This is a genomic window from Povalibacter sp. (assembly GCF_036520495.1).
Classification (GTDB): Bacteria; Pseudomonadota; Gammaproteobacteria; order Steroidobacterales; family Steroidobacteraceae; genus Steroidobacter.
The window spans coordinates 1-57,671 of sequence record NZ_DATDJO010000036.1; the positions used below are offsets into that span (position 1 = coordinate 1).

Genomic DNA, 57,671 nt, shown 5'->3' on the forward strand with positions numbered 1-57,671 from the left:
GATCACGCTGCGGAAACAGCTGGCTGGAATCGCCGGCTACTACGGTGCCAACGCTTCAATGAGGCCGCAGCGATCACGCTGCGGAAACATTGTCACCTGAGCGACCTGGATCGCCCGCCCAATGGCTTCAATGAGGCCGCAGCGATCACGCTGCGGAAACTCCAGCCGACCATGGAAGAGCTGGAGAACGCGATCAAGCTTCAATGAGGCCGCAGCGATCACGCTGCGGAAACCCTTTCGAGCGCAGATCCTTGACTCTCTTTGACCAGGGCTTCAATGAGGCCGCAGCGATCACGCTGCGGAAACGACAAGCTGGGAGAAATCTGCGGCGAGTACCTGCGGCTTCAATGAGGCCGCAGCGATCACGCTGCGGAAACGCGCGGGTACGAGAACAACACGAACAGCACCGACGGGCTTCAATGAGGCCGCAGCGATCACGCTGCGGAAACCTCTTTGCCAAGTATGAGGCCGAGGAGCTGCCAAAGCTTCAATGAGGCCGCAGCGATCACGCTGCGGAAACGGCAAAGGCGGCGGTAAGAGCAAGGGCGGCGGAGGGCTTCAATGAGGCCGCAGCGATCACGCTGCGGAAACGGAGCACTGCGACGGCGGGACCGCGCTGCTCAAGCAGCTTCAATGAGGCCGCAGCGATCACGCTGCGGAAACGGCTGGCGCACTCGGTGCTGTCTACGCGCCCTACGCTTCAATGAGGCCGCAGCGATCACGCTGCGGAAACTACACGGGCGACCCATCGCGATACCACGCGTGCACGCTTCAATGAGGCCGCAGCGATCACGCTGCGGAAACGACAGCGGGGTCGATCGTTCGACGTAGTTCTGCGCGGTGCTTCAATGAGGCCGCAGCGATCACGCTGCGGAAACCGATGTAGGCCCACACATCGGCAACTGTCCAGAAAGGCTTCAATGAGGCCGCAGCGATCACGCTGCGGAAACTTGTCCGAGCATCTGGGCTGCGAGCTTGTACTGCGAGCTTCAATGAGGCCGCAGCGATCACGCTGCGGAAACTGTCCGCATGCAACACCGCAAATAGCCTCGCGATTCAGCGAGGTTTGCGAGCGGTACAGTCAGGACCAGGAACGATGCATAACGCGGGAACCGGAGTCCGGATTCAATCAAATGGTCCATATTTTCAAAGAGCTGGGAGTTGCGAGCGCTCCCCGGGATTTCCAGCATCACTGCAGCGCTCGCGTGGCGCGGCAAATCAAACGATGACGGGTTCGCGAACGACGGGCTCGAAATCCTTGCCCAAGCTTACCACTCTCGGGACTACGCGATCCGCGGGGCCAACATCGACGAACAGGATATGGTCTTCGTCGTGATGGATCATGCCATCGAGCAGCGCGACCAGTTCTGCATGTCGTTGTCGGCTCAACCGACATTGAAAGACCGACAGCTGCAGCCATTCACCATAGCCATTCATTACGTTGAATACGCGGCGCCAGCGCTTCTGATTGCCGATGTCGTAGGTAACGACATAGAGGTGTTCTTCTTTCATGGTCAGCGGGTCGTGAAGTTCGGATATTCCGGAATCTCGCCGAGCAGATGCCTGCTGAGCAATCGAGCCTGCAACTCCAGTAGCCGTCGGTAGCTCAGCTTGTAGCCGAAGAGCGGATGCGTCACCTCCTGACCCATGCGACGCTCGAACGTGCCGATGAATCGCTTGCGACCGTCATCCGTCAGCGCGACGCTGCCAGCCACGCTGATGAAATCCGACGGTCGCACCTCGCCATTGTTGATCGCCTGGATGACGCTTGAATCTGCGATCAGTGGGCGGAATGGTTCCATCATGTCCAGCGACAAGGCAGGCCGACCATAGCGCGGCTGGTGATAGAAACCGCGATATGGATCGAACCCTACCGCCGTCAGCGCGACGGTCCATGAGCGCACGAGCAGCGAGTAAGCGTAGGACAGCAAGGCATTCACGGGATCGGTAGGTGGTCGACGGTTGCGTTTCTCGAAATCGAAGCGCAGGGAATCATCGTCACCCCGGCTGATCATCTGCGAGAAGTTTCCGAAGTATCGAGCCGCGGCCTGCCCTTCCGTGCCAAGCAACTCGCCGAGATTCTGCGCGCGCAGAACACCGCGTTGATCCTGCTGAAATCCGTCGATGATCTGTTCCGGAATGACCCCGTTCTTCCAGTTTCTCCGCAGCAGTGTTTTCTGGTTCTGGATCTTCGCCGCGACGACGCCTTTGGCGAGACGCAGACACGCTTGTGCGTCGAAGCTCGCGCGATACTGTGCTGTGCGGATCTCGACGTTCTTGTGGCCGGTACCGATCGTGTGGCCCATGAACCAGCCGCCGAAGGAATGCCAGGAGATCGGTATTTCCCGACTCATCAGCTCCTGCAGTGTCGGCGTCGTTACATACACCTGGCCGAGAATGGCGAGCTGCGATACATCGACGAGGCGCACTGTCTGCACCGGCTTGTCTTCGATGGAGATTTCGAGTGTTTCGCCCTTCTTGGCCACCTTGGCACCGCGCGCCTGCACATACAACGGCAACGCCTCGTCACGACTGGCTGCCAACGGACGCGGCGATACGTCCTGTCGATGCAGCGAGTTCACTTCGTCGGGCAAGCAGATGCCTACGAGCGAACAACGCGGACACTTGGGACTGTCTTCGAGCGGCCGTGGAATCTGCCCGCCCGCGGCAACGAGCCGCAATCCGTCAATCGCATTGTGCGTCAGCGCACGCAGCTCCTCATCGAATGGCACACGCACCCGCTCACGGCTTTCCGCGAAATACAGCACGCCCTCCTCGCAGACATAGCCGTGCTCTTCGAGGATCAATCCCTGCACGCACAACTGCACGCGCTCCGGATCGTAGGCGCCGCGAGGTACGTGCGGACGCTTGCCGCGTTTGTAATCGACTGGCGTGACGCGATTGCCTTCGGCTTCGATCAGATCCATTTTCGCGATCAGGCCGAGTCGGTTCGATGAGAGCGTGATCGAGCGCGCGTGAAACCGTTCGTCGCTCTCTTCCGTCGCGGCAGGCAGATCGCCGCCCGGCTTGTCGACGCGGCGATGAACGTAGCGTCCTTCGACCGTATCGGAAGACTCGGCCCATTCGCCCTGCACCCATTCCAGATAGGCGAGCCGCGGGCAGTACTGGTACTCGTTGACCATTCGCGCCGGCAGCAACGGCTGATCGCCGCTGAGCTCCGGGAACGGGAGCGGCAGTTCCTGCTGCGGAGGGGCATCTTCCGCCATCGCACGAATCCTGTGTTTCCGTGGCTGGGGTCAGGATCGCGCCGGGTAGTCTCAGGATCTGAGACTCATGGCGGAATTCCGCGGCCGGGAACGGCAGCAGGAGCGAGAATCTGGGAAGCAGTTCACGTCGGCCGATGGGACGACTGCCGAATTGCGCGAGAAGCTGGTCGAAATCGAAGACAGCGCACGGGCTGGAAGCATCCGCCCCGAAGACGAGTCAGTCTCGCCGCATCAAAGCGGAAACAGATCGCTCACACGCACTGTGATGCCCTGGAACTCGATGATCTGATGCCCGGCATATTGGGTACATGTCAGGTATCGGTCCGCTACCAACTCCCGGCACACGTGGATCGCTCGCTTCTCGATATCCACAACCCAGGTCTCGCGGACTCCCGCACGTGCATAGAGCGGAACCTTCGCTTCCAGATCGAAGCGCAACGTCGAATCCGCCACCTCGACCACCAGCAGAGCATCCGCAGGACGCGGGTGTGCACGAAAGTACTTATCGTCGCGGTTCTTCAGCACCGAGATATCCGGCTGTGGAACAGTCAGGTCATCGAGGACGAGTGGATTCTGCATCGACACGATGCAGTCCAGCAGTGACCTGCTGAGCAAGGTCGAAAGTGCATTGACCACTGCCGCATGCGCACTTCCGATGGGCGCCATTTCGACGATCTCTCCATCCATGAGCTCCAGTCGCGCGCCCGGTGCAAACACGCCCGCCTCCCCCATCCGGACGTACTCGTCAGACGAGATCGCATGCCGCTGCGGGTATTCCTTGGTTGCGCTCATGAATCGATGGTACTACCGCATTGGCCGGCATGACCACTGCGGGAACGTATGCACATTACGGCGGATGCGGTATTGCGGTCGTTTTCAGAGAAATGGAGCGGGCAGCGCGTCACCACTTGCTGCCTGCTCTACGCTGCCGAATTGCGTGAGAACGTCGAGCGCTCGATAGGATTTCGTCGTCGGAAACGTCAGGCGGCTGAATGCCGCCGTCGTTCGCTACGGAAAGCAGAGCCTCCTGACTTACGTCACAACAACATCTTTCCTGAATCGACGAATACGCCTCGCTCAGGCCACACGGGGCATAAGGCTTCGACGACAGCCATCAGCTCGTCGAGTGTTCGAAAGGGATCGTCGTCCGGGGCGACAGGCGGCTGTATGCCACCGTCGTTGGCGAACGGTTGATCAATCGAGTTGGGCAAGGATTTCATCGAGCAGGGACTCCCTGTTAAAGAGCTGGAGGTACTGACGGACCTCCGCGAGATCGAGCGTGTTGCGATTCACACGCAGAAGTGCACGGATGTCCTCGAGATCCTGCGTCCGGCGTGAGTCGTTGACCAGCCCCTGCAGCTTGAAGCCGATCAACCCTTCCGCACTGATCACGCGCAGGGATCCCAGTGACGTCGTCAGTTCCCTCGCATTCTTCAGCAACCGCAATGCGATCGGCCGACTGGCATACAGAAAATCCAGCCGTTCCCTGTGGCGTGCATAGTTGCCGGCACTGGAATCGCGATGCAAGCACCGGTAACCCAGTTGCACCAGCTGCGTATCAATCTCATCCGCCCTCTCGAGCGGCACCAGCAGATCCACCCCCTGCGTGGCACGGACCACATTGTGAGAAGCCATGGCGAAGCCGCCGATCAATGCGCACGGCACACCGGCTCTGCTCAACATTGCGGTGATTTCTGCAATCTGCCTACCGAGACCGGATACTGCTGCCATTTCGCTTACATGAGTGAGCGATGATTCGGGTCGGAGCTGAAGATCACGACGCCGATGCGCGCTCTCGATGGCGACGTTCAGGCGCCGATGGACGCCATCCAGTGACGCCAACGAGTTGAGCGTCCATCATGGGACATCCTCATCCCGCAACATGCGCAGGGCGCAAAACGGCGTACCCCTGACCGAACTCGAAGCGCTCGGATTCGAAAACGGCCTCGATACCCGACCGCTTCCTGCCGGAACTGATCCAGCCTCGATGCCCCACTTGAAGCAGGGTTTTCAGATCACCGAGCGCTATCGGACTCGAGAAAACAGGCCACGAGTACATCTGTGTCTTCTGTCGGCGATAGAAACCGACGGTGTGAGCACGCCCCTCCTGACAGAGACTCGGCATCAGTGGCATTGCCCATAAGGAGAGAAGTACTGCTCCCGCCACGCATGAGGGCTTCTCTGACGTTGGAGCCCGACTGCGCAGCGCGTATAGCCGTTCCGTGTTCGGATCCCATCCCAAACTGTGCGCCCGAACTTGATAGCGCCAGGGGCCGAAGATCGCTTCGCGGATGATTGCCTCGGGTGATTTCCGCGCTTGAGCGAGTATCTCTCGCAAGCCGCCTAGAAATGACTGCTGCCCAGACACCATGTAGAACGCCGAAGGCTTTATCAAACCTTTTTGAGCGTCCGTCGCGCCATCCGCGACCAGCGCACTCATCATGTCCATCCGGGCTCTGCGGCCGTCGGCGATTGCCCCTCGCAGCAAGTCCCGATAGGCAGCAGGCTGGACGCGTGCATCATCAGCCCAATCCATCGCCGAGGTGAGTTCTTCTGAGTTGATCCAGTCGACGAGCATCTCGATCAACGTGTCTTCGCCGCTGATTGAGTCAGATCCGATTCGAGCAATCCAATCATCCTGCATTTCGAAGTGGAGTCTTGCTGTCGAATCCTTGTCGCTGATTAGCCGCAACAGGCCGAAGCTCGCGAGCGCGCCCAGCGGGTGAGAGCCCAGCAGTCCATTGAGTGCGATTGAGTTCATCCCGGCCCCCTCTTCTCCAGTTCTTCGGCGGACTGAAGCCAATCCGCGAGACGCAGGATTGACTCGAGGTAAGCGAGCCCCCACGGCCCATATCGCTGGTTGAGTCGCCAGAACAATGAAGACCACCCAACCCGCAGTGATCCCAGTGCCGCCGAGCCATCGAATGAGTAGCTCTGCTCTGCAATCTGGATGTCGAATGCCGTCCCTTCGTCCTCACGATCTGGCATCAACGCACGTCCGCGCCCGTGGTGCACGCCGATAAGATACCGAACGAGTTCGTGATCCTGCGCGTTTCCCACTAGTTCCGGAAACCTGTCGATAAACGCAACGGAATAGGCTTCATGTCGCTCGGCCGATTCCTTACGGCCAAGGCGGGAACCCCGCAACCCTTTTGCCAATATGACTCCTGGTAGCGTGTCGTCATCTCCGGAACGCAACATCTGCTGAAAGCGCGGGTCAGCTTTCCCAATATCATGAAGCTGACCAGCTCGTTCGAGGTGCTCGACGTGTTGCACTTCCAACGACAGCGCCTGCGCCAGCGATCGTGCACGTTCTGCCACACCGGCGTTGTGCTCGTGAAGTGCGACAGGGACTGTTCTGCTTGATGAGATGTCCTCGTCGGATATGTCACCGATTTGAACTCGACTTTGGGTGAGAACCAACGCAAACAGCGAACCGCTGGGATCAACAATCGTGTCGACCACTGGTTTCGCTGCGATCCACTCCAGCTCTGGCGGTAACGTCGGGCCGATTGATTCGATCAGGGCTTCCAGCATCTCCCGAAGCGGAGCCTCCCGATCCTTCTCTTCCGAAAGTTGTCGCCAGATCTCACCCGCAGTTTCGGCATCAATCCCGAGTTGCTCAATCCAGTGTTGGGTGACTACAGCCAGCACGGACTTCTGCAATGCAGCTCGCGCGGATGCACTCAGATCTGAGACCGGGCGTGTATCGGCCGGCGCGAAACCGAATGCGTCGCATCCACCAAAAACGCTTGGCGCGACGATCGTGTCCCCCGGTTTGATATCCCGTGGGAACGCCCTTCCCCATCGGCCTCTGGCACGTCGCAGAACCCAGCGAGGACCCATCTCGTTCTCGTCCGAAGCAACTTCCGATGCGCCTTCGATGTCTGCGAGATCCGCTTCGTCTTTGGCGTTCTCCGACAACCACGATCGAACGCTTGCAAGTGGCAGCGACATGGATTCCAGGCTGGTCGGAGGATTCAGATTGAGCAACGCTTCAGCGACACTCAGTCGCGATTCGTCCAGGAGTGAACCCCCACTCAAAGGCAGGCCTGCACGCCAGACAACTTGCACATCCGGTGCACCAGCCCCCAGACCATGCAACAGCGCGGGGACGTCGGGACTGTACATCGGCACGGGAGATGTCTGACATAGCAGATCCATGTGCAGCGGCGTCAATGTGAGCTGTTCCCGAATGGGTGATGACAATGCGCTCAGATCTGCACGATGGGTCAGTTGCTCCATCGACTCGATGGAGAAATCCACCCGCCGCACTCCATCGCGCAAAGAAGCAACGTCCGTAAGCCATGACCACGTCTTCGAGAGTGCCGACCCATACACCGGATCATCCTCGCTCTCGCCGCCACCGACGATCACGGCCTGTGCCCTTCGGAATTTCCCGAGCCGATCGACTCGGCCGAATCGCTGTCTCAGTGCATCCAGAGCAGAGCACTCGGTCACTAGACCCTGAAAATCCAGATCCGCACCGACTTCGATAGTCTGCGTGGCGACGACAATTACGCCTCTCTTACGCCCGCCGACCCGATTGACTCCAACCCGATCGAGAAGTCGCTTGGCGACCACGTCTCGATCAAGAGGGCGGCTTCTGCCTATCATGAGTTCTATGTCGAAGGTGGTTGCAATTTTGTCGGCGGCCAGTAGGTCATACAGCGCACGCGCAATCTTCACGCGATTGACGACAACGGCAACGGCCGGCACCGGTGAATCGATAGAGAGAGAGAGTGTGAGCGTCTCGCTGAACAGCGTTTTCAGCCGATCCGAGAACTTGTTCCCTGCGTCAATCAAACGCGCGGGCTTAGAAGCCGTACGTCGTTCATTCAAGTACTGATTGGCGAGATCCTGGGCGTCCAGCTGGAATTTTCTTCCAGTGTTTCTGGCTGTTGCACTTAAAGGAACCAGGCGCAGCGGCTGTATGGACCCCAGCGGATGCTCCGCCTGCTGCTGACGGGCACGGATCGCAGCGACGGTATCCATGAACGGCTGGCTGAGATGCGCTTCATCGACCAGTAGCAACGAGTCATATCCGAGAAGGCCAGCGTGGATAGGGTACGAGTAGGGACTCATACCGAATCCACGGAACAGCAACCGAGACCCAACTTGGTCCACCGTTGAAGTAATGATCATCGGCTGCGCAGGGTTCAATGCGAATCCTCGTTCGCGAGGCATTCCGCCCCGCAGCTTTTCGCAAACCAATGGTTGTTTTCCGCCGAGCCTCATCAATGCTGTTGCGATTCGTCGAATCGCCTCTGTTCGCGGATTCTCCAGGTTGGATCGGAGCACTTCCGCGCGATCGGCCGCTGCGTCAACGATGATACGGCGATCAACGACAAAGGCGATGCGTCGAGCTGCACACCACGGCTCGCCATGAGCCGCGCACCACGCGAGGTGGAACATCGCAATATCTATGCACGCAGTCTTGCCGCTGGCGGTGGGCAGGTCGACAAGGTCCGGCCACGTATGATCAGTGACTAGCTTCTGTGCCAGACGGGCTTGCCACGGCAGGGGGGCGTAGCCATGGATGTCCGTGAAGAATTCAACGAAGTTGAGTTCGCTCATGGCTTTGACTTCCCGAGCGGCATGAACAGACCCAATCCGCAGAAGCGGCCAGCCCCGAGGATGACAGGACCTTTGATCCCGCGTTCGAAGCGGATCACCGCGTGCTGCCGGAGCCTGTTGTCGACTTGCTTCGAGCGGCCGTGAAACTCATTGGCGCGCGGCACCCCGCTTATTGCTGAGACGGCGCTTATCATCACCTCCAGGGGCTTGGGCAAGCCGATCCTTTCACATGCTGCGGCGATGATCTCTGCAGCCGTAGGTCCTTTACTCTTTGGATAGCGATCGAAGACTACAGGTGTGACTGTGGCCCATGTATCGGCGACCTGCGTGTACTTGCTGAAGTTGAGGGACTTCAATCCGTCGTTGGATTCCCAATCTACATGGGCAACAGCGATCGAACCGAGTGGCCCGAGGTGTAATTGCCATGTTTGCGTCAGAGCGGCACTCAACCGGTGCCGAATCGGCTCGTCAGCATCCGATGGCAGAACGAACGCGGCACCCTTCAGCGAACCGTCTGAGTGCCGAGAGTTCACGAATGGCAGCGGCACGATGGATAGATGAGGCTTCCTGCTCATGTTCCCCTTATCGTCATGCCCACTGAGCACTTCAGGAGATGGACCCAGTTTCGCCAGTACGGCGTTCCGCATGTGCTGCATCAGTGGCAACGTCGAATCCAGTCCAAGACGCGGCCCTCCGGCGAAGGCCACGACAATCGCGTCCCGCGAGAAGACATTCGGAGTGACGACGTCCGGTGGCTCGTATGACTGAAATCTACCGAGCGGCGGCTGAACGCTTTCGTCTTCTTCGCGAAGCGAATGTACAGAGACCAGGCGGTCGAATCGTCCAGCACCGGGGACGCGCAGCGAGAAACTTCCTTCTTCGTCCGGGCAAAGAGTCGGCAAGACTGCCTGCGCGCGCAAACACGCCCGCACAGGCGATGAACTGTGACCAAGATAGGTTATGTTCTCGACCAGCCCGCTCAAAGCATCGCGATGATCTTCGAACCCAGATGCCACCGGCCATTGAAACGTAACGACAGGGTCGTTCGGTACAACGGTGGGGAAGAACCGCTCCTGGCGATTTCGCCGATCCAACACATGTCGGAAATCGCTTCGTCCCTTCTCCGCTTTGACAGCCTCGTCGTTAACGGGAACGAAGTAGCTGGGCGACGTGCGCAATGAAGGGAGGAGATCCACCTTGATCTCTGGCGCGGGCAGACGCTCGAGCCATCTCAAGGCACGTTCAAAAGCCTCTCCTCCGTCCAACTCACCATGAGCAGCAACCAGCGCTGAGAACAGTCGTTGCGGATGTGGCGGCCACTCGGCCTGCGTCCGGTCCTCCCATTGACTGAGCGTTACGCGGCCCATGAGGAACTCCACCTCGATGGTCAGCATGACTCAGCCTCCAAGCGACTGAACTTGGCGACTTTTCTTGATCAGATCGATGAGTTTCGGCTGCGGGCTCAGAGGAACAGGCGCAGCATTCCATGGCAATCCCGCTTTTCTCGCCGCGGCGATTGCATCCTTGTAAGCAGATATCGCCGTTGTGCTGTCGATCTTGAGTGCCGATGACGAGCCATCGGCGCCTACGATTTCCAGCTCCTGCATACCATCTGCAACCAGACCACAACGTGACCGCAGCCAGTAACCGCGCTCCCGGCCTACGGTGATGGCAACGAGCGCCAAGGCGGCAAGCACAGCCCGGGCTATCTCGTCTGTCCCGGATTTTCCGTCGACCGGGAAGCGCAAACGCCGTAGCGCTGTCAACGACAGCACGGTCGTCTGCAATGCGTGATCAACGGTGACTCCGCCTTTCAATGACATCCGCTGTGACTGGATCACTCCGTCGGCATCCACTGTTTCGCGGGTTCCAGATTCGACTTTCAGCAACACATTGCCGTGATTGATCTCGGATGGACGCGTACCCTTCGCCCGCTCCTTTTTTCCACCTGAGGCCTTACCTACCACAGACCAGTCGCCCTCTTGATCAATGGCGATTTCCACATTCGAACTGATACCCAGCGGGTCTTGTCGCACGCCACCCTGGGTCGCGCCCCATTCAGCGTTGATGCCGACGATTTCACTAGTAACACTACGCGCAAACTTGTTGCCGAGCCCGCCCGCGGCTCCCGTCGAATCCCAGCAACCAAACAACAACGCTGAAGGAGAACTTGCAAAAAGGGCGGTTGCGTTCCTGATGTTGCATGCAGTGAGCTGCTTATAGAGCTCGGACTTGAAGAATGGCTTCCCGTCTTTCGAATTGCTGTCGCGAAGAATGGCGTCAAACACCCGATGCGGGGCAGCAAGCGTGCTGATCTCCCCAAGATCACTCAGATCGTCGGTGAAATTCACAACCAGATGTGGCAGCTCGATCGACCCAGCCGATACCAGTTCCGCCAGTGACTCTTCAAGCCGATTGGCTTGAGAGGCGACGGAATCGAGGAGCACGCAAGGAACGTTCTTCCCATCGATTCGCCGTTGCTCCCAGCAGTACATGCCTCCTGCGAAGGTTGGCGGGAAAATCTTGTCGCCCGAGCCGCCTTCGGGAAGAAGGCGCTGGCGCAGTCGGATTGCTGAGGAGGTTTTGACGATCTCTTGCAGGTTCATAGTTGGTGTCCGTTGTGATGAGCCACTGTTTGCTAAGAGGTCCTAAGCTCAAGGCTGATCGAGGACAGCCGCGGGGCTGCCCTCGATCAATGAGGCCGCGGCCGTGTCGCCGCGGAAATAACGCGAGGCAGATCCAAATGCCTGTCAAAAGCACACACAGTTGCGGCGTCCGGCCAGGCTGCAGCGAACGCACGCATGTACTTCAGGTTGCGCGGTGAAAAGCCGCGCTGATCGGGGAATGCCTTGGCCAAGTCATGCGAGAGCCGATCGATGGCCTTTGCGCCCCATCCCGCCTGATCGTGGTGCGCCAGGGTCGTCTTGCCGATATCGCAGTACAGCTGAACCGATATTGGTCGAGAATGCGCGCGTGCCGCGCGCACATTCCACGCTGCTGCAGCAGCCAGGACAGCGGCAATCACAGTGACAAGGATCGTGTCCATTTCCTCCCCCGCTCCCTCATTCAAAGCCAGGAACTATGGCTATTGAATCCGCTGGGAGTCTCAAATCGTGATATCGAAATCGTTCTTTTTGTTCCCGATCTCAGCGACTCTGTCGGTTGCACTGTAGACATCGCATCGGTCCGCGGTCCACTGTCGATTCTTTGAACAGTCGAATGCCGCGAGCGGGGAATCGCGGCTGCCGCGGAACGGGCGCCTATCGGTATCGCTGGAGCGTGCGATTCAGCTGGTCGAGAACCTGCTCGCGCAATGCGGGCGGCTCCATGACTTCGACTTCGGGGCCGTGGCGCAGGATATCCATCACGAGCTCGCGTGGATCACCATACGGAATGCGCAACTCGTAACTGCCGTCATCGAGATGCTGCCCCTGCTGTCGTGGATGCCACTGCTCTTCGGCCACCCAGCGGGCGCGTTCGCCGGAGAAACGCAGCACCGCAATCTTGTCCGCCTGGCCGCCGAAGATGCCGTAGGCGCTGGCGTAGTGCGTATCGAGCTGGACTGCATCCAGATCGAGTGCTCGCGCTTCGAGCACGACGCAGCGGCCAATGCGGTCGATGGAGAAACTTCGCAGCGCATCGCGGCTCTCGTCCCACGCATCCAGGTACCAGCTTTCGCGGTAGTGGGTCAGGCGTTGCGGCGAAACGGTTCGTTCGGTGCGTTCGTCCGAACCGCGCGCGTGATATTCGATCCAGAGCTTGCGTCGCTGCAGTGTGGCGGAAGCCGCGACCTGAAATGCCGCACCGACAGTACGCGTGGCAACGGCAGGGAAACGCAGGCGGTCAGCCGCCTCGCCAAGATGGAGACGGTGGTGACGCGACAGTTCCTCCAGTCGTTTCGCCAGCGGCGCGATGTGTTCTTCGAGCAGGCCGCTGCCCATGTCCTGCAGCAACCGGTTCACGACCGCCAGCGCCTGCAGTTCGATCGGCGAGAACCAGAGACCGGGGAGTTGATAGACATCGCCCGCGCTGGAAGGCGCGTAGCGATACCCGTGCATCGTGGACTCGATGGGAGCATTCAGATGCGTGCGCATGGTGGCGATGACGCGATGAAGCGTGGGCTTCGAGCACTCGAGCCGCGCCATGAGATCTTCGAGTGGAATCGCGGTGCGGCGCGCGGCGAGAATCGTGTGGAGCTGGAAGATGCGGTCGAACTTGTCCATGTCACCGCCGCCTGTTCATGGTTACGTGTCTTTAGCGAGACAGCATTTCTTGTATTTCTTGCCGCTGCCGCAGGGACAGGGATCGTTGCGTCCTACTTTAGGCGTGTCGCGCACGTAGGGCAGTTCCGGCAGCCACTCATCGTCGAATGGCGGGTCGAGAAATTCCTCGTTGGCGTCGTCGGCCCAGCGCTCCTGTCGCGTCGCGATGGCATCCGGCGAATAGAATGCCCACGGATCGGCGAAGTGCGTCCACTCGGGGTCGTCCATGCCGGTTGCATACGCTTCATCGACTTCGTCACGGCCGAAGACGAAATCGTCGTCTTCGGGGCGGCGTGCCAGCGACTCCAGCAATGACCGATAGGCCGGGCGCGGAAAATTCAGCAGAAGAATGCCGGCCTGCATCCGCATGTCCGGATCGTCGTCAGCACCCAGCGCAGCGATCGCAGCAAGCTGCGCTTCAAACTCTGCCGGACCGCCGCGGTCGCTTGCTTCGAGAAGAATCTGTGCCGCCTGGATGCGGATATAGGAGCCGCGTCGCGCGTCCTGCAGCAATGCGTCGACCGCCGGCAGGATCTGCGGCGGTTTATTGCGGAACAGCGCCGGCCAGTATCCAGCCAGCCAGTCCTGCAGATGTTCGTCATTCTGCTCATCCATGTGCCGCATCGCCTGCACGAGCAGGTCGCCTGCAGCCGCCGTGGGGATGAGGCCGAGGATCATGACGGCATGCAGGCGCATCCATAAAAAGTCATCGTCATACGGACCGTCGACCAGGATCGGACGCAGCGCTTCTATGGCCGAGGCATCGCGCGCGGCGAATTCGTCGATGACATCGCGCGGTACGCGGTCCTCGTCGATATCGAGCAGTCCGAGCAACCGCTCGATCGACATCGCTCTCAGAGCGTCGCTGCTATAGACGGGAAGTTCTGTTGCCATGGGCGATCCCCTCAACGGATCAGTTCCGGCAATTGCAGAAGCGCAGGCAGTTCGTCATGGTCTGCAAAGATGTGATCAGGGCCTGTGGCGTGCAATCGCTCGACGTTGTGAAACCGGCGATGATCGTCGGGCAGATACAGCGCAGTGCGGGTGCCTGCGGCCTTGCCGGCGAGGATGTCGACGTGCGAATCGCCAATCATCATCGCGCGCGCCGGTTCGCACTTCAGCGCGGCAAGCGCGGTGGTGACGGGCTCGGGGTGGGGCTTGTAGTTGCTGACATCGCCGCCGCAGATCACGAAGTCGAACGACTCGAGGATGCCGAGCCGCTGCAACACGCCGATCACCAGACCGCGCGGCGATGACGTGACCAGCGCCGTGTGCAGGCCGTGATCCCGGCAGTGCGCGACGACATCGCGCGCCAGCGGAAACAGCTCAGCCTGCAGGAAGGCCGCTTGCAACCCGATGTCGAGCTGCACTTCGAGTTCCGGCCCGGTAAAGCTTCCGTAGATCACCGCGACATCGGCGCAGTCGCGAAAGAAGCAGTGCCTGAGCACTTCGTCGTCGCTGGCCTCGATACCGAACGTCTGGAGCGCAATCTGGTACGCACGGACCCACAGCGGCAATGAGGGGGTCAGCGTGCCATCGAAATCGAACAGGGCGGCGTGGAATTTCATTGAGCGTGATCATACACGCCGCTGTGGTACGTCAGCGCGACCTGCCGTCGGTCAACTTCGCGGCAGAGGCGTCGGCAAGTTCTTCGGCCAGCGATTCGAGACGCGGCAGCAAGGGGCCGAGGCGCTCCTCGAGGAAGTCGCGGATCGTATCGACCGTCACCTGCGTGCTGCGTTCGATCTCCATATTGATGCGTGCGCCGGCCAGCTTGTCGCCGAAGGTCGTCATGCGCAGCGTTTCTGGAATCAGCCAGACGGTGAACGTCGAGGCGCGTTTGTCGACGCTGGCGACGGTGAGACTCGCGCCGTTCAAGGCGATGTACCCCTTGGCGAACACATAGCGGATCCAGGGTGCCGGCACGGCGAGCGTCAGGACGCGATTGTTCTCTGGCGTCTGCACCTCCGCGACGGTCACGACGCAATCGATATGGCCTGACAATGGATGACCGCCGATCTCGGCGCCGTCCCGGGCGGCGCGTTCGATGTTCACTGCCGAGCCCTCGCGCAGATCGCCGAGCGTGGTGCGCGTCAGCGTCTCCTGCATCACATCGAACGTCGCATGCGGACCGCTCGTCGACGTCACCGTGAGGCACACGCCGTCGACGGCGACGCTCGCGCCGATCTCGAGATCGGTTTCAGCGCCAGACGGCAACTCGATGTCGAACGTGACGAGACCGCTGCTGCGTTGCAGGCCGCTAATGCGGCCGAGACCTTTGACGATGCCGGTAAACATGGGACGGGAGAGGCACTGATGGGAAGGTGGCTATGGTAGCTGGTTAGGATGGACAAGGGGCTGACTGGCGACTGGCCGACGGCTGACTGGCTGACTGGCTAACTGGCCGACTGGCGAGAAATGAAAGAGTTGGGTGAATCGAACTCCGGCTCTGGCTCCGACTCTGGCCAGCAGACCAGTTGGCCAGTTAGCCGGTTAGCCTCTTAAATCTCATTCCACCCAATTCATCGACCGCGCCACCGCCTTCTGCCACGACGCATACAGCCGGCCGCGCTGATCCCGGGCCATGGCCGGTGTCCATTTGCGATCCACGCCCCAGTTCTTCCGCAGGTCGTGGGTGTCCTTCCAATAACCGGTGGCGAGTCCGGCCGCATACGCTGCGCCGAGTGCGGTGGTTTCCGTCACTTGCGGACGAACGACCGTCACATCGAGCATGTCGGCCTGGAACTGCATCAGCAGTTCGTTCACGACCATGCCGCCGTCGACGCGCAGTTCCGCTAGCCGAATACCGGAATCCTGCTCCATCGCTGCCAGCACTTCGCACGTCTGATAAGCGGTGGCCTCGAGTGCTGCGCGCGCGATGTGCGCCCTGGTTGCGTAGTGGGTCAGACCGACGATCACCCCGCGGGCGTGATCCTTCCAGTGAGGCGCATACAAACCCGAGAACGCGGGGACGACATAGACGTCGCCGTTGTCGGCCACGCTGGCCGCGAGCGATTCGATCTCGGCGCTGCTGCGAATGATGCCGAGATTGTCGCGGAGCCATTGGACCAGTGCACCGGAGATCGCGATCGAGCCTTCCAGCGCATAGCACGCCGGTGCCGCACCGAATCGATAAGCGACTGTGGTCACGAGCCCTGCTACGGAGGACACGGGCCTCTCGCCCGTATTCATCAGCAGGAAGCAGCCGGTGCCGTAGGTGTTCTTGGCCTCGCCTGGCGCAAAGCAGGTCTGCCCGACCAGCGCGGCTTGCTGGTCGCCAAGGATTCCTGCGATCGGTACACCTTTGAGCGGGCCGTGTGCGATTTCGCCGTAGATCTCGCTGGAAGAGGCGATTCGCGGCAGGACACTCGCGGGAATACGAAACGTCCGCAGCACCTCGTCATCCCATTGCAGCGACTCGATGTTCATGAGTTGCGTGCGACTGGCATTGGTCACGTCGGTGACGTGGAGCGCACCCGTGAGGTGGCGCAACAGCAGGGTGTCGATCGTGCCGAACTGCAGCTCGCCTGCTTCTGCCCTGCGTCTTGCATCAGGCACGTTGTCGAGCAACCAGCGCAGCTTGAGTCCGCTGAAATAACTGGCGAGCGGCAGTCCGGTGCGAGCGCGGAATCGATCCTTGCCACCCTGGCCAGCGAAGTAAGCGACCAGCGGATCGACGCGCGTGTCCTGCCATACGAGTGCATTGTGCAACGGCGCGCCGCTGCGACGATCCCAGATCACCGTGGTCTCGCGTTGATTGGTGATGCCGACACAGACGATGTCACGCGCGGTCAGCTTGCCTCTCACCAGCGCGGCCGCAATGACTTCGTCGGTATTGCGCAGGATCTCGGCCGGCGAATGCTCCACCCATCCTGGCTGCGGATAGATCTGCTCGTGTTCCTTCTGAGCAGTCGCCACGATGCTGCCCGCCTGATCGAACACGATGAAGCGGGTGCTGGTGGTTCCCTGGTCGATGGCGCCGATGAAGCGGGTCATGGATACGGATTAAAGGGCAAGCGCGGCTGGGACGCAAAGCCCGCCGGATAGCCAGCCATTCAGTTCTGCGCGGAATCCGCAGGTACTCGGGCTGCGTACGGCAATTTGCCAGATTGAGTGGGTCAGGGCCTATGAGCGACCAGGACATGAGTGCGAACACGGAAGACTGGCTACCTCGTCACCGGCTGACGGTCGAGGATTACTACCGCATGGGCGAAATGGGTGTGCTCGCGCCGGATGCGCGGGTGGAACTGATCAATGGAGAGATCATCGATATGGCACCGCCAGGGAGCAGACATTCGGCCATCGTTACTTATCTCACTCATGCGCTGGCCGCTGCCGTCGGCAAGGCGGCATTGGTTTCGGTGCAGTCGCCGCTGCGCCTGAGTCGTCTGAGCGAACCGCAGCCGGATCTACAACTCCTGCGCGTTCGCGGCGATTTCTATTCCGGAGCACATCCAGGCCCTGGCGATGTCCTGCTGGCGATCTAGGTCAGCGAGACTTCGCTGCGTTACGACCGCAAGATCAAGATGCCGCTGTACGCCGCCCATGGCGTCCCGGAGTTCTGGCTGATCGATCTGAATGCGAAGGAACTGACCTGCTGCCGGCGTCCACGCGACCGCATCTACGACGATGTCGCGGTCATGACGGCTGCCGATCTGACCGCACCCTTCGCGACCCAGAGCGGTATTCGCGTTGAGCTCGGCCGGTTGTTCGATCTCTAGGATTGCGGTTATTGCTGCCGGTCGACCCACCCATCCACCGACCACTTTCCCGGCCCATGGACGATCAGCATCAGCAGCATGAATCCCCACAGATAGTGCTGGCCGATGGCGGCTGCAAAACCTTCCTGGAAGAGAACGTGTGCATAGGACACGACGGCGAGAATGTTGACGGCTTGCAGTCCCAGTGCACTCAGGCGTCCGACCACTCCGAGGATGAGCACGATCGAAAAGACAATTTCTCCCGTTGTTCCAGCAACGGCGGCCAAATCGGGCGGTAACAGGGGAACCCGGTACTCCTCCCGGAATAGAAACAGCGTGCTGTCCCAGTCGGACAGTTTCAACCAGCCGGATTTGAGGAATACCCAGCCGACATACAGACGGGTCAGTAGTGCCAGCGGTGCAGCCAGATGCGACAGAGGCCTCAGGCTGGCATTGATCCGTTGAATCCGCTGGATGATGTTCACTCGTATTCTCCCTGCGTTTTCGCAACAGACCGGTGGCCTGCGAAATTTATTGCAGAGAGCTCCTGCGAGGCATTGATTGCTCTTCTGGTAATGAATGGACCTGCGCGCCGGTCTGATGCGCGAGGACGGCAATTCGACGTCGTTCCGCACTGATGCAATCGTCAACTCACAGGAGGACATGCCCATGAAGACTTCGACCAGAGTTTCCGGCGCGGCCATCGCTACGGCTGCCGCCATGCTGTTCGGCACGCTCGGTGCTGTACCGGTGAGCGCCGCCGACGACGCCAAGGTGAAGTGTGAAGGCGTCAATTCATGCAAAGGCAAGTCTGCGTGCGCCACCGCGCAGAACGCCTGCCAGGGCCAGAACAGCTGCAAAGGCCACGGCTACCTGTCGCTGAGCAAGGCCGACTGCGATGCCGCCAAGGCGAAAATGATGGATGCGGAAAAGAAGAAGTCCTGATCCGCGACGAGCGACAGGCGACGGTCAGAGGTAAAGTGCTCTGACCGTCGCCTGCATAGTGGCCCGGCAACCAGCCCTTAACTCTCATGCCCACCACAACGCCCAATACGTCTCTCGGCTTCGGCCTCGGTTTACGACCGGATCATTACGAAGACGCGTTGCAGCAGCGTCCGGCGATCGACTGGTTCGAGGTCATCAGCGAGAACTATATGATTCCGGGCGGGCGTCCCCTGCACTACCTGGATCGGATTCGCGAACGCTATCCGCTGGTCATGCACGGGGTGTCGCTGTCGATCGGCAGTACCGATGCGCTGAACCGCGACTACTTGCGTGACCTGAAGTCGCTCGCGCGGCGAGTCGAACCGGCGTGGATCTCCGATCATCTGTGCTGGACGGGGGTCGACGGCACCAATCTGCACGACCTGATGCCATTGCCATACACGGACGAGGCATTGCTGCACGTCAGTCGGCGCGTGCGCGAGGTCCAGGATTTTCTCGGTCGACGCATCCTGCTGGAGAATGTGTCCAGCTACGTGTCGTATTCGCAGTCACGCATGCAGGAATGGGAATTCCTGGCCGCGCTGTGCGAGGAAGCGGACTGCGAGCTGCTGCTCGACGTCAACAATATCTACGTCAGCAGTGTCAATCACGGCTTCGATGCCCACGAGTTCCTGGCGGGCGTGCCCGTGAGTCGTGTGCGCCAGATGCACCTCGCAGGACATACACGGCAGGACACTCTGCTGATCGATACGCACGACCAGCCCGTGCCGGAGGCGGTGTGGGATCTGTATCGCGCAGCCGTACGACGCTTTCCCAATGTGTCGACGATGATCGAGCGGGACTCGAATATTCCGCCGCTGGCTGAGTTGGTGGCGGAGCTGGATCGGGCACGGAAGATTGCGGGTGACGTGCGGATGCAGGTGGCGTAACGGGGCCGGTTTAGGCCAAAGTCCAATGGCACTGACTCAAGCGTCCGGTCGTAGCCGGACAATCTTCTCAGAGGTCCGACCAGAGTCGGACCCACAGAAATCACTCAGACTGTCCTTGAGGCACCTCTATTAATTCCGTTCGTGCTGAGCTTGTGACCGAAGGGACTGGTTCATCCATCGAAGCACCTCTCGAAAATAGTGCTCCAGTTGCAGCGTTGTAGCGTTCACCCTTCGACGTTGCTCAGGGCGAACGGAGAATAAAATCAGAGGTCCCTCAAGGAACCACCCTTCACCAACCCATCTGGTAATCGACCGCTGCGAACACCTTCGTGGCGATTTCTTCGAGCAGCGCATCCTTGCCAAGCACGACCAGCAGGCCACGCGGCGCGGGCATGATCACGCCTTCGAATCCCTCCTCCTTGAACTGCCGTGTCCCTGGCACCGGGGCTTCCTTCGTCAGCAACATGACCGTCACCGGGCCACGGGCCGTCTGCACCACGAAGTGCGGTACGCGATTGCCGCGGAAGGGACAGGACGAGGCATAGGACACGTCGTTCATGCCAGGACGCAGCAGCAACTGCGAGGCCGCCAGAACGTCGGCGAGCTCCGCCTGATCGATGGGAGCGCCGGACCGCAACGATTCCGGTTCGTCCATTACGTGCGCAATGACTTCTTCTGCCAGCGTGTCGCGCGGGAAGCCGAGCCAGAGGATCGTCACGGCGACCGCGAGCATCACACTGGCAGCCAGTCCCCACTGCAACATACGACGACGCGGCGCTGCGGCAGGCTGCGCCGCCGGTGCCTGCACATCGATGGCGAAAGCGCGATGGATGAGCGAATCCATCTGCTGCATCTGCTGCCGGAAGCGCGCGCACGGGACACATTGCGCAGCGTGCTGCGCAATCTCCGGAGCCTGCGAATGCGGCTCGGCGCCGACCTGGCGGCGGAACTCAAGACAGTTCATCGACATCACTCTCATCCGGCATTTCGCCGAGCATTTTCCGACGCAACACGTTCCTCGCGCGGTACAGGCGCGTCAGTACCGCCGGCACGCTGAGTTCCATGTGCTTCGCAATCTCCTCCGTGGAGTAGCCGAACAACACCTGCAGCATCAGGGGTTCGCGAAAGCCGGCATCGAGCTGCAGGATCGCGGCGCGCATTTCATCCACCTCGCGATGGTCGTGCGCAGCGAATGCTGGATCTCCCACGGCCAGCGCGCTGTCCAGATCCACCGTCTCCAGTTGCTTGCGCTCGAAGGTACGAGCCAGCTCGCGACGCGCGATGGTCAGGAGCCAGGGCCGGACGGCATTGGCATCGCTCAACGAACCGATGGAGCGCCAAGCACGCAACAGCGTCTCCTGCGTCACGTCTTCGGTCAGGGTGTGGTTGTGACACAACCAGAACACGAACCGGTACAGATCCGCCTTGTACGGCAGACACAGCGCTTCGAAGCGCTGGCGGTCGTCCGCAACAGCAGCAGCTGTCAGGTCAACAGACCGGTCGGAGGGGGAAGACATTGCAGACGAGCCAGGGGCTGAGGGCTGAGGGCTGAGGGCTGAGGGCTGAGGGCTGAGGGCTGAGGGCTGAGGGCTGAGGGCTGAGAATTGACGAGCCATGCATGGGCGTCAAGCATGGGCGTCGAGCCATCGATCCGTCGCCCCGGTTCAGGAACGACGCGGCAGGACCAATACCCGCCGCGCCGCATCGGAGTCGAGTTCGTCCCTGGCATACACGGTCGTGATCGCGCCGTTGCGATGATCCAGCAGGTCCGGACGGCGGGCGATCATCGTGTCGAAGCTCTCCCCGGCAACTGAACGCAGGACACGCTCTTCATTCATCAGGATCATGTACGCCCAGGTCAGGGTCTCGTGATATTTGGCCTCCGCACCAACCGCCGCAACGTAGGCACGCAGTCGCTCGCGAAAGCGCACAACACCCTCGGGAAATCCGTATCGCTGCAGGTAGGACCAGCCCACCGCGAGATGCAGACGGTGAGTAAAGAGCGCTGGCGGCAACGTGCCGGCGTCGAAGGCGCTCAGCGGGTCGTCCGGCATCTTGTGCGCGACCACGCTCATGACCGGCTCGATTTGCGGGTCGTGGTCGACTTCGCAGACTTTGTCGAGACCGCAGACTTTGCGGCGGGCGCAGATTCCACCAATCCGTGGCTGTCCGCCGCCGTGAGATCGAGGCCGTAGACCTTCTTGAGATCGGCAATCTGCTTCAGGGTGGCGGCATTGAACGCCGTTTCACCCTCGAAGGCATGGAGCACGATCCCTTCGAGCAGATCGCCCAGCGTCATGCCCTTCAGCGCCGCCAGCGCCTTGAGGACATTCAGCAGCCGGGCTTCCAGCCGCACCCCGGTCTGGACTCGCGTGACTTCGGTCATGATCTGTACCTTGGTAACTTGGTACCAAGGTAACAAACACCGATGGAAGAGGCAAGAATGAAAATGGCGGTCGACGGACGTCGACAGGGAGGCCGTTGGCAAGGGAGGTCTTCGACAAGCGGGCCTTCGGCAAGGAAGAGCGGAGCCTCCTTGTCGACGTCCGTCGACCGCCATTTCCTTCTTTGAGGATCGCTAGTCTTCCCTCACTCCCAGTACGGCCCGCGCGAAGTCGGCGACCGACATGGGTTTGGCGAAGTAGTAACCCTGTAATTCATCGCAGTGGTTGCTGCGCAGGAACTCGAGCTGCTGTTCGGTCTCGACACCCTCCGCCACCACCTTGAGTCCCAGGTTGTGGCCGAGCGCGATGATGGTTCGCACGATGGTCGCATCGTCGGCATCGGTGGCGATGTCCTGCACGAAGGAGCGATCGACCTTGAGACGGTCGACCGGCAGACGCTTCAGGTAACTGAGACTGGAATAGCCGGTGCCGAAATCGTCCAGCGAGATCTGCACGCCCAGATCGTTCAGCTCATCCAGCATGGCGATGAACTGCTCCGCGTCATGCATCACGGCGCTTTCGGTGAGTTCGATCTCCAGATAGCGCGATTCGAGCCCGGTCTCGCGCAGCACCTCGGCCACGGTCTGCACGAAGTTCTCCTGCCGGAACTGCCGTGCCGACACGTTCACCGAGATCACGAATGGATCGAGCCCCGCGTCCTGCCAGATCTTGTTCTGCTGACAGGCCGTACGCAGCACCCATTTGCCGATCGGCGTGATCAGGCCGATCTCTTCGGCGATCGGAATGAAACGCGACGGCGGCACGATCTCCAGCGGAGACACCTGCCAGCGAATCAGCGCCTCCGCGCCGACGATGCGGCCGGTCTTCATATCGATGCGTGGCTGGTAGTGCAGATCGAACTGCTGGCGCTCCAGCGCACGGCGCAGCTTGTTCTCGAGTTCCAATCGCTGCGTGATCAGCGCATTCATCTCCGGCGTGAAGAACTGGAAGTTGTTGCGACCCTTTTCCTTGGCGCGATACATGGCCGTGTCGGCGTGCTTGAGCAGGGTCTGTGCGTTGTCGCCGTCATCGGGATACAGCGCGACACCGATGCTGCAGGTGACGTTGAAGTCGCCTTGCGGGATGGTCCACGGCTGGGAGATGTCCGAGAGCATGCGCTCGAGCACCATGGCCACGGCGTCCGGATCGCGCTGTCCGTTGATCAGGAGCACGAACTCGTCGCCGCCCAGCCGCGCCACCGTGTCGCTCTCGCGTACGCTGCTCTTGAGTCGTTCCGCCATCGCGCGCAGCAACTCGTCGCCGACATGATGACCCAGGCTGTCGTTGATGAACTTGAAGCGATCCAGATCGACGAAGACGACAGCCAGTCGCGTGGCATAGCCCGACGCCGTGAGGATCGCCTGCTGCAGGCGATCGTTCAACAAGGACCGGTTCGCGAGTCCCGTCAATGTGTCGTAGCTCGCCTGCTGTTCGATGCGTGCCTGATAGAGCTTGCGCTCGGTGACGTCCTCGACCGTGCCTTCGTAACACAGGACATTGCCAGCGTCGTTGTGCACGGCGCGGGCGTTCTCCGCGATCCAGATGACTTCGCCGTTCTTGCGATAGATCTGCGCTTCGAAGTTTGCGACTACACCGCGGCTCTTGATCAGGTGCATGAACTCGTCACGGCGCGACGGATCGACGTAGAGCTGGTGACGGATGTCCCGCAGCTTGCTGATCAACTCCGCGGGCGAATCGAAGCCGTAGATACGCGCCAGCGCAGGGTTCGCATCGAGGTACTGGCCATCCGGCGTGGTGCGGAAGACACCTTCGATCGCGTTCTCGAACAGATTGTAGTAACGCCGCTCGGCCTCGCGCAGGGCCTGCGCCGATTCCTTGCGCTCGGTGATGTCCTGCACCATGCCTTCGATCGCCACGAGTTCGCCGCGCATGTCGTATACGCCGGCGCCGCGCTCCCACACCCAGCGAATGTCGCCGCTGGCATGCACGATCCGGTATTCGCAGTCGAAGCGCTGTCGCAGCTGCAGGCCGCTGGCAACCTCGTCACGGACCCGCTGGCGGTCCTCGGCGTGTGTGATGTGGTCGTACGACACACGATTGTTCATCAGCAGATCGTCCGTGTCGTACCCGGTCAGGCGACGACACCCATCGCTGATGAACTCCATCGTCCAGTTCGCGTCGTAGCGGCAGCGATAGACCATGCCGTCGAGATTGCCGAGCAGCGTTCGCAGCATGCGCGCCGTCTGGCCGCTGATGACGGTGGTGTCGAAGGCGGGCATGTCGTCCGCACCAACGGAGAGCAGGTCCGCGAGAAATACGCCGGACGACTCCAACGGATCGGCGGATCGCGGGTCTTCCGGCACGGTCGCCGCGACAGACACGGGACGCAGGGATTCATCGAATGCGTTGGTCACGGCCTGCGGGGCGCCAGCTTGCTCGGTGTGGATCTGGGTCTGAACGGAAGACTTCATGCCAGGCGAGGGTGTTCTGTGAGGAACAGTTAGATACCAGCCCGCGAGCCATGGACGGCGCGCAGCTTGTCACAGAATTGATGCGTCCCGCCAAACCTCATCGAGCCGTTGTTCAGGACGTGAATTCACGCGATCGACGCACAGTCGACTGGCGCTGTTATCGACGGCGCACTGTCATGGAGCAAGGGAACACAGGCCGCAGGAAAACATTCTTGGTTGCGGTCTTTTGCGGCTCTGGTTCCGGTCTTCGTCACCAGGCGATGCCATAGTCCTCGCCGTACCAGGCAGCCGCGCCGGCCATGGTGCCGTGCTGGCGATCGAGGTAGATCGCCGTGACGGGGCCGGAATTGTTCTCGACGAATTCCAGCTTGTAGCCCATGCGCTGCAGGTCGCTGCGGACCCAGGCCGGGATGGAATTCGTCAGTGTCAGGCGGCCGGGAAAGGATTCGTGGGCGCCGAAGGAATCGCGCAGCTGGTAGCTGGTGATGTTCGCGCCCTCGGCGGCCTCCTGAACGTTCATGCCGAAGTCGACGAAATTCAGGAAGAACTGCAGCAGGTTCTGCTCCTGCGTATCGCCGCCCTGCACGGCAAACGCGAGCAATGGCTTGCCGTCCTTCATGGCCAGCGACGGCGTGAGCGTCGCGCGCGGCCGCTTGCCCGGGGCAACGACGTTGAAAGGATTGTCGGCGGCATCGAGCACGAAGCTCTGCATGCGCTGGCTCATGCCGATGCCGGTCTTGCCGGCGATCACTGCAGGAATCCAGCCGCCGCTGGGCGTCACCGATACGACCCAGCCTTCCTTGTCGGCCGTTTCGACGCTGGTCGTGCCGAGACGGAACGTGCGATCGAACTCCGCGAGCGCGATCGGACTCCACTGTGCCGGCGGCGTCTTGCCAGGAACCGGCTTCACGGTGCGCCACTGGTCGAGTTGCGGCTTGAAGGGATTGGTCGCGTTCTGGAATGGATACGGGTCGCCGGGACGAATGTCCGGATCGTTGCGATCCGTGCGAATCAGCTTCGCGCGTTCACGCGCATAGTCCTTCGACAACAGGCCGCGGATCGGCTCCTCGGGCGGAAAGCGCGGATCGCCGTAGTAGAAATCGCGATCGGCGAACGCCAGGCTCATCGCCTGGTAGACGGTATGGATGTAACGCGAGCTGTTGTAGCCCATCGACTGCAGGTCGAAGTTCTCGAGGATGTTCAGCGCCTGCAGCATCGACGGCCCCTGCACCCACGTCGTCAGCTTGTAGACATCGATGCCACGGTAGCTGGTGGACACAGGCTCTTCGAGATGAACCTGCCAGTTGGCGAGATCCTCCGGCGTGTGCAGACCGCCCAGCTCGCGCGAGCCACGCGAGAATTCCTTCGCGATGTCGCCTTTGTAGAAACGATCGTACGCAGCGAGGATCGCCTCCTTGCGCGACTTTCCTGCCTTGAGCGCGGCCGCTTCGGTTTCGACCAGTTTGCGCAGCGTCGTCGCCAGTTCGGGTTGACGGAAAATCTCACCCGCGACCGGCGCAGCGCGACCCTTGAATGCGGGATCGCCATCGTGAACCAGGAAGGTCTTCTTCGACTCGGGCCACTTGCGCAGCTCGTCCTTCCACTTTTCGATCGTGTTCGCCGCCTGCTCTTCGATCGGATACCCGTCCGCCATTTCGATCGATGGCGCCAGCACTTCGGCGAGACTGAGTGTGCCGTACTCGGCCAGCATCACCATGATGCCGCCCGGTGTCCCCGGCGTGACCGCCGCGAGCGGACCGAACTCCGGCGGATAGTCGTAGCCCTTCTTCCTGAAGAACTCCGGCGTCGCACCCGTTGGCGCCACGCCCAGCGCATTCACACCGATGACCTTGCCCGTGTGCGGGTTGTAGATGAGCGCCTGCGTTTCGCCGCCCCAGCCGAGCGTGTCCCACATCGTCGAGGTCGCCGCGATCATCGCGCACGCCGCATCGACCGCATTGCCGCCCTGTATGAATATCTTCGCACCCGCTGTCGCGGCGAGCGGCTTGCCCGTCACGGCGACCCAGTGCTGGCCATGCAGGACGGGTTTCACGGACTTCGCTTGGGAAGCGTTGGCCGCAAAGATCAGGCACGTAAGACTGCAGATAACGGCAACAGCACGATGTAGTCGCTTCATGTCGATCCTCGATTGGAAGAAAACCGGGAATAGCCACAAAAGTCGCAAATGGCGCATGGATGAATCGTTGCATTGATCACGCTTCCCCTTCGCGATCTTTGCGTTTTTTTTGCGGCCAATCGTTGTCTCACTGCGCCGCCGGTAACCGGAATGCCAGACCGTCCTTGATCACGACGGTGGGGCTCTGCAGTTCGGTGATGTCCTGCAGCGGATCGCCTTTCACGGCAATCAGGTCGCCGAATTTTCCTGCGTCGATCGATCCGACGCGATCGTCCCAACCCATGTATTTCGCGGCGACGGACGTAGCGGATTTGATCGCCTCCATCGGTGTCATGCCGCGCTGGACCATGATCGGGAACTGCCGTGCATTCTCACCATGCGGATAAACGCCAGCGTCGGTGCCGTACACGATGGCGACGCCGGCCGCGTGCGCCTTTGTGAAGGCCTGTCGCTGCGCTTCGGTGGTTTCGAGATTCTTGCGCAGGAACTCTTCGGGCCAGCCCTGCTTGCGACCTTCCGTGTCGATATAGGAGCCGTTATAGACATCCATCGACAGTGCGACGCCGTGCTCCCTGGCGAGCGCGATGGCTTCATCGTCGATGAGCGATGCATGTTCGATCGTGTCGGCGCCGGCGAGGATTGCATCCTTGATGGATTGTGCGCCGTGCGCATGCGCCGCGACTTTCTTGCCGGCGGCGTGCGCCACCTCGACCACGGCGCGAATTTCTTCGGGTGTCATTTCCCGTTCTCCCGGAACGCCGCCGTAGGCAAGCACCGCGCCCGAGGCGATGACTTTCAGCAGGTCGGCGCCGCCGTCGATGGCGATCTGTGCCTTGCGGCGAAACTCCTCGGGGCCCTTGGCCACGCCGGCATGGAACCTCGCCGGGATCTGCTCGCGCGACAGATTGGGGACGATCAGATCGCCGCCGCCATTCGCGATGGTGAGGTAGTAACCGCAGACCTGCAGGCGCGGTCCCGCGACGTTGCCGTGATTGATTGCGTCGCGCAGCTCCCGATCCGTCCAGGCGTGATACGCGCCGACGTTGCGTACCGTGGTGAATCCCGCGAGCAACGTTGCCTCTGCCTGCGAACGCGACAGCAGCCACTGCTCGTCGTCATTGCGCCGCAGATAGATGCTCATGTCGGTGGAGTCGCTGAAGGTCTCCGTGATGTGATCGTGCATCTCGATCAGGCCCGGCAGACACGTGTACGCACGCAGATCGAGCGATGCGAGATCGGCCGGCCGGTCGTAACCCGCATTCACCGCCGCGATCCTGCCGTCGCGAATGACCACCGTGACTTCGCGACGCGGCTCGTCGCCGATTCCATCGATCAATGTGCCGCACTCGATCGATAGCGAACCCGGCTTGTACGGAGCAGCTGCGAGCGTGACGGGTGCCAGCGCACGTTGACCAGTCTGCCTGCCGCATCCCGTCGCGATCACGGCCGCTGCCGTACCGAGAAGCAACAATCGCAGTGTCTGCATGGAGATCCCGGCGTGGCTCATTGCGTCGTTTGTGAGTGACCTCGGATGCGGCATCATACGCTTTGCCTGACAAATGCAGCGCCACGGAGACCGCCAGCACCATGAGCGACATCATCCTGCATCACTACCCGACGTCGCCCTTTGCGGAGAAGGTGCGCATCGCGCTCGGCATCAAGGGACTGGCGTGGAAGTCGGTCATCATCCCGATCATCATGCCGAAACCCGATCTGATGCCGCTGACGGGCGGCTACCGCAAGACGCCGGTGATGCAGATCGGCGCAGACATTTATTGCGACTCGCAATGCATCCTGCGCGAACTGGAACGACGGTTTCCGCAGCCAAGCCTGTATACCGGCACTGATGCAGGCACTGCGAATGCCCTGGCGTTCTGGCACGACCGCAACCTGTTCATGCCGGCCGTCGGCATGGCGTTCGGCAGCCGTAGCATGGAGAACCTGCCGGCGGGCTTCTTCGAGGATCGCGCCAGAATGTCGGGACGACCGCTGGATCTCGAACGGTTGCGTGCCGCCCGGCCGTTGTTCATCGATCAACTGCGCACGCAATGGGTGTGGTTCGATCAGATGCTCGCCGATGGACGGGCCTTCCTGCAAGGCCAGCATCCGACGCTCGTCGACTGCGCGGTGTACAACCCGTGCTGGTTCATTCGTCGCAACTGCGGTGTGGTCGCACCGTTCTCCGAATTTCCACGACTTCTCGCGTGGACGGAGCGGATGGAGCAGATCGGTCACGGCCAACCCACCCCACTCGATTCCAAGGATGCGCTCGCGATCGCCAGGGCTGCGAGTCCGCAAGCGACGCCACAGATCGATGTCCATGAACCGCTGGGTCGCACGCCCGGTGTGAAACTCGAAATCTCGCCGGACGACACCGGCAAGGATCCCGTGGTCGGAGAACTGCTGTCGATCTCGACGCAAGAAGTGGTGATACGGCGCGAAGATCCATTGGTTGGAGAAGTCGCGGTTCATTTCCCGCGCACGGGGTTCGTGATCAAAGCACCGGGTTGAATCGATCGTCCGGCTGAAGCCGGACCCACGGCCCGGGTGGAGAAAGAGAGGCCGGGTGGAAAAAAAAGGCCCCGGTCGTGCATCGCACGCCGGGGCCTCTCACTGATATTCCTTCTTGCTCCGTGGGATACCGTTGCGGTTACGGTCTTTCGCAGCGGATTCCTACTCCCCCGCCATAAGCGCCTTCTTGCGCGCCGCCTCGAACTCATCGCCCGGCACCCAGGTCGGCATCGCATCGGCATTGGCGACGTTGAGGCCGGTCCAGAAACCGAGCTGCGCGTCTTCGATCATGCCGTCGAAATTCCAGCTGTCATTGATCTGATCTGACGGCTGGTGATAGCTCGTCTTCTCGTAGTTCTCGCGCTGTTCGCGGCCCCAGCCTGCGGGCTTGCCGATGAAGTCCGTGCCGCTGTTGGTGTACAGCGCCGGTACGCCGATCTTCGCGAAGTTGAACTGGTCGGAGCGATAGAAGCTGCCGCGATCGGGGAACTGATCACCCAGCACGATCCGGCCCTGAGTCGCAGCGACGGCTTCGAGCACGGCATCGAGCGATGATTTTCCCTTGCCGATGTACGTGACATCTTTCGTGCGACCCCAGATGTTGCCGCTGTCGAAGTTGATGTTCGCGGCAATCTTGCCGGGCGGCATGGTCGGATGTTCGGCGAAGTACTTCGAACCGAGCAGGCCCTGCTCTTCCGCGGCGACGAACAGCAGCATCACCGAACGGCGCGGCGGCGTCGGCAGCGCCTTGAAGGCCTTGCCGATGCCAAGGACCATCGCGGTGCCCGACGCATTGTCCATCGCGCCGTTATAGATCTTGTCACCCGACGCATCGGGAGCGCCGATGCCAAGGTGATCGTGATGCGCGGTGTAAATGACATACTCGCTGGCGAGCTGCGGATCGCTGCCCTTGATCACGCCATAGACATTGGCAGTGGTCGAGCGGGTGATCTTGTTGGTGAACGCGAGCGAGGTCTTCACGCCGAGCGGCACGGGCTGAAAGTCCTTCGACTTCGCTTCATTGCGCAGCTGATCGAGATCCTTGCCGGAGAGCTGAACCAGTTCGCGTGCAGCGTCCTCGGTCAGCCACGCCTTGGTCTGCAGGCGCGGCTCGCTTCCCGCTGGCAACTCCACCTGCGGGCCGCTCCACGATGACTGCACCACCTGGAACGGATATCCGGCCGACGGCGTCGTGTGAATGATGATCGCGCCGGCGGCGCCCTGGCGCGCCGCACTTTCGTACTTGTAGATCCAGCGGCCGTAGTAGAGACGCGTGTCGCCTGCGAACAGCGCCGGATCCCAGTCCGGATCGTTGTTCAGCATCAGCAGGATCTTGCCTTTCAGATCCTTACCCTTGAAATCGTCCCAACCGTATTCCGGCGCCTGAATGCCATAGCCGACGAAAACGACTTCAGCGTCCTTGATCGCGGCTTTGTCCGCCTGCACGTCGCTACCGGCGATGTACTGGTCCCACCATTTGAACGACGCCTGCTTGCCGTCCTTGCTGAACGTCCACTGCTTCGGCATCTGCGCTTCGACGCCCACGACGTCGAACGTCTGCTGCCAGCCGCCGTCCGCACCACCGGGCTCGAGACCGAGTTGCTTCAATTGCTCGACGAGATAGTCGCGGGTCTTGACGTCACCGGCCGTGGCCGGAGCGCGCCCTTCGAACTCGTCGGCCGACAAGGTGCTGATATGCGTGCGCAGGAAATCTGCGTTGATCTGCGCAGCCGCGGTCTTTGCGTCCGCACTGACAACGTCCGATGTTGCTGCCTGTGGCGCCGGTGCGGGGGTCGGTTCGTTTCGCTTGCATCCCGTGATGGCGAAAGAGGTCGTGAGCAACGCCGCGAACAGCGCGCCGTGACGCGAGACTGTATACATTGGAACTCCGGTGGATGATCAGTCGCGAGACTGTATCACCGGAAGTTCACGAGACAACCCGGGGAGCGATGAAGCACCTGCGGTGGATTCTGCGTGGGGGGGCGTCCGGCTAAGGCCGGACCACGGAAGAAATCGCTCTCAGAGCATCCTGTCTTTCTGTGGGTTCGACTTTCCAGGACGGTCTGTGTCATTGCGGCACCGTCGTCGCGTAAAGTGCCTGCATGTCTGCGCATCGAATCCTCCTCATCTATGGCGGTCACGCCGGCGGCCGCACCTTGCAGATGGTCGAAGCCGTGACGACCGGCATCCTCATGTCGGGCGAACCCATCGAGCTGCGCCCACAACCGGCGCTCGATGCGGATGCCGACGACCTGCTCTGGGCACAGGCGCTGTTGATCGGTACACCGGAGCACTTCGGCTACATGTCGGGTGCGGTCAAGGATTTCATGGATCGAACGTTCTACCCGGCCGAAGGCAAGGTCGACGGACTGCCATACGCGCTCTTCGTCAGCGCTGGCAACGACGGCACTGGTGCGGTCACATCGATCGAACGCATCGCGCTCGGATACCGATGGAAGCCGATCGCCGCACCGCTGATCGTCAAAGGTGAGGTCGACGACGCGGCGCGCCAGCGTTGCATGGAGCTCGGACAAAGCGTGGCGTCAGGTCTCGCGCTCGGGATTTTCTGAACCGTCACCCGCTAGTGCGGGCAGGACGGTTCCCTTCTGCCCGCTGCCTGTGGTACTTCGCGATGACGAATAACAATGTACAAGCGAGGTTCCATCGTGATTGCACGTTTGCTGCTGATTGCCTGCAGTGCGTTGGCGTGCGCGGCTCAGGCCGCCGACATCGCCGGCAGCAAGGATCATCCGATGATCACGCGCTATGCCGGCTCGGAAATCATCAAGTACGACCAGCGTGCGTTCGACGGCACGGCGCTGATCAAAGCACCGATCAGACTGGCCGGCGGTCGCGCCAGAAACCCGGATTCGTACCTGCCGCTCGAAGGCAAGCTCACGCGCGTGGCCTATCGCGCGCCGGAAGGACGCAGCGTGCTGGAAGTCTTCCGCAACTACGAACAGGCATTGCGCGACGCCGGGTTCGAGATCCTTTTTACCTGCGAGAACGAACCGTGCGGCGCGCGGCAGTTCAACCAGGCCGCCACGCCGCAGGATCTCATGACGCTGATGGGTTACAACGAAAAGGATCAGCGCTACCTGCTGGCAAAACTCGTGCGGCCCGAGGGTGATGTGCATGTGTCGCTGTATGTCGATCGCGCCTACTCGGTCGGCGGCCAGAACAAGGACCGCATCTTTGCGAACCTGATCGTGATCGAATCCCAGCCCATGCAGGCCGGCCTCGTGACGGTCGACGCCGCGGCGATGGCGAAGGGTCTCGCTGCCGACGGGCACATCGCGCTGTACGAAATCTACTTCGATACCGACAAGGCCGACCTCGAGCCGGAATCGGCCACGGCCCTGGGCGAGGTCGCAAAACTGCTGAAAACACAGCCCGCGCTCAAGGTACTGATCGTCGGTCACACCGACAATGCCGGTGCACTCGACTACAACCGTTCGCTGTCGGAACGCCGTGCGCAATCGGTCGTCGACGCGCTCGCGAAACAGCACGCGGTGGCCCGGGATCGCCTCACCGCCGTCGGTGTCGGCATGGCGGCGCCGGTCGCAAGCAATGACAGCGACTCCGGCCGCGCGAAGAACCGGCGCGTGGAACTCGTGAAGCGCTAGGTTTGTTGTGAGTCCCTCTCCCGCACACGGGAGAGGGATGGCGCACGCATGCTCTCGCAGCTGTGATCCAGTCGGCTCTTCCGCGGTCGCCATTGCGCGAAACTTGCCATCGCGTTCTCAGGGCATTGCCTGACCTGTTATTCCGTTGACCGTGCATCGCTCGCCATGGATTCCCTTCTCACAGCGCTCGCTTCCGACACCCCGCGGCTGGTGGGCCTGACGATTGCAGTGGCGGCAGCGGTCGTGGCAATGGTCGCGTACTCGCGCAGGCGCCGCTCTTCCGCGCAGTCCGGCATGAACCGTCGCAACATCGCAGTACCCCGTGCCGCCACTTACCGCGACACGCCCACCATCCGGGTCCCGGATTCGCAGCGGATCGGGCGATTGCGAAAGCTCGTGCGACTGGCCCCCGGTGAACACGTCGATGTGCTCGAGAGCCCTGCAGGCGCTCCGATCGTCACGCCGCCGCGCTTTCGCATCACCCTGCATAAGGTCTTCCGCCTGGACGATGGCTCGATCGCCGCACATATCGCCGTGCAGTTCGGCGGCGCCGCCGTGAGCTGCGGTCCCCTGGTGGAGGAAACCGGCTTCAACGAATTCGTCCTGCCACGCGCCGCGCGCGATGAACCACGCAACTGTGTGTTCCACTATCAGCAGCACGGCGACTCGTTCGATTTCATGCGCATCAAACTGCGCAGTCTCGACATGGATGCCGACATCGCAGAAATCGATGTGTTGCAGATGTCGGAGCATTGGCCGGCAATGTGACGCAGCGACGGGAAGAAACGACGGCCCGCTGCGCGGGCAAGAAGGCCTGCGGCCTTCAGGCCGCGAGGACGCGGCATGAAGGCCGACTACGTCGGCAGGTCAGAAGTTCTCTCAATTCATTCTGACTTGCCGTGTCTTCACGGCCTACCTGCCCGTCTTTGCGGGCCTCCCTGCCGCAGGCCTTCTTGCGCGCGCAGCGGGCCGCCATACTCTCCCCGTGGCCACCCGCAAACTTCCCCGCTCCTTCTACGCACACGAAACACTGACCGTCGCGAAAGAGCTGCTCGGGCTGCACCTGGTTCGGGTGGGTGCGGAGGGCCGGCAGGTCGGACGCATCGTCGAAGTGGAGGCGTACAAGGGACCGCACGATCTCGCGGCCCATTCCGCGCGCGGCCGGACGCAACGGACCGAGGTCATGTTCGGTCCGCCTGGCCACGCGTACGTCTATCTCATCTACGGGTTCTGGAATTGCCTGAACGTGGTGACCGCCGCGCATGGGGTGCCGCATGCCGTGCTGATTCGCGGACTCGAGCCGATCTCGGGAATCTCCGACACGACGCACGGTCCGGGACTGCTGTGCCGCGCACTCGGCATCGACCGCACGCTCAATGGCACTGATCTGACCGGCGGCACGCTTTGGATCGAACGACCCCTGGCAAAGGATTATCGCGCGCCGAAGATCGTGCGCAGCACGCGCATCGGTGTCGACTACGCCGGTGCCTGGGCGCAGAAGCCGTGGCGATTCTTCGACGCGCAGTCGCCATATGTGTCGACGGTGACGGCGGCGGCGAGGCGCAGGATGCTTACCGATGTGGATCCGGCTTTAGCCCAATGACACAGAACTTAAGGATGGTCTGGGTGATTTTGCGGGAAGCGCTGGTTGGCTCTGTCACCCTGCGAAGACGGGCCCAGCTTCTCTTCTTCGGATGGATTCCCGCCCTCCCTGGAATGACAGCGAAAGGCGCGCTGCAGGTCTTGATCGAGCCGGCTCTTCGCATCCGCCGCAGCGAGTTCCGTCAGTGCCCGTGCTCACGGCCTACTCGATCGTTCCCTGTCACCCTCGGCAACGCTGCGCTGCAGCGCCTGCCCGACACGGGCGACAGAGGGACGCGATGTCATCTGTGAACTGACAGAAATGCCGATCGCGACGCCTTTGACAGGCGGACGAGGCACCACGCTGAAGGTGCTGGATTCGCGATCCGGCACCGACGTCCGACAAACTCCCTCCGACGGGTGGATAGACGGCATGAAGCTCAGCAAAGGCCTTACGCCGCGATCGGCCTGGGCGGTGCAACCATCTGATCCGTCGGGAATCTGACCTATTCCTGACCGCGCTATTGCAGGCCGCGTGGTTTATCATCCGCCCCCTTTCTTTCGGGTTCTGGCCGCTCCCAGAGCCCAGCAGCCCCGGTATCCGCTCCATGCTCCCCGCCCGCGAACTCTTTTCCTATCGCAAGTACTGGGCGTCCCGATTCGGGACGGCTCCGTTCCTGCCCATGAGCCGGGAGGAAATGGACGCGCTGGGCTGGGACAGCTGCGACATCATCATCGTGACGGGCGATGCCTATGTGGATCACCCGAGCTTCGGCATGGCCATCATCGGTCGTGTGCTGGAAGCGCAGGGCTTCCGTGTCGGTCTCATCGCGCAGCCCGACTGGCACTCGACCGCGGACTTCGAGCGTCTCGGCCGGCCGAACCTGTTCTTCGGCGTGACCGGCGGCAACATGGATTCGATGGTGAACCGCTACACCTCGGATCGCCGCGTACGCAGCGACGATGCATACACGCCCGGCGGGCAAGGCGGCAAACGACCGGATCGTTCCGTCATCGTCTATTCACAGCGCGTGCGTGAAGCGTTCGGCGATGTGCCAATCGTGATCGGCGGTATCGAAGCCAGCCTGCGGCGTATCGCGCACTTCGATTACTGGTCGGAGAAAATCCGCCGCACGATCCTGCTGGACTCGAAGGCCGACCTGCTCGTCTATGGCAATGGCGAACGCCAGATCATCGAGATCGCACACCGTCTCGCCAAGGGCGCGAAGATCGAGGATGTGACCGACCTGCGCGGTACGTCGTTCGTTCGACAAGGCATACCGGAAGGCTGGACGGAAATCGATTCGACGACGATCGATGAGCCGGGGGCCGTGCAGCCGCACATCAATCCATACGCCGCCAATGACGCCCGATCGAAGGCAGCAATGATCGAGGCGGAGGCCAACTGGCCGACTGGCCAACTGGCCGCTGGCCAGAATCAGGCATCCGAAACCGCTACCTCGCCTGCTACTGCAGCGCCTTGCTCTGGCCAGCAGCCGGTTGGCCAGTCCGCCAGTCAGCCTGCAACGCGCGTGGTCAGGTTCTACCGCCAGGTGCCCAGCTCCGATCGCGGCCAGTCCGTCATCCGCATGCCCTCGCACGACGCGGTGGCGAACGATCCGGTGCTCTACGCACATGCGTCGCGCATCCTGCATCTCGAATCGAATCCCGGTAACGCGCGCGCACTGGTGCAGAGGCACGGCAACGTCGATGTGTGGCTGAATCCGCCGCCGCTGCCGCTGTCCATGAAAGAGATGGATGCGATCTACGAGCTGCCGTATCGGCGCGTGCCGCATCCGTTCTACGGCGAGGCGAAGATTCCCGCGTACGAGATGATCCGTTTCTCGATCTCGATCCAGCGCGGCTGCTTCGGCGGCTGCACGTTCTGTTCGATCACCGAGCACGAAGGCCGCATCATCCAGAACCGCTCGGAGAACTCGATCATCAAGGAGATCGAAGAGATCCGCGACAGCGTTCCGGGCTTCACCGGCGTGATTTCCGACCTCGGCGGTCCGACGGCGAACATGTACCGGCTGGCATGCAAGTCGACCAAGATCGAAGCGGCGTGCCGCCGTCCTTCGTGCGTCTATCCCGGCATCTGCCCCAACCTCAATACCGATCACACACCGCTGATCAAGTTGTACCAGCGCGCGCGTGCGCTACCCGGCATCAAGAAGATCCTGATCGGCTCCGGCGTGCGCTATGACCTGGCGGTCGAATCGCCCGAGTATGTGAAGGAGCTGGTGCAGCATCACGTCGGCGGCTATCTCAAGATCGCACCCGAAGCGATCGGCGAGGGTCCGCTGTCGAAAATGATGAAGCCGGGCGTCGGCACGTACCACAAGTTCAAGGAGCTGTTCGACAAGTACTCCAAGGAAGCGGGCAAGGAGCAGTACCTGATTCCTTATTTCATCGCGGCGCACCCCGGCACGACCGACGAGGACATGCTGGAACTGGCGGTGTGGCTGAAGACGAACGGCTTCCGCGCCGATCAGGTGCAGGCATTCCTGCCGTCACCCATGGCGACCGCGACAGCGATGTGGCACTCCGGCAAGAATCCGCTGAAGAAAGTCACGCACACCAGCGAAGACGTGATTATCCCGAAGGGCCTCAAGGTGCGCCGGCTGCACAAGGCCTTCCTGCGTTATCACGACGCGAACAACTGGCCGATCCTGCGTGATGCACTGCGTCGCATGGGACGCGCGGATCTGATCGGCAACGGCAAGCACCACCTGGTGCCCATCTGGCAGCCGGCGGGCACAGGTGATGCACCGGAAGGTCGGCGCTCCGCGCACCCGCGTGCTGCATATGCGTCAGCGCGACCCGCTGCAGCCAGCGGCAAGGTATCGAAGAGCGCCGCGGCGACCCCGAAGCCGACGAAATTCCGCACCCAGCACACGGGTCTGAAGGGCGTGAAGATTCCGCCGCAGCCGCGGCGAAAGTGACGACTAAGGCGCGGAAGGGAAGTCTCTTGCCTTCGTCACTGTCGTGACCGAAGCGATCCGGACGCTGGTCAACGCACTGTCGCCCGCAAACGCGTCGACCCTTTCCGACTCAGCCGACCTCGTGATTTTTTGTCACGGCTGACTTCGGTCGGCAAAAAAAAAGCCCGCCAGAGGCGGGCCAGGTTGGGGGATCGAGGATCAACGCGAACAAATCACAACTCAGTAGACCGGTGCACGACGAAAAGATTGCACGTCGTCATGTCAGAAACTGTGGCTCAACTGCACACCACCCCATAGCGCACTGCGATCGGCTTCGCCGTCGCGCAGTTCCGCGGTCTGATAGTTGAGCGTGTAGCTCAACTGGGTGTTCTCGAAGATCTGGGTGACCACTCCGACCCAGACTTCAGCGACCAGAGGCTCGATCTCGGCGTGCGAATACTCGACCGCACTATCGCGAAACTGACCCTGCAGGAAGGCGCTGTACACCCGCGCCTTCAATCGCGCGCCGGTGAAGAAATACAGCTCGGAAGTGCCACCCGACCTGGCGGCAACCGGCACCGGTGCGGCGATGTAGTCCGTCAGTTCCGGCGCAAAACTCCACCAGGGCGAATTGAACCGGCCGACGCGCATCGAGATTGCAGCGCTCGTCTCGGTGAGATAGCCGACGCTGCCCTGCAGCGTGGTTTTCACATCGAGCGTTGCCGATGGGTTGGCGATCCACAGGTGATGCCGGGCCAGCGTGTATCGCGCCGTCGGCTCGCCACCCGCGGAAATCTGATTGTCGTAGCCGTGCACGGGATCCGAGCCCACCAGCTCGTGAATATCCGAATGCAGTTCACCCGCGGCTTTCAGACCGAGCACGCCGATCGTCAGACTGCTGGACCACGCGCCGCGACCATCGGCATCGACGCTCACGCGACCGTTCGACATGAACAGCAGGCTGGCATATGGCCGATCGTCATACACGGGCAGCGTCGATTCGATATCGGCCGGCGTGAACGCCATCAGCCCGAACTGCCGCGCGTGATAGACCGATGACGAACCTTCGGGCACCGCAATGGCATCGATGCGCTTCAGCAACGGGTCCAGCGACAACATACCGTCCCGCGCATTCTCGCCGGAGATCGTGATTGCAAAGCCGCCGGTGTAGTCGCGATCACGAGCGCCACCTGCGGCAAACAGATCGTTATCCAGCTGCAGGCGCACCCCGTCGAATTCACGCGCATCTGCTGCGGGCGGAGCTGCAAATACCGTCGCCGTGGCAGCGAGCCACAATGCTGCTGCGAGAAGCGCGGTCGTCCAGAGAGCTGTTAATCGAACACCCATTACCTGCCTGTGCCATTGCACCAACGACTCTGTTGTTACGAGCCGCTGCCTTCATCGGATTCATGTTCTTGCCGGCGTGTAATGTCACTCAGCTGACCCTTCGCGATAAACGCGGGCAGAGGAATGACATTCATGAACGGTCCAGCAGGAATCGGGCGAGCCACACACCATTTCGTGGTGCCCGTTCCGTGCCGAAAGAATCGCGCAATGATTGCGCCGCGTGTACCGCAGAAGGTCGTGCGAAGGCACTGTCGATAGTCAGGGAATGGCGGGAGCAAGAAGACCCACAAAACGGGCAACAGGGAGGAGAAATCATGTTTGTGCTCTTTTGTCCCCGTCCTTGTGCTCCTTTGTGTACCTGCATCTCCTGTCTGTGTGCTCAATCGTCTGCAGCCGCGCACATGCGCATGGGTTGCGGTACGATTTCCTTCGGCTCAAACAACGTGACAGGCGGGCGGAGATCATTGCCATCGAGGCAATGTCGGGCTCACCGGGAAAGCAATAATGGACAAATTCACGTGTATGCAGGCGCTGGTGCGGGTGGTGGAATCCGGCAGTTTTGCGGAAGCCGCCCGTCGCATGGGAGTGTCGGCGCCGATGGTCACCAAGTACATCGGGCACCTGGAGCAATCGCTCGGCACTCGCCTGCTCAATCGTTCGACGCATTCGCTGAGCCTCACGGACTCCGGCCATGCGTATTACCAGCGTTGCGTGCAACTGCTGGAAGACATCGATGAGGCGGAATCGATCGCCGGAGCCCAGAGCACGTCGCCGCGCGGCTCATTGCGCATGAGCGTCTCATCGGACTTCGGCGTGAATCATCTGGGCCCCGTGCTGCTGGAATACTCACGTCAGTATCCGGACGTTCGCATCGAGGTCTCGGTCAGTAACCATCTCGTCGATCTGGTCGAGGAAGGCTTCGACCTGGCCGTGCGCATCACCACGCAATTGCGCACCAACCTCGTCGCCCGCAAGCTCGCGACCTCGAAGCTGATCGTTTGTGCCGCACCCGGCTACCTCGACCAGCATGGCGCGCCGCAGATCCCGGAGAACCTGGCCCATCACAATTGCCTGTCGTTCAGCGACCCGACGCTCACGACCGAGCAATGGCGCTTCGAACGCGACGGCCGCTCATCCGTGGTCAAGGCCACCGGCAGCCTGCGCGCCAGCAGCAATGAATTACTGAAACTGGCCGCGCTGCAAGGACAGGGAGTGGTGCTGCAACCGAGCTTCAACGTCAGCAACGAACTTCGCGATGGCAGCCTGCTGCCATTGCTCACCGACTACGACGCCGGCGCACTGGGAATCTACGTCGTCTATCCCAACCGCAAACACCAGACCGCCAAGGTCCGCAGCTTCATCGATACGTTGATCGGCAGGTGGGGCAACAACTCGGATCAGGACCCCTTCTGGACGCAGGCGAAGAGAAGCCCGGAGTAACCGCAAAGAACGCATAGAACGTAAGGATTCGGAAAAGGCATTTACGCAAAGGAGCACCCAACCGAGAACAGCGGTTTGGATTCTTTGCAGTTTTTGCGCTGTATGCGTTCTTTGCGGTTACTCCTCCTCTAATCCGCGCTCTCCAGCTCCCACTGAGCGAACGGCACGTTGCTGCGGATGTGCAGTCCGAAGCCGGCGTGAATGAAATTCCGTTCGAGTCTGGTGCGGTACCAATCGGCATCACGCAGGTGAATGTCGCTGTCGCTGCACGACAGATCGGCGTTACCGCGCCAGTCTTCCTTCGTGGGCACGTGAAAGTACAACGCACCGCGCGTCAATCGACCCAGGTTCGCGAGCGCACGCGCCGCATCACGATCCGACAGGTACTGCAGCACGTCGTAGCACAGCACGAGGTCGAAACGGCGGGCCGGCTTGTAGGTCGCAAGCGATGCCTGCGTCCAGCCGTAGCGCTTGCAAAGATGCTCGCTGACCTCAGTTCCGGTGTAGGTCGCTTTGCGAAATGCCCGAAGCATCGGCGCGCGCATCAGGCCCAGACCACAGCCTGCGTCCAGGATGGATCGCACCGGCAATTCCAGATGCTTCAGCAAGGCCGCGACGGCGTTCGCACGCAGCGCCATCTCTTCGCGACTGGTCACACGGGTGGCAGGGTTTACGTAGAAGCGGCGGTAGAAGGCGGGGGTAAAACGGTTGGAGGACATTGAGAGACCGGTGGGTCGCTGCCAACTGGTCTGCTGGCCCGACATCAGGGATCGAAAATGAAATCATTCTAACGGGTTAAGGGCGACCCTTCTTCATGACCCACTCTTCATCTGGCCAGGCCGGCAAGCCAGTTGCCTCCTCTTGCATTTCCCCCCCCTCCCCCCACGTCAGTGCCATGTCCCTGCAAGGTTCGAGTCATGGCCATCCGTAATCGTCAATCGTGGATGTGGGCGGAGGCCTGCGAAATGCTGGAGCAGGCGCAGCGCCTGCAGCGGCAGTTTTTCCGCTTTGGCCAGGTGGTCGAGTCGCAGCCGCGCTGGGAACCGCCGGTGGATCTGGTGGCGACGGATCACGTGCTCGAAGTGACGGTGGCATTACCAGGCGTCGCGCCGGAGAACGTCCGGGTGCGGATCGATCAGGGCACGTTGAACGTTTCGGCGCTCCGTGCGTTATCGGTGAATGAACGCACCACGTCCGTTCACCGACTGGAGATCCCTTACGGCCGCTTCGAACGACGCATTGCACTACCGGCAGGACATTACCAATTGCTGGATCAGGCCTGCGTCAACGGCTGCCTGATTCTGCGCCTCGCGCGGTATTGAATGAGCTGAACTGTGGGAGCTGACATGGCTGATCTCGATCAAGACAAGACCCATCCCGACGTCGCGGCGGCGGATGACATGCTGCTCATCGTGCCCGTGCGCAATCTCGTGCTGTTCCCCGGCACGGTGCTGCCGGTCGCGGTGAATCGCGAGCGCTCGCTCGCGGCTGCCCAGGAAGCGATGCGCACCAAGCGCAAGATCGGCTTCCTGTTGCAGAAGGATCCGGAAACACAGAATCCATCAGGCGGCGACGTGCATCGCATCGGCACGGTGGCGAGCATCGTGCGCTACGTGACCGGCCAGGACGGTACGCATCATCTCGTCGTACAGGGCGAGAGGCGCTTCCGCGCGCTCGACTTCCAGGACGGCATGCCGTTCATGCTGGCACGCGTCGAGTACCTGCCTGACCCATCGACCTTCTCCAATGAGATCGAAGCGCGTTCGCTGAACCTGAAGCGACAGTCGGCCGAAGCCGTGTCGCTGCTGCCGCAGGCGCCCGCAGAACTCGCCAACGCCATTCAGGCGGTGGAATCGCCCGCGACGCTGGTCGACCTGGTGGCGAGCTTCATGGATGTGAAGAGTGCCGAGAAACAGCAGCTGCTGGAGATGCTCGACCTGCGCACGCGCCTCGATCGCGTCAGCGAACTGCTGCAGAAGCGCATCGAAGTCCTGCGCCTGCAGCGTCAGCTCGAAGAGCAGACGCGCGACGCCATCGACGAACGCCAGAAGGAAGCATTGCTGCGCGAGCAGATGCGGCAGATCCGCAAGGAACTCGGCGAAGACGGCGAATCGGGCGATGAGATCCGGGAACTGCGCGAGGCCATCGACAAGGCCGGCATGCCGGAGGAAGCACTCGAGCAGGCCCGCAAGGAACTGAAGCGGCTCGAACGCATGTCGGATGCCAGCGCCGAGTACTCGATGCTGCGCACCTGGATCGATCTCATGATCCAGCTGCCTTGGTCGAAACTCGATGACGAGTCGATCGATATCGAGCACGCACGCAAGGTGCTCGACGAGGATCACTACGGCCTGGAGAAGATCAAGCGCCGCATCATCGAGTACCTCGCCGTGCGCAAGCTGAATCCGCAGGGTCGCAGCCCGATCCTGTGCTTCGTCGGTCCGCCGGGCGTCGGCAAGACCTCTCTGGGCCAGAGCATTGCTCGTGCTGTCGGGACGAAGTTCGCGCGCGTCAGCCTCGGCGGCGTGCATGACGAGGCCGAGATCCGCGGTCACCGACGCACCTATATAGGCGCGTTGCCGGGCAACATCGTGCAGGCCGTGAAAAAGGCCGGCACGCGCAATCCCGTGCTCATGCTGGACGAGATCGACAAGCTGGGCGCCGGCATCCACGGCGATCCATCGTCGGCGCTGCTCGAGGTGCTGGATCCGGAACAGAACAATACGTTCCGGGACAACTATCTCGGCCTGCCCTTCGATCTGTCGAAAGTGATGTTCATTGCGACCGCCAACATGCTCGATACCATTCCGGGGCCGCTGCGCGACCGCATGGAAGTCATCGAACTCACCGGTTACACCGAGGATGAGAAGGTCGAGATCGCCAAGCGCTACCTGGTGAAGCGCCAGCTGCAAGCCAATGGCTTGAAGCCGGAGCAGGCCAGCATCACCGACGATGCCTTGCGCCAGATCGCGCGCGACTACACACGCGAGGCCGGCTGCCGCAATCTGGAACGCCAGATCGGCGCGGTGCTGCGTAACGTCGCAGTGCGTATTGCCGATGGCAGTGCCACCGAGCAGGTCGTGGATATCGACGCGGTGCGTTCGATCCTGGGTGCCCCGCGCTTCGAAAGCGAGGTGGCGATGCGCACCAGCGTTCCAGGGGTGGCCACGGGTCTCGCCTGGACACCGGTCGGCGGCGACATCCTGTTCATCGAGGCCACGCGCATCCCGGGCAACGGCCACCTGATCCTCACGGGCCAGCTGGGCGATGTCATGAAGGAAAGTGCTCAGGCAGCGCTGTCGCTGGTGAAGTCGCAGGCGGAGCGGCTCGGCATCGACGCTGCGCTGTTACGCAAGAGCGATGTGCACATCCACGTACCGGCTGGCGCCATTCCGAAGGATGGTCCGAGTGCAGGCACTGCGATGTACACGGCACTGGTCTCGCTGCTGACGGGCAAAACGGTTGGTCACGACCTCGCGATGACGGGTGAGATCAGTCTGCGTGGACTGGTGCTGCCGATCGGCGGCGTGAAGGAAAAGACGGTGGCTGCGCACCGTGCAGGGATCCGTCGTGTCCTGTTACCAGCAAGAAACCGCAAGGATCTCGAAGATGTGCCCCAGAGCGTGCGCGATGATCTGAAGTTCGTGTTCTGCGAACGCGTCGATGATGTCATCGCCGAGGCGCTCGGGATCACCTTCGACAGTGCAACGCCGATCACGGCAGCAGCGTAACTCGCCCACCTGAAGGGCTCTCGCGCAAACGCGCAGAGCCCTTCACTGCCTGCCGGTTTCATCCACCCTTTCTCACGGCGCGGCAAACAGCGCCGGTGCGTGACCGAAGCCACACACTGCCCCATCAGTCGTTGCTGAACACAGCGGCTTGGGTACCGCACGCTGGCATGTCGCGTGCAACGCCTCAGCAATGAATCGCATTGCAAGATCGGCGAGAAGGGAGTAACTAAGACACATGTTTCGCAGGCACATTCGTCGCATGCGCAACGTTGCGCGATCCGGCTCCCATTCAAGCGAGTCGTTGTCGCGTTCTTACTTTTTCCTCTCGTCGTTTCCCGTCAGCACCTTTCATCGATCTGCGCACTGCACTGGCGCAAAGATCGATGGAACCTGTTCCCTCGTGGATCAGTCTTGGTCCTATAGGACAGTGCGATTTTTCGGACAAGCGGCACACGATGGATCTCGTCGGCTGCCGGCGACCCTTCGAGCGATGTGGATTTTACTGCGGATGAGAATTTCGAACGATGCGACGCGTGCCGGACACGGCGGTCCATCTCACAGCGCGCCTCGTTCCACGCGTTGACATATTTCAATTCAGTTGGAGGGCGGTTCGATGTCAGACAGCCCGATGGCAAACCCGCAACGCGGGTCCGCCTCGCAACGCGGCGAGAGCTTCGTTGAATCCCTGAGTGCCTTCAGTCGGTTTCACCGCGCCCAGCACTGGTCCGGCACCTTCGGTGAATTCCTGCGCACGGTCGTACCCGGCAATGCCCGGGCACTCGCCCGCACCAGCCACGAATACCTCTGGGACATGCTCAACTGGTACGGCCGACCCGATGCCAACGGCAACGGGAGCGAGGCCGCAGGCCCCAAGGAGCTGTTCAAGCGCGAGCTTTATGGCATCGACGAACCACTGGGGCGAGTCGTCGACTATTTCAAGGCCGCGGCAGCCGGCTCCGATGTGGGACGCCGGTTGCTGCTCCTGCTCGGCCCGCCTTCGGGCGGCAAATCGACCATGGCGATCCTGCTCAAACGGGGGCTCGAGGAATACAGCCTCACGGATGAAGGCGCGATGTATGCGCTGCAGGGCTCGCCCATGCACGAATCGCCGCTGAACCTGATTCCCGCGAGCCTGCGCGCCGAGTTCCGCGACACCTATGGCGTGGAGATCCGCGGCGAGCTGAGCCCCTGGGCACGCGATCGTCTGGAGCGCGAGTTCGAAGGCGATTTCCTGCGCATGCCGGTGGAGCGCGTGTTCCTTTCGGAAGCGTCGCGCATGGGCGTCGGTACGTACGCACCGCACGACCCCACCACCGCGGATCTGGCCGACCTGGTCGGCTCTGTTGACCTGTCCAAGGTCGCGCAATTCGGGGATGAAGGCGATCCGCGCGCCTGGTCGTGGTCAGGTGCCGTCTATGCCGCCAGTCGCGGCGTGCTGGAGATGATCGAAATCCTCAAAGTGAAGCGCGAATTCCTTTACCTGCTGCTGACCCTGACCCAGGAAAAGAACGTCAAGGTCTCGCGCTTCCCGTTGATCTACCTGGACGAAACGATTCTCGCTCACACCAACCTGGCGGAATTCCACAAGTTCCTGCAGGAGAAGGAGAACGAGGCCCTGCTCGACCGCATGGTCATCGTCAAGGTCCCGTACACGCTCGCCTATCCGGAAGAGGCGCGCATCTATATGAAGCTGGTCTCGGCAGCGCCCGCGTTCCGCGATGTGCACCTCGACCCGCATGCGCTGAGGCTCGCCTCGGTGTTTGCAGTGCTTACGCGTCTGATGAAGCCGGAGCGCGAGGGCCTGGATCTCTCCAAGAAGATACGGATGTACGCAGGTGAATCGGTGGAGGGATTTGCCGAGAGCGAAGTGGCCCGGTTGCGCGCCGAGTCGCCCGAGGAGGGACTGACGGGCGTGAGCCCGCGCTTCATCGTCAATTCGATCTCGAACGCCATCACACGCAGCGACAAGAAGAGCCTCACCAGCATGGAGGTGCTGCTCGCGCTCAAGGACTCCATCGAAACCGACGCGCGCATGGACGCGAAGGCGAAGAAGCTCTGGATCGATTATCTGGTGCTGGCGCGCAAGGACTTCTACAACCGCTGGGTGAAGGAAGACGTGCATCGCGCCCTGTTCGCCTCCTTCGAGGACGAGGCGCAGCAGCTGCTCGACAAATACCTGGACGAAGTCGAGGCGTCGCTCGATCACCGCGAGGTCACTGATCCGATCACCGGCGAATCGCGCCCGGCGGACGAGCGCTTCCTGCGTTCGGTCGAGGACAAGATCAAGGTCTCGGACTCCGGCAAACTGACCTTCCGCCAGGAAGTCGTGCACAAGGCCATGGTCGCCTACAAGTCGCATGAGAAATTCACACTCAACAGTCATCAACGCATGCGCGAGGCGATCGAACAGTATCTGTTCGAGGAACGCCGCGATGTGCTGCGATTGGTGACGTCGGCGGCGCGGCCGGATGACGAGGCCCGCAAAAAGATTTCCGCCGTTCAGGAACGACTGACCGGCGAGTACGGTTACGACGAACACAGCGCCAAGGAGGCTCTCAGCTACGTCACGACGTTGCTGGCACAGGAGTAGGCACTTTTATGACGGGGGTTTCGGAAGCACCATGAGCGACCCCACTTCGAGCAACCCCGGTGGCACGAATCCGGGAGAGGCAGGCTGGTACGACCTGTTCTCGCGCGGCGCACGCGATTGGCTGCGGCACAACGAGAAAGTCCGCGATGCCGTGCGGCAGCATCTGCCGCAGATCGTCGCCGGCGCCGATGTGCTCTCCGGCGGCGCGAGCACCGTTCGCGTTCCAGTGCGGATGCTGGAGCATTATCGATTCAAATTGCGGCCGCCCAATGAACAGGAGGGCGTGGGTCAGGGCCAGGCGAAACCGGGCGACCGCATTGGCCGTCCGCAACAGCAGCAGGACAGCGATCAGCGCGGCCAGGGAGGCAACGAAGAAGGCGGCATCCAGTACACCCTGGAATTCCGCATCGACGACATCGTCGACTGGCTGTGGGAGGAAATGCAGCTTCCCAATCTGGAAGCCAAGAGCGGCAAATCCCGCGAGGACGACTGGACGCGCGAAGGCTGGGATCGTCGCGGCGCGCGCTCGCGTCTCGACCGGCGCCGCTCCATGAAGGAATCGATCAAGCGACGCGGCGTGCAATCCGCCACGGGCGCGGAATCACCGGCGTTCACGGATGACGATCTGCGCTTCCGCCAGTTGGCGAAGCGCGAGCAGCCGGCAACGCAGGCCGTCGTGATCCTGTTGCTCGACGTGTCCGGCAGCATGGGCGAACGCGAGCGGCAGATTTCCAAGACCTTCTTCTTCTGGGCCATTCAGGGCCTGCGTCGCCAGTACCGGCACCTCGACCTGGTATTCGTCGCGCACACCTCCGATGCCTGGGAGTTCGAAGAAGAAGAATTCTTCCGTGTGAGCGGCACCGGCGGCACCGTCGCGTCTGCCGGCCTGAGGAAAGTGCACGAGATCATCGAGGAGCGGTTCAGCCCGGCGCAATGGAACGTGTATCTGTTCTACGCCTCCGATGGCGAGAACTTCCCCTCGGACCAGCCGCAGGCGCAGGAAGCCCTCGATCAACTCGCCATCGATTGCAACTATGCCGGCTTCCTCGAAGTGGCGCCGATGGCTGGGACGGTCCCGGACAGCGAGATCGGCAAACTGTTCATGGACCTGGCAGGCGAAGTCCCGAATGTGAGCGCCTACCGTGCCAACAGCACGGACGATATATGGAATGCGGTGAGGCATTTCTTCGGCAAGGCGGCGGAGGCTTGAGAGAACCGAGCGTTATGAGTCAGTACCGGCAACTACATTCTTGTCATCCCCGCGCAGGCGGGGATCCAGACCAGGATGGATTCCCGCCTGCGCGGGAATGACAGATCGCAACGAGTTCACCCATGACCGAAGACTGGCAATCGCACATCGACCGCATCGAGCAACTCGCGCGCAGTCAGGGCATGCGTTACGACCGCGTCGAGTTCGAAGTGGTCCCCGAGAGCTTCATGACCGAGATCGCGATCTACGGTCTGCCGGTGCGCATGCCGCACTGGTCCTTCGGCGTGCGTTACATCTACCAGCTCATCCAGCACCGCATGGGACTATCGCGGTTGTTCGAGGTGGTGTTCCCCGGCAATCCCGGTCGCGCCTACCTCGCGAAGAGCAACAGCTACGCAGAGAACGTGCTGGTCACCGCACATGTGCTCGGTCACGCGGACTTCTCGAGCAACAACTTGCTGTTCAAGCGCAGCCAGCAGCAGGTCGGCGAACACATCGTCGAACAAGCCGCCGCGCATGCGCGGCAGATCGGCGTGGCCATTCAGGAACACGGGCTGGGGAAAGTCGAATCGGTGCTGGACGCCGCCCTCTCGCTCGAACAGCACATCGACATCGACCACGGCGTGCGCCGTCCCCGCTATCCCGAGCTGATGCCGCCGCCTTCACAGATCCCTGACAATGACTTTGCCCGGCGCTTCGCCTCGCTGGGGCCGGACACGTCCCGACCCAAGCCGACTGGCGCGCCCAGGCGTGCGCCGGTGCCGCCGCACCCGGAAAAGGACCTGCTCTGGTTCATTGCCAATTACGCACCGGACCTGGAGCCCTGGGAGCGCGATATCTTTCTCGCGGTGCGTGAAGAGTCGTTCTATTTCTATCCGGTGTTCGCGTGTCAGATCATGAACGAAGGCTGGGCATCGTTCTGGCACGCACGCCTGCTGCGCGAAGCGGATTTCCTGCCGCAGTCCGCCTACGTCGACGCCATCAAATGTCACTCGGATGTGGTTCGCCCGACGGCCAGCGGCGAGAACGTCGCGCTACAGACAAATCCGTATCACCTGGGCTTTTCAATCTGGGAAAAGATCGTCGCGGAACGCGGGCTGGAAGGCGCGCGCAAGATCATGTGCGAAGACGATGACTTCGCCTTCATCCGCAATCACCTGACGTACGATCTCGCCAAGGAACTGCAGCTGTTCCATTTCAAAGGTCCTGCGAACGGCACGTTGACGGTTCAGGACACGGATCTGCCATTGCTGCACGACGCGCTGCTGGCGCCGAAATATGGCTTCGGCGCACCGACAGTCAGCGCCGGCCGCATCCACGTCGACGGCAAACTGGAACTGATCCACGATCACGTCACCGACGGTCGCGGCCTCGACCCCGAACGCGGCCGCAAAGTCCTCGAGTACATCGCCCGCGTCTGGCGCCGCCCCGTGACGATCACGACGATCGACAACGACAAGCGGACGGTGGAAATCGCTGTCTCACCGCCTCTGGTCAGCTGACGCCGGCGGGCCGCTGGGTACTGGGCTCTGGGCTGCTGGTTAGAGAGAAATTCCCTGGCTCACTGCGTAGCGATTCCTGGTCTGGCCAGCAGCCCAGAGCCACTCAGCCAAACGCGTGACGATGATCGCGGATGAAGTCGTCGAAGGAGCGGGGCTCCTGGCCGGTGATGTCGCGGACGACATGGGTGGGAGCGACGTTGATGAGATTGGATGCGCAGGCATCCCAGAGCTCGAGCGTGGCTTCGATCATGACCGGCGCCGCGCCGGCCGCCTGCAGGCGGCCGCGGGCTTCGTTCGCGGTGATGTCGACGTAGCGGATCGGTCTGCCGAGCACGTGGCTCATGCGACTGGCCACTTCCTCATAAGTGATCGATTCACTGCCGGTGACCGTGTAGGTCCGTCCGGCGTGGCTGGGATCGAGCAGCACGGCGGCACCCACGGCACCGACATCGCGTGCGTCGACGAACGTCCATTTGCTGCTGCGGAAGGGACCTGCAATCACGCTCTGTTCCGCGACCGCGGGCGCGAACTGCAACAGGTTCTGCATCAGGAAGGTGGGACGCAGATGGGTCACCTGCATGCCGCTGCTCTGCGAGCTGCCCTCGACTTGCCCGAGCCAGCGCAGGGCGCGAGCGCAACACAAGCCGACATTGGCGCCCACGCCGGAGAGTTGCACCAGGCGAGGTACACCGGCCTTCTTGGCGGCGGCCACGAAACGACCGTGCAATTCGGCCATGCGGGGCGAAAAACCCGAGGCCAGGAATGCGGCATCCACGCCATCGAGCGCGCGTTGCAGGCTGCTGTCGTCGGAGAAGTCTCCACGAACGACTTCGATATTGTCCGCAGAAACGCGCAGACGGGCAGGATCTCGCACCAGTGCACGCACCGCGACGGGCTTACCAGCCAGACCGGCGAGCACCGCCTGGCCCACATTTCCCGTTCCACCGGTCACAAGCAGCATCTGATCTCCGTCTAACGCACGACTATCGAAGTGAATGGTCCGACTCCGGGAGATCTGCCGCATCGGCCTGCTCAGCAGACCTATTGCTCACAGATTCCACTCTCGGGCAATAATTTAAGGGCCCGGACGGTCCGGGTAAACGGCGAGCCAGGCGATAGTCTGGTGCGCTGACTTCATGAATCCCCAGCCTACAATGCACTTCAAGTAATCTGACTGCAAAGATTGGGGAAGAGGCTGATTGAACAACTTCAGCGACATCGTTGCTTATGTCCGGGTCGTCGAAGCCCATAGCTTCGTCGCCGCGGCACAGACCCTGGGAATGTCTCCCTCGGCCATCAGCAAGGCGGTCAGCCGCCTTGAGGAACGGCTGGGTGCGCGCCTGCTGAACCGTACCACCCGGTCGCTGAGCCTGACCGATGTGGGCGCGAGTTTCTATGAACGCTGTCGCGAGGCCCTGGGGCAGCTGGACCATGCGGAGAGCGAAGTCTCGGAATCGCGTGGTATCCCGCGCGGCCGCCTGCGGGTGGACGTCCCGGTGTCGCTGGGACGTCGCATCATCGTGCCGGCGCTGCCGCGCTTCATTGCGCAGTATCCTGAGATCAGCGTGCACATGAGCATGAACGACCGGGTCACCGACCTGGTACAGGAAGGCATCGATGCGGCCTTGCGGGTGGGGAATCTCAGCGACTCCAGTCTGGTCGCGCGACGCATCGCGCAACTGCGCGGCGTCACCTGCGCGTCGCCCGAATTCATCGAACGTTATGGAATGCCTAAAGAGCCAGGCGATCTGCCTCCCGAGCACTGCCTGCAGATGTTCAAGGTCGGCAACAACCAGACGCGCGAGTGGACGTTCCGCAAGGGCGATGTCGAACACAAGATCCTGCCGGCGGCGCGCCTGGCGTTCAGCGATCCGGAATCCGCGGTCGCCGCTGCCGTCAGCGGTGCCGGCTTCGTGCGCAGCCTGGATTTCACGGTGGAAGCGCAGATCGCGTCGGGCTTGCTGCAGCCGGTCCTCGAAGACTGGAATGACGGCGCCTACTGGCCTGTATCCGTGGTCTATCCGCAGCATCGTCAACCGACGGCGAAAATCCGCGCCTTCATCGATTTCGTGAGCGGGCTCTTCCCGCAAACGGAAGCGTCGGCATCGGTCAGGGCGAACGGACCGCGCGCGCCGAACAATACATCGCGGCCTGAATTGCGAGCCCGATTAGCAGCGCAACCGATACCGTAATCGCCTCGCGCAACGAACTGCTGGTCACCAGCCAGCCAATCAGGATCAGGGCGGTCACGACCGTGAACAAGCCACCGGGTGCTCGAAAGGCAACGGCCTGATCGGGATAACGACGGCGCAGCACCGGCACCGCGGCACACGTCGCTGCGAATGTCGTGAGACGCGCCAGCGTTGCAATGGCCACCGCGCCGACGAACGATCCGGACAGGGTCAGCACCAGCATCACGACGGCAGTCGCCGCAATCGCAATATGCGGCGTGCGGAATCGCGCCTGCGGCCGCGCCATCAATTGCGGCAACTGCGAGCGCTCCGCCATCGCGAACAGGATTCGCGGCGCCGCCAGCATCAGGCCATTCAACGTTCCGGCAATCGACACCAGCGCCGTCGCGGCCAGCAACGCGCCACCGGCACTGCCGAAGAAATGACCTGCTGCTTCCGACAACGGGCGCTGCGATTCGGACAATCCCGGCAGCGTGCCGGTGCAGACGATCTGAATGAGGATATAGAGCGGCGCAATGATGGCGAACGCCACCAGCGCACCGAACGGCAAGGTACGACGTGGATCCTTGATCTCGCCACCCGGGATCACTGCGGCTTCGAAGCCGGTGAACGCAAAGACCAGTAGAAACACCGCGGCCGAGAACGAGGTGTAATCGATATGCACTTCGCTGACATGGAAGTTGACGGGTTCGATGAACCAGATCCCCACGGCGACGAACAGAATCAGCGGCACGATCTTGCCAATGGTGAACAGATCGGCGATCAGCGCGCCATTGCGCACACCGGTCACATTGATGGTCGCAAATACCAGGGTCATCGCACTCAGCACGGCGGCTCGCGGCATGGGCAGCGTCGCCAGCGGCCAGAAATGTCCGAGGTAATCGACGAACAGATTCGCGAGCGCTGCGAATGACGCCACTCGTGACAGCCACATCAGCCAGCCCACCTGGAAACCGATCGTCGGTCCGAAGGCCTCGGTCGCGTACAGGTAGGGACCGCCCGTGCCGGTAAACCGGCTGCCCGCTTCGGCGAAACAGAAAATGATGAGCAGCACCAGCAGCGCACACAGCAAGTACGCCAGGATGCTGTAGGGACCGATCAGTGCATCGACCCGCGACGGCAGGCCGAAGATCCCGGCACCGACGATCGAGTTGATGAACAGGGCAACGAAGTCCCAGCGACCGATGCCTCGTACCAGACCGGAGTCGGCGATCGTTGGCCGGGCTTCGTTTGTGATGAGACACCTCCACGGTCGATTGTTCTTGTCTGGATTCTTTCCGTGGGTTGACTTCAAAGCCAGGCCCACGGAAGAGTCTCACCTGCCGCCGCATCCTCCTACAGATGCATCGAGCGCCGCAATCCCGGCACCATCAGGCAGACAACATTCGCATCGTTCGCAACGGATGAAGCCGAATCGGTCGAACAGGTATTCGCCTTCAGTGCGAACTGCGATCGAGCAATTCCTTCAGGTAGTGCTGCCACACTTTCGCGATCGTATGAGTGCCGTGGCCGCGTGTGTGCGGCGTCGTGGGCATGACGATCGCCCTGCCATTCGGCACGCGCCTGATCTCTTGCTCGAGGATCCCGAGTTCCGGCGGATTGATGAGATCGTCGGCAAAGTTGATTGCGACCAACGGCGCCTGGATTTTCTCCAGGCCTGGATTCGGGTCGTAGTCCCACGAAGACTCGAGCTGGTACAACACATCGTTCGCATCCGCCGTCGCCATCGCGGTGCGCACGTAGTCATCCAGTACCGCATCGCTCTGCGCCAGCGTCGTCATCGTTTGCTGGCGCACGACAGGATTGCTGCCCATCAGGAACAGCATCTGCTGCGCCGTGCGCAGACTCTGCGGCTGCGCACGATAGTCGCCGTTCTGCCATTGCGGATCGTGGCGGATCGCGTCGATGACCACGCGCCGCCACACTCGATTGCGACCGGAGATCTGTGCGGGCAGGCTCGCCAGCGGCAGCAGCGCATCCATGAACTGCGGATGCAATTCGCCCCACAGCCAGCTGTGCATTCCTCCCATGGACGTACCCATGACCAGGCGCAGGTGATCGACACCGAGTTCCTCGCGTAGCAGGCGATACTGCGCCTCGACCATATCGCGGTAGCCGTAGCGCGGAAACCTGGCTTTCAGCCCGTCGCTGGGCCTGGATGATTGGCCGTGGCCTACGTTGTCCGGCAGCACGATGAAGTAACGCGACGCGTCGAGTGTGCCGCCCGGAGCGAACAACTCGTTCGCAAATTCAGGTCGCAGGAACTGGGCGCCGCTGCCGCCGGTGCCGTGAAGAATCAGAACGGCATTGCGGGCGCGTCCCTGCGCATCGCGCTCGAGCTTGCCAAGCGTGCGGTAATGAAGCCGTACTTCCGCGAGTTTCTCGCCGGAAGCAAACGCGAAATCCTTGATGACGAAATCACCTTCCCGTGGCGTTGGATAGTCGGCGGCCTCAGTAGCCGACGATGCCAGCAGGACTGCAACCAGAGACGCCGCAAACATTCTCATGTGGAAATCCGCAGAAAAGATTTACACAGAGTATGACCAACGGGAATCCCGCGGGACACAGAGATCACAGAGTTTCAGAGAAGAGATAAAGAAATGCATACGGAATCACAAGGTGTCGCAGAAAACCCGTGAGTGTTGAATCTCACCGTTGCTCCGCCGACTCTGTGGTCTCTGTGTGAAATCTTCGTCCCTTCTCAATCGCAGTGAAGACACAAACGCTGCTGCGCCTGAGGGATCTGCGAGGCGCGTGCGGCGCGCAGCTTCGGCAGGAGCATGGCAATGGCACGCTGCGCATCGCGGCAGCGTTGCCGGCTTGGGTTCAGATCGGTCAGGCGAGTGGTGCGTTCGTCCACTTCGTCTTCGAACAGCACGGACAGCGTTTCGAGGTTGTCAATGGTCTGATCAATCAACGTTACCGGATCGGTCAACATGGCGATCTCCTGGCTCTATATACAGACTGTATGGTTATACAGCTATCGGGCCATTGGCAAGCGTCGACGCTAACCTATTGATTTTCCGGCTTCTGTTTGTGGCGCAGTGCGTCAAGTAGACTTGTCGCGTCCTCCCCAGGAGTTGTCGTATGTCGTTTCGCTTCGCTCTCTGCACGGCCAGTGTGCTTGCCGCCTCTACTGCAATGGGTGATGTCGATGAGATGCCCCTCGACGCCGCCGTCAAAGCCGTCGAGCCGCAGGTGATCGAGTGGCGTCGCGATTTTCATGCCCATCCGGAACTGAGCAATCGCGAAACGCGAACTGCAGAGATCGTTGCGAAGCAACTCCGCGCCCTCGGCCTCGAGGTGAAAACCGGAATCGGCCTGACGGGCGTCGCGGCCGTGCTGCGTGGTGCGCAACCCGGCCCCACCCTCGGACTGCGCGCAGACATGGATGCACTGCCGGTCACCGAGCAAGTCGACGTGCCGTTCAAATCCAGGGTCACGACGCAGTTTCGCGGCGAGACGGTGGGAGTCATGCACGCCTGCGGCCACGACGCGCATGTCGCGATGCTGCTGGGCGTCGCCAAAGTACTGAGCGCGCAACGGCAGTCGCTGCGCGGCCAGGTACTGTTCATTTTTCAGCCCGCGGAAGAAGGGGCGCCGGAGGGCGAAACCGGCGGCGCGAACCGCATGCTGACGGAAGGCCTGTTCGACATCGCCAAACCCGAGGCAGTGTTCGGCCTGCACGTCATCGCCTCGCTGCCAACCGGCGTCATCGGCTACCGCCCCGGTCCCATGATGGCCGGTTCCGACAGTTTTACGATCAACGTGGTCGGTCGGCAGACGCACGGATCACGTCCCTGGGGTGGTGTCGATCCCGTGGTCGCTGCGGCTGAAATCGTCTCCGGCCTGCAAACCATCGTCAGTCGCCAGGTCGACATCACGGAGATTCCCACCGTCATCAGCATCGGCGCCATCAAGGGCGGCATCCGCTTCAACATCATTCCCGACAGCGTGGAAATGATCGGCACGCTCCGCACCTTCGACACCGGCGTGCGCGCCGACGTGATCGAGCGCATGAACCGCACGGTGACCAACATTGCCGCGGCACACGGCGCCACCGCCACGCTGACCGTGCGCGACAATGCGATCCCGCCGGTGGTCAACCATGCCGCCCTGACGCAGCGGGTCCTGCCATCGCTGGAACGCAGCGTCGGCAAGGACCACGTGCGCACGATCAGCCTGCAGACCACGGCCGAGGATTTTTCGTTCTACGGCCAGCAGGTGCCGTCGTTCTTCTTCTGGGTGGGCATCACACCGCCCGATCGCGATCCGGCGACGACGGCGTTCAATCATTCACCGCTGTTCTACCTCGACGAATCCGGCATGGCCGTCGGCATGCGCGCGATCCTGGCGGTCGCGACTGATTATCTGCAGGGGAAATAGGACAGAGAAGAGAACTCCACGGGGGACACGGGTCAGAGATACGGATTCTTCTTGCCCCGTGTCTCCCCGTGTTCCCCGCGGAAATTCCTGACTCTCAAGCCCGGCGCAGGCCGATGCAGAAGAGCGTGCTGACCTCGCGCGCGATGTGTTCGACACGTTCCTCGGCGTGCGTGCCGGTATCTTTCACCAGCCAGCTGACCAGGCCGGGCATGAGCAGCAGCTGGGCCATCAGGTCGTCGATACGGATGGTGCCTTCGGTGCGGCCCGTGTTCATGGCGTTCATGTAGCCCTCGGTCAGGGCCGCGGCCTGCGGTTCCATTTGCGCCTGGGTCTCGCCCTTGAGGGCTTCGTGTCCCACCAGCGGTGCCAGCGGCGACAGATCGTCGCGCAGGTAGGCGCGTGACAGTGCGTGGAACGACGCAGCGAGCGCCTGCACGCGCGTGCCTTCGTACGCCGTCATGCACTCCATGATGTACAGGAAGATCTTGAAGGCGCGCGAATAACAGGTGGCGAGCAGCGTCTGCTTGTCGCCTAGATGATGGTAGAGCGTGCGCTTGGTGGCACCGACGTGCCCGGCGATCTCTTCCAGCGACGTCGAGTCGATGCCCTTGCTGTTGAACAGGCGCGAGGCGATGGCGAGCAGGGTTTCGCGCTTGGCGTCGACGACGGCCTCGCGATCGAACACGCCCACGACGCGGGCCACCAGCGGCGACAGATTGATCGGCTGGAATTCCGGCATCTCACGCCGGTCGACAGCCACTCCTTCCAGCACGAAGCTCTTGAGGGCTACGGCGATCTGCTCCGGGCGGTAGGAGTGGGAGGCCGGCGCCCAGAAGCGCATCAACGGCACCCAGGTCACCAGACTGATGATGGTGGACGCACTGATCGTGGTATCGCAGCTGCGCAGCTCACCGGCTTGCGCGCCGGTCTCCAGCACTTTGGCCAGCCGCGTGATGATGGCGTCATACAGTCCCTGGATGATCTCGTGGCGTTCCTGGTTGAGCACGGCCACTTCAGCGCGCGTCGCAATCTCCGGCTGCGCCGGGTCGAGCATGCGATCGATGAACAGACAGACGACTTCCGCCGCATCGCCACCCAGACGAACGGCCTCGCCCAGGTGCCGCGCCATGACTTCGCAGGAACGGCGATAGCACTGGAAGACCAGATCCTCGCGATCCTCGATGTACTGATAGAGCGTGGCGCGCGAAACCCCGAGACTTTCTGCGATATCGCTCAGGGACGTGAGCGATACGCCACTCGCATTGAGGTGCCGGGCTGCAGCATCGAGCATCTGCTCGTGCCGAACCGCGGCCGCGCCGGGGAAATTCTGTCGGGCCAGGGCTTCACGACGCTTCTTCATAGGGAACGGGGTCAACTTAGCTAGATCAATGAAGCCGGTATCTTAGTACAGGATGCCGCCTGCTGGTGTCGCACCGCAGCACACGGATGTGTGCTAGCGCTGCCGGCATGACCGTCTATAGTCGCATCGCGAGCCCATGACCGCGCGCTTTCAAGAAACTCCATATGCAGGCCAGGACAGCGTTGGGTTTTATTGCAGTGCCCGCACGCACCGCGCCCCTGCTGGTCATCCTGACCTTCAGCCTCCTGCTGTTTCTGGCGTTCAGGGCCAGCCTGCTGGGGATTCCTCTGGGCCTGCTGCTGCTGACGGGCTTCTTCAATTACACCTTCGTGCTCATGGACAGCGCTATCAATGGCGACGCCGAGCCGCCGGTCCTGTCGATGGAGATGATGAATCCGCTAAGCACACCGCGATCCCTGTTGTTGCTCGCGTTGGTGCTGGTCGTTTTCTTCACGTCACGGGCCGCGGCCTATTGGCTGGGGGCGGGCTTCGCCGTGGTCGCAGCGATCGGGTGCGCCGCGGTCGTTCCCGCGCTGCTGTCTGTGCAAGCCATCACTGGCTCGACCCCGCAAGGGCTCAGCCTGCCCACTGCTTTGCGCCTGATCGGGCGACTTGGCG

At 61.7% G+C, this 57,671-nt stretch carries 47 protein-coding genes, 2 pseudogenes and 1 CRISPR repeat array (1 of these 50 running past the window's edge); of the genes and pseudogenes, 18 read left to right on the forward strand and 31 right to left on the reverse strand.

Annotated features, from left to right (window positions below; genetic code table 11):
- The first annotated feature begins 52 nt into the window (after positions 1–52).
- Positions 53–1,022: direct repeats of the CRISPR family, unit length 36 nt; unit sequence GCTTCAATGAGGCCGCAGCGATCACGCTGCGGAAAC.
- Positions 1,023–1,218: 196 nt separating this feature from the next.
- From cas2 to glpK, 15 genes and pseudogenes are all read right to left on the reverse strand, one after another.
- Entirely contained in the window at positions 1,219–1,512 is a 294-nt protein-coding gene (gene cas2, locus VIZ63_RS13240) for a CRISPR-associated endonuclease Cas2 (RefSeq protein ID WP_331610127.1), read from the reverse strand.
- A gap of 2 nt (positions 1,513–1,514) precedes the next feature.
- Entirely contained in the window at positions 1,515–3,227 is a 1,713-nt protein-coding gene (gene cas4g/cas1g / locus VIZ63_RS13245; protein WP_331610128.1) for a CRISPR-associated endonuclease Cas4g/Cas1g, read from the reverse strand.
- 231 nt (positions 3,228–3,458) lie between these two features.
- Positions 3,459–4,019 carry a Uma2 family endonuclease gene (locus VIZ63_RS13250; RefSeq protein ID WP_331610129.1) on the reverse strand — a complete coding sequence of 187 codons (561 nt, stop codon included), beginning with the start codon at positions 4,017–4,019 and terminating at the stop codon, positions 3,459–3,461.
- Positions 4,020–4,264: 245 nt separating this feature from the next.
- Complete coding sequence (locus tag VIZ63_RS13255; protein WP_331610130.1) at positions 4,265–4,447, reverse strand: hypothetical protein; 183 nt, start codon at positions 4,445–4,447, stop codon at positions 4,265–4,267.
- The gene (locus tag VIZ63_RS13260) at positions 4,422–4,910 is read right to left on the reverse strand and encodes a hypothetical protein (protein WP_331610131.1); all 489 of its coding nucleotides are present in this window, start codon (positions 4,908–4,910) and stop codon (positions 4,422–4,424) included. The genes VIZ63_RS13255 and VIZ63_RS13260 overlap by 26 nt, the downstream gene beginning before the upstream one ends.
- Positions 4,911–5,097: 187 nt before the next feature.
- Positions 5,098–5,988 (reverse strand): type I-G CRISPR-associated protein, Cas3-extension family, encoded by an 891-nt coding sequence (locus VIZ63_RS13265; protein ID WP_331610132.1) that lies wholly within the window; start codon positions 5,986–5,988, stop codon positions 5,098–5,100.
- A complete protein-coding gene (gene cas3g / locus VIZ63_RS13270; RefSeq protein ID WP_331610133.1) occupies positions 5,985–8,804 on the reverse strand; it encodes a type I-G CRISPR-associated helicase/endonuclease Cas3g in 2,820 nt (939 codons plus the stop codon). Before cas3g ends, VIZ63_RS13265 begins: the two co-directional genes overlap by 4 nt.
- The gene (gene csb2, locus VIZ63_RS13275; protein WP_331610134.1) at positions 8,801–10,198 is read right to left on the reverse strand and encodes a type I-G CRISPR-associated protein Csb2; all 1,398 of its coding nucleotides are present in this window, start codon (positions 10,196–10,198) and stop codon (positions 8,801–8,803) included. Before csb2 ends, cas3g begins: the two co-directional genes overlap by 4 nt.
- Before the next feature lie 3 nt (positions 10,199–10,201).
- Positions 10,202–11,410, reverse strand: a complete 1,209-nt coding sequence (gene cas7g, locus VIZ63_RS13280) for a type I-G CRISPR-associated RAMP protein Csb1/Cas7g (protein WP_331610135.1) — start codon at positions 11,408–11,410, stop codon at positions 10,202–10,204.
- A gap of 86 nt (positions 11,411–11,496) precedes the next feature.
- The gene (locus tag VIZ63_RS25640) at positions 11,497–11,850 is read right to left on the reverse strand and encodes a DUF1016 N-terminal domain-containing protein (protein WP_414703797.1); all 354 of its coding nucleotides are present in this window, start codon (positions 11,848–11,850) and stop codon (positions 11,497–11,499) included.
- Positions 11,851–12,064: 214 nt separating this feature from the next.
- A complete protein-coding gene (locus VIZ63_RS13285; RefSeq protein ID WP_331610136.1) occupies positions 12,065–13,027 on the reverse strand; it encodes a helix-turn-helix transcriptional regulator in 963 nt (320 codons plus the stop codon).
- A 21-nt stretch (positions 13,028–13,048) separates the two neighbouring features.
- Positions 13,049–13,147: pseudogene (locus VIZ63_RS25645) on the reverse strand (SEC-C metal-binding domain-containing protein); the annotation flags it as partial.
- Positions 13,148–13,971: 824 nt separating this feature from the next.
- A complete protein-coding gene (locus VIZ63_RS13295) occupies positions 13,972–14,634 on the reverse strand; it encodes an HAD family hydrolase (protein WP_331610137.1) in 663 nt (220 codons plus the stop codon).
- 31 nt (positions 14,635–14,665) lie between these two features.
- Complete coding sequence (locus tag VIZ63_RS13300) at positions 14,666–15,364, reverse strand: riboflavin synthase subunit alpha (protein ID WP_331610138.1); 699 nt, start codon at positions 15,362–15,364, stop codon at positions 14,666–14,668.
- Between the two features lie 210 nt (positions 15,365–15,574).
- A complete protein-coding gene (glpK, locus tag VIZ63_RS13305) occupies positions 15,575–17,062 on the reverse strand; it encodes a glycerol kinase GlpK (protein ID WP_331610139.1) in 1,488 nt (495 codons plus the stop codon).
- A gap of 146 nt (positions 17,063–17,208) precedes the next feature.
- Between glpK and VIZ63_RS13310 the strand changes: the two are divergent.
- Positions 17,209–17,787 (forward strand): annotated as a pseudogene (locus VIZ63_RS13310) (Uma2 family endonuclease).
- Between the two features lie 8 nt (positions 17,788–17,795).
- On the opposite strand, the gene VIZ63_RS13315 reads toward VIZ63_RS13310, so the two are convergent.
- Positions 17,796–18,251, reverse strand: a complete 456-nt coding sequence (locus VIZ63_RS13315) for a DoxX family protein (RefSeq protein ID WP_331610140.1) — start codon at positions 18,249–18,251, stop codon at positions 17,796–17,798.
- Positions 18,252–18,435: 184 nt separating this feature from the next.
- Between VIZ63_RS13315 and VIZ63_RS13320 the strand changes: the two genes are divergently transcribed.
- Both VIZ63_RS13320 and VIZ63_RS13325 read left to right on the forward strand, forming a co-directional pair.
- A complete protein-coding gene (locus tag VIZ63_RS13320) occupies positions 18,436–18,711 on the forward strand; it encodes a hypothetical protein (protein WP_331610141.1) in 276 nt (91 codons plus the stop codon).
- Positions 18,712–18,797: 86 nt separating this feature from the next.
- Positions 18,798–19,640, forward strand: a complete 843-nt coding sequence (locus VIZ63_RS13325) for a DUF692 domain-containing protein (protein WP_331610142.1) — start codon at positions 18,798–18,800, stop codon at positions 19,638–19,640.
- A gap of 289 nt (positions 19,641–19,929) precedes the next feature.
- Here the strand turns inward: VIZ63_RS13325 and VIZ63_RS13330 are convergent, their stop codons facing one another.
- The 7 genes from VIZ63_RS13330 to VIZ63_RS13360 form a co-directional block, all read right to left on the reverse strand.
- Positions 19,930–20,604: a DUF3379 family protein gene (locus tag VIZ63_RS13330; RefSeq protein WP_331610143.1), complete on the reverse strand. Its 675-nt coding sequence runs from the start codon at positions 20,602–20,604 to the stop codon at positions 19,930–19,932.
- A complete protein-coding gene (locus VIZ63_RS13335) occupies positions 20,591–21,157 on the reverse strand; it encodes a sigma-70 family RNA polymerase sigma factor (protein WP_331610144.1) in 567 nt (188 codons plus the stop codon). The genes VIZ63_RS13330 and VIZ63_RS13335 overlap by 14 nt, the downstream gene beginning before the upstream one ends.
- Before the next feature lie 147 nt (positions 21,158–21,304).
- The gene (locus VIZ63_RS13340) at positions 21,305–21,715 is read right to left on the reverse strand and encodes a hypothetical protein (RefSeq protein WP_331610145.1); all 411 of its coding nucleotides are present in this window, start codon (positions 21,713–21,715) and stop codon (positions 21,305–21,307) included.
- Positions 21,712–22,026 carry a hypothetical protein gene (locus VIZ63_RS13345; RefSeq protein ID WP_331610146.1) on the reverse strand — a complete coding sequence of 105 codons (315 nt, stop codon included), beginning with the start codon at positions 22,024–22,026 and terminating at the stop codon, positions 21,712–21,714. Before VIZ63_RS13345 ends, VIZ63_RS13340 begins: the two co-directional genes overlap by 4 nt.
- Positions 22,027–22,218: 192 nt before the next feature.
- Complete coding sequence (locus tag VIZ63_RS13350) at positions 22,219–24,516, reverse strand: putative bifunctional diguanylate cyclase/phosphodiesterase (RefSeq protein ID WP_331610147.1); 2,298 nt, start codon at positions 24,514–24,516, stop codon at positions 22,219–22,221.
- Positions 24,517–24,766: 250 nt separating this feature from the next.
- Positions 24,767–26,653: a gamma-glutamyltransferase family protein gene (locus VIZ63_RS13355; protein ID WP_349261188.1), complete on the reverse strand. Its 1,887-nt coding sequence runs from the start codon at positions 26,651–26,653 to the stop codon at positions 24,767–24,769.
- A gap of 127 nt (positions 26,654–26,780) precedes the next feature.
- Entirely contained in the window at positions 26,781–28,160 is a 1,380-nt protein-coding gene (locus tag VIZ63_RS13360) for an amidohydrolase family protein (RefSeq protein WP_331610149.1), read from the reverse strand.
- Positions 28,161–28,240: 80 nt separating this feature from the next.
- On the opposite strand from VIZ63_RS13360, the gene VIZ63_RS13365 reads away from it, so the two are divergent.
- A complete protein-coding gene (locus VIZ63_RS13365; RefSeq protein WP_331610150.1) occupies positions 28,241–29,164 on the forward strand; it encodes a glutathione S-transferase family protein in 924 nt (307 codons plus the stop codon).
- Positions 29,165–29,326: 162 nt separating this feature from the next.
- Here the strand turns inward: VIZ63_RS13365 and VIZ63_RS13370 are convergent, their stop codons facing one another.
- Positions 29,327–31,045, reverse strand: coding sequence for a M28 family peptidase (locus VIZ63_RS13370; protein WP_331610151.1), 1,719 nt, complete (start codon positions 31,043–31,045; stop codon positions 29,327–29,329).
- Positions 31,046–31,266: 221 nt separating this feature from the next.
- On the opposite strand from VIZ63_RS13370, the gene VIZ63_RS13375 reads away from it, so the two are divergent.
- The 5 genes from VIZ63_RS13375 to VIZ63_RS13395 all read left to right on the forward strand — a co-directional run bounded on the left by VIZ63_RS13375 (position 31,267) and on the right by VIZ63_RS13395 (position 37,316).
- Positions 31,267–31,734, forward strand: a complete 468-nt coding sequence (locus VIZ63_RS13375) for a flavodoxin family protein (RefSeq protein ID WP_331610152.1) — start codon at positions 31,267–31,269, stop codon at positions 31,732–31,734.
- Between the two features lie 96 nt (positions 31,735–31,830).
- A complete protein-coding gene (locus tag VIZ63_RS13380; protein WP_331610153.1) occupies positions 31,831–32,790 on the forward strand; it encodes an OmpA family protein in 960 nt (319 codons plus the stop codon).
- A 165-nt stretch (positions 32,791–32,955) separates the two neighbouring features.
- Positions 32,956–33,558 (forward strand): hypothetical protein, encoded by a 603-nt coding sequence (locus VIZ63_RS13385; protein ID WP_331610154.1) that lies wholly within the window; start codon positions 32,956–32,958, stop codon positions 33,556–33,558.
- 217 nt (positions 33,559–33,775) lie between these two features.
- Entirely contained in the window at positions 33,776–34,393 is a 618-nt protein-coding gene (locus VIZ63_RS13390; protein ID WP_331610155.1) for a DNA-3-methyladenine glycosylase, read from the forward strand.
- Positions 34,394–34,979: 586 nt separating this feature from the next.
- Positions 34,980–37,316, forward strand: coding sequence for a YgiQ family radical SAM protein (locus VIZ63_RS13395; RefSeq protein ID WP_331610156.1), 2,337 nt, complete (start codon positions 34,980–34,982; stop codon positions 37,314–37,316).
- Between the two features lie 261 nt (positions 37,317–37,577).
- Here VIZ63_RS13395 and VIZ63_RS13400 read toward each other — a convergent pair whose 3' ends face one another.
- On the reverse strand, positions 37,578–38,642 hold the full coding sequence (locus VIZ63_RS13400) for a lipid A deacylase LpxR family protein (protein ID WP_331610157.1): 1,065 nt from the start codon (positions 38,640–38,642) through the stop codon (positions 37,578–37,580).
- Positions 38,643–39,146: 504 nt separating this feature from the next.
- Between VIZ63_RS13400 and VIZ63_RS13405 the strand changes: the two genes are divergently transcribed.
- The gene (locus tag VIZ63_RS13405) at positions 39,147–40,082 is read left to right on the forward strand and encodes a LysR family transcriptional regulator (RefSeq protein ID WP_331610158.1); all 936 of its coding nucleotides are present in this window, start codon (positions 39,147–39,149) and stop codon (positions 40,080–40,082) included.
- Positions 40,083–40,210: 128 nt separating this feature from the next.
- Here the strand turns inward: VIZ63_RS13405 and VIZ63_RS13410 are convergent, their stop codons facing one another.
- Positions 40,211–40,801, reverse strand: a complete 591-nt coding sequence (locus VIZ63_RS13410) for a class I SAM-dependent methyltransferase (protein ID WP_331610159.1) — start codon at positions 40,799–40,801, stop codon at positions 40,211–40,213.
- A 198-nt stretch (positions 40,802–40,999) separates the two neighbouring features.
- Here VIZ63_RS13410 and VIZ63_RS13415 point away from each other — a divergent pair, with 198 nt between their 5' ends.
- The 5 genes from VIZ63_RS13415 to VIZ63_RS13435 all read left to right on the forward strand — a co-directional run bounded on the left by VIZ63_RS13415 (position 41,000) and on the right by VIZ63_RS13435 (position 49,115).
- A complete protein-coding gene (locus VIZ63_RS13415) occupies positions 41,000–41,404 on the forward strand; it encodes an Hsp20/alpha crystallin family protein (RefSeq protein ID WP_331610160.1) in 405 nt (134 codons plus the stop codon).
- A gap of 24 nt (positions 41,405–41,428) precedes the next feature.
- Positions 41,429–43,813, forward strand: a complete 2,385-nt coding sequence (lon, locus tag VIZ63_RS13420; RefSeq protein WP_331610161.1) for an endopeptidase La — start codon at positions 41,429–41,431, stop codon at positions 43,811–43,813.
- Between the two features lie 613 nt (positions 43,814–44,426).
- A complete protein-coding gene (locus tag VIZ63_RS13425; protein WP_331610162.1) occupies positions 44,427–46,403 on the forward strand; it encodes a hypothetical protein in 1,977 nt (658 codons plus the stop codon).
- A 31-nt stretch (positions 46,404–46,434) separates the two neighbouring features.
- A complete protein-coding gene (locus tag VIZ63_RS13430) occupies positions 46,435–47,613 on the forward strand; it encodes a DUF444 family protein (RefSeq protein WP_331610163.1) in 1,179 nt (392 codons plus the stop codon).
- Positions 47,614–47,735: 122 nt separating this feature from the next.
- On the forward strand, positions 47,736–49,115 hold the full coding sequence (locus VIZ63_RS13435; RefSeq protein WP_331610164.1) for a SpoVR family protein: 1,380 nt from the start codon (positions 47,736–47,738) through the stop codon (positions 49,113–49,115).
- 103 nt (positions 49,116–49,218) lie between these two features.
- On the opposite strand, the gene VIZ63_RS13440 is transcribed toward VIZ63_RS13435, so the two are convergent.
- On the reverse strand, positions 49,219–50,076 hold the full coding sequence (locus VIZ63_RS13440; RefSeq protein ID WP_331610165.1) for an SDR family oxidoreductase: 858 nt from the start codon (positions 50,074–50,076) through the stop codon (positions 49,219–49,221).
- Positions 50,077–50,314: 238 nt separating this feature from the next.
- Between VIZ63_RS13440 and VIZ63_RS13445 the strand changes: the two genes are divergently transcribed.
- The gene (locus tag VIZ63_RS13445; RefSeq protein WP_331610166.1) at positions 50,315–51,307 is read left to right on the forward strand and encodes a LysR family transcriptional regulator; all 993 of its coding nucleotides are present in this window, start codon (positions 50,315–50,317) and stop codon (positions 51,305–51,307) included.
- On the opposite strand, the gene VIZ63_RS13450 is transcribed toward VIZ63_RS13445, so the two are convergent.
- From VIZ63_RS13450 to VIZ63_RS13460, 3 genes are all read right to left on the reverse strand, one after another.
- On the reverse strand, positions 51,225–52,601 hold the full coding sequence (locus VIZ63_RS13450) for an APC family permease (protein WP_331610167.1): 1,377 nt from the start codon (positions 52,599–52,601) through the stop codon (positions 51,225–51,227). The two genes, VIZ63_RS13445 and VIZ63_RS13450, sit on opposite strands and share 83 nt — an antisense overlap.
- A gap of 142 nt (positions 52,602–52,743) precedes the next feature.
- Complete coding sequence (locus VIZ63_RS13455; protein WP_331610168.1) at positions 52,744–53,814, reverse strand: alpha/beta fold hydrolase; 1,071 nt, start codon at positions 53,812–53,814, stop codon at positions 52,744–52,746.
- Between the two features lie 194 nt (positions 53,815–54,008).
- On the reverse strand, positions 54,009–54,245 hold the full coding sequence (locus VIZ63_RS13460) for a hypothetical protein (RefSeq protein WP_331610169.1): 237 nt from the start codon (positions 54,243–54,245) through the stop codon (positions 54,009–54,011).
- A gap of 149 nt (positions 54,246–54,394) precedes the next feature.
- Here VIZ63_RS13460 and VIZ63_RS13465 point away from each other — a divergent pair, with 149 nt between their 5' ends.
- Complete coding sequence (locus VIZ63_RS13465; RefSeq protein ID WP_331610170.1) at positions 54,395–55,693, forward strand: amidohydrolase; 1,299 nt, start codon at positions 54,395–54,397, stop codon at positions 55,691–55,693.
- A gap of 94 nt (positions 55,694–55,787) precedes the next feature.
- On the opposite strand, the gene VIZ63_RS13470 is transcribed toward VIZ63_RS13465, so the two are convergent.
- The gene (locus tag VIZ63_RS13470; RefSeq protein ID WP_331610171.1) at positions 55,788–57,053 is read right to left on the reverse strand and encodes a TetR/AcrR family transcriptional regulator; all 1,266 of its coding nucleotides are present in this window, start codon (positions 57,051–57,053) and stop codon (positions 55,788–55,790) included.
- Between the two features lie 164 nt (positions 57,054–57,217).
- Here VIZ63_RS13470 and VIZ63_RS13475 point away from each other — a divergent pair, with 164 nt between their 5' ends.
- Positions 57,218–57,671 carry the start of a hypothetical protein gene (locus tag VIZ63_RS13475; RefSeq protein ID WP_331610172.1) on the forward strand. 587 nt of this gene lie beyond the right edge of the window, so 454 of the gene's 1,041 nt are visible here — the first part of the coding sequence; it begins with the start codon at positions 57,218–57,220; its stop codon lies off the right edge, out of view.

Coding starts and splice junctions, on each gene's coding strand:
- VIZ63_RS13285 (WP_331610136.1), bottom strand. CDS start 13,027: ATGGACAAGTTCGACCGCATCTTCCAGCTCCACACGATTCTCGCCGCG.
- VIZ63_RS13415 (WP_331610160.1), top strand. CDS start 41,000: ATGGCCATCCGTAATCGTCAATCGTGGATGTGGGCGGAGGCCTGCGAA.
- VIZ63_RS13360 (WP_331610149.1), bottom strand. CDS start 28,160: ATGAGCCACGCCGGGATCTCCATGCAGACACTGCGATTGTTGCTTCTC.
- VIZ63_RS13470 (WP_331610171.1), bottom strand. CDS start 57,053: ATGAAGAAGCGTCGTGAAGCCCTGGCCCGACAGAATTTCCCCGGCGCG.
- VIZ63_RS13335 (WP_331610144.1), bottom strand. CDS start 21,157: ATGTCTTCCCCCTCCGACCGGTCTGTTGACCTGACAGCTGCTGCTGTT.
- VIZ63_RS13355 (WP_349261188.1), bottom strand. CDS start 26,653: ATGAAGCGACTACATCGTGCTGTTGCCGTTATCTGCAGTCTTACGTGC.
- VIZ63_RS13255 (WP_331610130.1), bottom strand. CDS start 4,447: ATGAAATCCTTGCCCAACTCGATTGATCAACCGTTCGCCAACGACGGT.
- VIZ63_RS13465 (WP_331610170.1), top strand. CDS start 54,395: ATGTCGTTTCGCTTCGCTCTCTGCACGGCCAGTGTGCTTGCCGCCTCT.
- VIZ63_RS13350 (WP_331610147.1), bottom strand. CDS start 24,516: ATGAAGTCTTCCGTTCAGACCCAGATCCACACCGAGCAAGCTGGCGCC.
- VIZ63_RS13455 (WP_331610168.1), bottom strand. CDS start 53,814: ATGAGAATGTTTGCGGCGTCTCTGGTTGCAGTCCTGCTGGCATCGTCG.
- VIZ63_RS13410 (WP_331610159.1), bottom strand. CDS start 40,801: ATGTCCTCCAACCGTTTTACCCCCGCCTTCTACCGCCGCTTCTACGTA.
- VIZ63_RS13260 (WP_331610131.1), bottom strand. CDS start 4,910: ATGTTGAGCAGAGCCGGTGTGCCGTGCGCATTGATCGGCGGCTTCGCC.
- VIZ63_RS13330 (WP_331610143.1), bottom strand. CDS start 20,604: ATGAACTGTCTTGAGTTCCGCCGCCAGGTCGGCGCCGAGCCGCATTCG.
- csb2 (WP_331610134.1), bottom strand. CDS start 10,198: ATGCTGACCATCGAGGTGGAGTTCCTCATGGGCCGCGTAACGCTCAGT.
- VIZ63_RS13345 (WP_331610146.1), bottom strand. CDS start 22,026: ATGACCGAAGTCACGCGAGTCCAGACCGGGGTGCGGCTGGAAGCCCGG.
- VIZ63_RS13365 (WP_331610150.1), top strand. CDS start 28,241: ATGAGCGACATCATCCTGCATCACTACCCGACGTCGCCCTTTGCGGAG.
- VIZ63_RS13430 (WP_331610163.1), top strand. CDS start 46,435: ATGAGCGACCCCACTTCGAGCAACCCCGGTGGCACGAATCCGGGAGAG.
- cas2 (WP_331610127.1), bottom strand. CDS start 1,512: ATGAAAGAAGAACACCTCTATGTCGTTACCTACGACATCGGCAATCAG.
- cas3g (WP_331610133.1), bottom strand. CDS start 8,804: ATGAGCGAACTCAACTTCGTTGAATTCTTCACGGACATCCATGGCTAC.
- VIZ63_RS13295 (WP_331610137.1), bottom strand. CDS start 14,634: ATGAAATTCCACGCCGCCCTGTTCGATTTCGATGGCACGCTGACCCCC.
- VIZ63_RS13375 (WP_331610152.1), top strand. CDS start 31,267: ATGTCTGCGCATCGAATCCTCCTCATCTATGGCGGTCACGCCGGCGGC.
- VIZ63_RS13440 (WP_331610165.1), bottom strand. CDS start 50,076: ATGCTGCTTGTGACCGGTGGAACGGGAAATGTGGGCCAGGCGGTGCTC.
- lon (WP_331610161.1), top strand. CDS start 41,429: ATGGCTGATCTCGATCAAGACAAGACCCATCCCGACGTCGCGGCGGCG.
- VIZ63_RS13385 (WP_331610154.1), top strand. CDS start 32,956: ATGGATTCCCTTCTCACAGCGCTCGCTTCCGACACCCCGCGGCTGGTG.
- VIZ63_RS13370 (WP_331610151.1), bottom strand. CDS start 31,045: ATGTATACAGTCTCGCGTCACGGCGCGCTGTTCGCGGCGTTGCTCACG.
- VIZ63_RS13425 (WP_331610162.1), top strand. CDS start 44,427: ATGTCAGACAGCCCGATGGCAAACCCGCAACGCGGGTCCGCCTCGCAA.
- VIZ63_RS13340 (WP_331610145.1), bottom strand. CDS start 21,715: ATGAGCGTGGTCGCGCACAAGATGCCGGACGACCCGCTGAGCGCCTTC.
- VIZ63_RS13400 (WP_331610157.1), bottom strand. CDS start 38,642: ATGGGTGTTCGATTAACAGCTCTCTGGACGACCGCGCTTCTCGCAGCA.
- VIZ63_RS13435 (WP_331610164.1), top strand. CDS start 47,736: ATGACCGAAGACTGGCAATCGCACATCGACCGCATCGAGCAACTCGCG.
- VIZ63_RS13325 (WP_331610142.1), top strand. CDS start 18,798: ATGCCCACCACAACGCCCAATACGTCTCTCGGCTTCGGCCTCGGTTTA.
- VIZ63_RS13460 (WP_331610169.1), bottom strand. CDS start 54,245: ATGTTGACCGATCCGGTAACGTTGATTGATCAGACCATTGACAACCTC.
- VIZ63_RS13320 (WP_331610141.1), top strand. CDS start 18,436: ATGAAGACTTCGACCAGAGTTTCCGGCGCGGCCATCGCTACGGCTGCC.
- VIZ63_RS13265 (WP_331610132.1), bottom strand. CDS start 5,988: ATGAACTCAATCGCACTCAATGGACTGCTGGGCTCTCACCCGCTGGGC.
- cas7g (WP_331610135.1), bottom strand. CDS start 11,410: ATGAACCTGCAAGAGATCGTCAAAACCTCCTCAGCAATCCGACTGCGC.
- VIZ63_RS13405 (WP_331610158.1), top strand. CDS start 39,147: ATGGACAAATTCACGTGTATGCAGGCGCTGGTGCGGGTGGTGGAATCC.
- VIZ63_RS25640 (WP_414703797.1), bottom strand. CDS start 11,850: ATGGACACGATCCTTGTCACTGTGATTGCCGCTGTCCTGGCTGCTGCA.
- VIZ63_RS13250 (WP_331610129.1), bottom strand. CDS start 4,019: ATGAGCGCAACCAAGGAATACCCGCAGCGGCATGCGATCTCGTCTGAC.
- glpK (WP_331610139.1), bottom strand. CDS start 17,062: ATGACCCGCTTCATCGGCGCCATCGACCAGGGAACCACCAGCACCCGC.
- cas4g/cas1g (WP_331610128.1), bottom strand. CDS start 3,227: ATGGCGGAAGATGCCCCTCCGCAGCAGGAACTGCCGCTCCCGTTCCCG.
- VIZ63_RS13300 (WP_331610138.1), bottom strand. CDS start 15,364: ATGTTTACCGGCATCGTCAAAGGTCTCGGCCGCATTAGCGGCCTGCAA.
- VIZ63_RS13395 (WP_331610156.1), top strand. CDS start 34,980: ATGCTCCCCGCCCGCGAACTCTTTTCCTATCGCAAGTACTGGGCGTCC.